40 protein-coding genes, 1 tRNA gene and 3 other RNA genes (1 of these 44 running past the window's edge) are annotated in these 57,671 nt (G+C 35.9%); 21 read left to right on the top strand and 23 right to left on the bottom strand.

Annotated features, from left to right (window positions below):
- Together BLT46_RS04525 and BLT46_RS04515 are read left to right on the top strand one after the other, a co-directional pair.
- Positions 1-697: the 3' portion of a branched-chain amino acid aminotransferase gene (locus tag BLT46_RS04525; protein ID WP_090406894.1), read on the top strand. Its footprint begins 377 nt before the window's first position; only the last 697 of its 1,074 coding nucleotides appear in the window; its start codon lies off the left edge, out of view; its stop codon occupies positions 695-697.
- Between the two features lie 308 nt (positions 698-1,005).
- Positions 1,006-2,142 carry an SRPBCC family protein gene (locus BLT46_RS04515; protein WP_090406888.1) on the top strand — a complete coding sequence of 379 codons (1,137 nt, stop codon included), beginning with the start codon at positions 1,006-1,008 and terminating at the stop codon, positions 2,140-2,142.
- A 72-nt stretch (positions 2,143-2,214) separates the two neighbouring features.
- On the opposite strand, the gene kdsB is transcribed toward BLT46_RS04515, so the two are convergent.
- Both kdsB and BLT46_RS04505 read right to left on the bottom strand, forming a co-directional pair.
- Positions 2,215-2,961, bottom strand: a complete 747-nt coding sequence (gene kdsB / locus BLT46_RS04510) for a 3-deoxy-manno-octulosonate cytidylyltransferase (protein ID WP_090406885.1) — start codon at positions 2,959-2,961, stop codon at positions 2,215-2,217.
- 406 nt (positions 2,962-3,367) lie between these two features.
- Positions 3,368-4,801: an ATP-dependent DNA helicase gene (locus tag BLT46_RS04505; RefSeq protein WP_090406882.1), complete on the bottom strand. Its 1,434-nt coding sequence runs from the start codon at positions 4,799-4,801 to the stop codon at positions 3,368-3,370.
- Between the two features lie 125 nt (positions 4,802-4,926).
- On the opposite strand from BLT46_RS04505, the gene BLT46_RS04500 reads away from it, so the two are divergent.
- Both BLT46_RS04500 and BLT46_RS04495 read left to right on the top strand, forming a co-directional pair.
- The gene (locus BLT46_RS04500) at positions 4,927-5,718 is read left to right on the top strand and encodes a DUF3822 family protein (RefSeq protein ID WP_090406879.1); all 792 of its coding nucleotides are present in this window, start codon (positions 4,927-4,929) and stop codon (positions 5,716-5,718) included.
- Positions 5,715-6,290 carry an RsmD family RNA methyltransferase gene (locus tag BLT46_RS04495; protein WP_090406876.1) on the top strand — a complete coding sequence of 192 codons (576 nt, stop codon included), beginning with the start codon at positions 5,715-5,717 and terminating at the stop codon, positions 6,288-6,290. Before BLT46_RS04500 ends, BLT46_RS04495 begins: the two co-directional genes overlap by 4 nt.
- Before the next feature lie 88 nt (positions 6,291-6,378).
- Here the strand turns inward: BLT46_RS04495 and rnpB are convergent.
- Positions 6,379-6,695, bottom strand: an RNA gene (rnpB, locus tag BLT46_RS04490) — RNase P RNA component class A.
- Positions 6,696-6,856: 161 nt separating this feature from the next.
- On the opposite strand from rnpB, the gene murQ reads away from it, so the two are divergent.
- The 4 genes from murQ to BLT46_RS04470 are packed head-to-tail and all read left to right on the top strand — an operon-like array spanning position 6,857 to position 9,105.
- Positions 6,857-7,675, top strand: coding sequence for an N-acetylmuramic acid 6-phosphate etherase (gene murQ / locus BLT46_RS04485; RefSeq protein ID WP_090406874.1), 819 nt, complete (start codon positions 6,857-6,859; stop codon positions 7,673-7,675).
- The gene (locus BLT46_RS04480; RefSeq protein ID WP_090406871.1) at positions 7,675-7,908 is read left to right on the top strand and encodes a DUF6095 family protein; all 234 of its coding nucleotides are present in this window, start codon (positions 7,675-7,677) and stop codon (positions 7,906-7,908) included. Before murQ ends, BLT46_RS04480 begins: the two co-directional genes overlap by 1 nt.
- Positions 7,909-7,910: 2 nt before the next feature.
- Positions 7,911-8,294 carry a DNA topoisomerase IV gene (locus BLT46_RS04475; RefSeq protein ID WP_090406868.1) on the top strand — a complete coding sequence of 128 codons (384 nt, stop codon included), beginning with the start codon at positions 7,911-7,913 and terminating at the stop codon, positions 8,292-8,294.
- Between the two features lie 19 nt (positions 8,295-8,313).
- Positions 8,314-9,105 (top strand): TerC family protein, encoded by a 792-nt coding sequence (locus tag BLT46_RS04470; protein ID WP_090406864.1) that lies wholly within the window; start codon positions 8,314-8,316, stop codon positions 9,103-9,105.
- Between the two features lie 165 nt (positions 9,106-9,270).
- On the opposite strand, the gene BLT46_RS04465 is transcribed toward BLT46_RS04470, so the two are convergent.
- Positions 9,271-9,963: a TrmH family RNA methyltransferase gene (locus tag BLT46_RS04465; protein ID WP_090406861.1), complete on the bottom strand. Its 693-nt coding sequence runs from the start codon at positions 9,961-9,963 to the stop codon at positions 9,271-9,273.
- 41 nt (positions 9,964-10,004) lie between these two features.
- On the opposite strand from BLT46_RS04465, the gene BLT46_RS04460 reads away from it, so the two are divergent.
- Both BLT46_RS04460 and BLT46_RS04455 read left to right on the top strand, forming a co-directional pair.
- Positions 10,005-10,694: an SIR2 family NAD-dependent protein deacylase gene (locus BLT46_RS04460; RefSeq protein WP_090406858.1), complete on the top strand. Its 690-nt coding sequence runs from the start codon at positions 10,005-10,007 to the stop codon at positions 10,692-10,694.
- Positions 10,695-10,748: 54 nt separating this feature from the next.
- A complete protein-coding gene (locus BLT46_RS04455; protein ID WP_090406855.1) occupies positions 10,749-11,165 on the top strand; it encodes a membrane lipoprotein lipid attachment site-containing protein in 417 nt (138 codons plus the stop codon).
- Positions 11,166-11,229: 64 nt separating this feature from the next.
- Here BLT46_RS04455 and BLT46_RS04450 read toward each other — a convergent pair whose 3' ends face one another.
- The 4 genes from BLT46_RS04450 to ccsA all read right to left on the bottom strand — a co-directional run bounded on the left by BLT46_RS04450 (position 11,230) and on the right by ccsA (position 20,311).
- Positions 11,230-12,852 carry a hypothetical protein gene (locus BLT46_RS04450; RefSeq protein WP_090406851.1) on the bottom strand — a complete coding sequence of 541 codons (1,623 nt, stop codon included), beginning with the start codon at positions 12,850-12,852 and terminating at the stop codon, positions 11,230-11,232.
- 31 nt (positions 12,853-12,883) lie between these two features.
- Positions 12,884-14,605 carry a hypothetical protein gene (locus tag BLT46_RS04445; protein ID WP_090406848.1) on the bottom strand — a complete coding sequence of 574 codons (1,722 nt, stop codon included), beginning with the start codon at positions 14,603-14,605 and terminating at the stop codon, positions 12,884-12,886.
- A gap of 82 nt (positions 14,606-14,687) precedes the next feature.
- On the bottom strand, positions 14,688-16,403 hold the full coding sequence (locus tag BLT46_RS04440) for a hypothetical protein (RefSeq protein ID WP_090406845.1): 1,716 nt from the start codon (positions 16,401-16,403) through the stop codon (positions 14,688-14,690).
- Between the two features lie 734 nt (positions 16,404-17,137).
- Complete coding sequence (gene ccsA, locus BLT46_RS04435) at positions 17,138-20,311, bottom strand: cytochrome c biogenesis protein CcsA (protein ID WP_090406842.1); 3,174 nt, start codon at positions 20,309-20,311, stop codon at positions 17,138-17,140.
- 208 nt (positions 20,312-20,519) lie between these two features.
- Between ccsA and BLT46_RS04430 the strand changes: the two genes are divergently transcribed.
- A complete protein-coding gene (locus BLT46_RS04430; protein ID WP_090406839.1) occupies positions 20,520-21,719 on the top strand; it encodes a pyridoxal phosphate-dependent aminotransferase in 1,200 nt (399 codons plus the stop codon).
- A gap of 1,099 nt (positions 21,720-22,818) precedes the next feature.
- A complete protein-coding gene (locus tag BLT46_RS04425) occupies positions 22,819-24,072 on the top strand; it encodes a hypothetical protein (protein ID WP_090406836.1) in 1,254 nt (417 codons plus the stop codon).
- Positions 24,073-24,124: 52 nt separating this feature from the next.
- Here the strand turns inward: BLT46_RS04425 and BLT46_RS04420 are convergent, their stop codons facing one another.
- The gene (locus BLT46_RS04420) at positions 24,125-24,847 is read right to left on the bottom strand and encodes a ZIP family metal transporter (RefSeq protein ID WP_090406834.1); all 723 of its coding nucleotides are present in this window, start codon (positions 24,845-24,847) and stop codon (positions 24,125-24,127) included.
- Positions 24,848-24,851: 4 nt separating this feature from the next.
- Entirely contained in the window at positions 24,852-25,583 is a 732-nt protein-coding gene (locus BLT46_RS04415) for a class I SAM-dependent methyltransferase (protein ID WP_090406831.1), read from the bottom strand.
- 108 nt (positions 25,584-25,691) lie between these two features.
- Between BLT46_RS04415 and BLT46_RS04410 the strand changes: the two genes are divergently transcribed.
- On the top strand, positions 25,692-26,840 hold the full coding sequence (locus BLT46_RS04410) for a THUMP domain-containing class I SAM-dependent RNA methyltransferase (protein ID WP_090407088.1): 1,149 nt from the start codon (positions 25,692-25,694) through the stop codon (positions 26,838-26,840).
- Positions 26,841-26,843: 3 nt separating this feature from the next.
- Positions 26,844-27,077 carry a hypothetical protein gene (locus tag BLT46_RS04405; protein ID WP_090406828.1) on the top strand — a complete coding sequence of 78 codons (234 nt, stop codon included), beginning with the start codon at positions 26,844-26,846 and terminating at the stop codon, positions 27,075-27,077.
- 78 nt (positions 27,078-27,155) lie between these two features.
- Here the strand turns inward: BLT46_RS04405 and BLT46_RS04400 are convergent, their stop codons facing one another.
- A complete protein-coding gene (locus BLT46_RS04400; protein WP_090406825.1) occupies positions 27,156-27,968 on the bottom strand; it encodes a hypothetical protein in 813 nt (270 codons plus the stop codon).
- A 198-nt stretch (positions 27,969-28,166) separates the two neighbouring features.
- On the bottom strand, positions 28,167-30,374 hold the full coding sequence (locus BLT46_RS04395) for a S9 family peptidase (RefSeq protein WP_090406821.1): 2,208 nt from the start codon (positions 30,372-30,374) through the stop codon (positions 28,167-28,169).
- Positions 30,375-30,576: 202 nt separating this feature from the next.
- Here BLT46_RS04395 and BLT46_RS04390 point away from each other — a divergent pair, with 202 nt between their 5' ends.
- Both BLT46_RS04390 and BLT46_RS04385 read left to right on the top strand, forming a co-directional pair.
- Positions 30,577-31,902 (top strand): metal-dependent hydrolase family protein, encoded by a 1,326-nt coding sequence (locus tag BLT46_RS04390; protein ID WP_090406818.1) that lies wholly within the window; start codon positions 30,577-30,579, stop codon positions 31,900-31,902.
- Positions 31,903-32,370: 468 nt separating this feature from the next.
- The gene (locus BLT46_RS04385) at positions 32,371-33,780 is read left to right on the top strand and encodes a glycosyltransferase family 2 protein (RefSeq protein WP_090406815.1); all 1,410 of its coding nucleotides are present in this window, start codon (positions 32,371-32,373) and stop codon (positions 33,778-33,780) included.
- 596 nt (positions 33,781-34,376) lie between these two features.
- Here BLT46_RS04385 and BLT46_RS04380 read toward each other — a convergent pair.
- Positions 34,377-37,346 (bottom strand): S9 family peptidase, encoded by a 2,970-nt coding sequence (locus BLT46_RS04380; protein WP_090406812.1) that lies wholly within the window; start codon positions 37,344-37,346, stop codon positions 34,377-34,379.
- A 181-nt stretch (positions 37,347-37,527) separates the two neighbouring features.
- Between BLT46_RS04380 and BLT46_RS13320 the strand changes: the two genes are divergently transcribed.
- Positions 37,528-37,710 carry a hypothetical protein gene (locus tag BLT46_RS13320; RefSeq protein WP_394332436.1) on the top strand — a complete coding sequence of 61 codons (183 nt, stop codon included), beginning with the start codon at positions 37,528-37,530 and terminating at the stop codon, positions 37,708-37,710.
- A 439-nt stretch (positions 37,711-38,149) separates the two neighbouring features.
- Here the strand turns inward: BLT46_RS13320 and BLT46_RS04370 are convergent, their stop codons facing one another.
- The 5 genes from BLT46_RS04370 to ffs (BLT46_RS04350) form a co-directional block, all read right to left on the bottom strand.
- Positions 38,150-39,574: a sigma-54-dependent transcriptional regulator gene (locus tag BLT46_RS04370; protein ID WP_090406806.1), complete on the bottom strand. Its 1,425-nt coding sequence runs from the start codon at positions 39,572-39,574 to the stop codon at positions 38,150-38,152.
- A 409-nt stretch (positions 39,575-39,983) separates the two neighbouring features.
- Positions 39,984-42,296: a translocation and assembly module lipoprotein TamL gene (gene tamL, locus BLT46_RS04365; protein WP_090406803.1), complete on the bottom strand. Its 2,313-nt coding sequence runs from the start codon at positions 42,294-42,296 to the stop codon at positions 39,984-39,986.
- Positions 42,274-47,349 carry a translocation/assembly module TamB domain-containing protein gene (locus tag BLT46_RS04360; RefSeq protein ID WP_090406800.1) on the bottom strand — a complete coding sequence of 1,692 codons (5,076 nt, stop codon included), beginning with the start codon at positions 47,347-47,349 and terminating at the stop codon, positions 42,274-42,276. Before BLT46_RS04360 ends, tamL begins: the two co-directional genes overlap by 23 nt.
- A 659-nt stretch (positions 47,350-48,008) precedes the next feature.
- Positions 48,009-48,107: signal recognition particle sRNA small type (gene ffs / locus BLT46_RS04355), an RNA gene on the bottom strand.
- A gap of 420 nt (positions 48,108-48,527) precedes the next feature.
- Positions 48,528-48,626: signal recognition particle sRNA small type (ffs, locus tag BLT46_RS04350), an RNA gene on the bottom strand.
- An 88-nt stretch (positions 48,627-48,714) separates the two neighbouring features.
- Between ffs (BLT46_RS04350) and BLT46_RS04345 the strand changes: the two genes are divergently transcribed.
- On the top strand, positions 48,715-49,812 hold the full coding sequence (locus BLT46_RS04345) for a glutaminyl-peptide cyclotransferase (protein ID WP_090406797.1): 1,098 nt from the start codon (positions 48,715-48,717) through the stop codon (positions 49,810-49,812).
- A gap of 125 nt (positions 49,813-49,937) precedes the next feature.
- Here BLT46_RS04345 and BLT46_RS04340 read toward each other — a convergent pair whose 3' ends face one another.
- Positions 49,938-50,612 (bottom strand): DUF2461 domain-containing protein, encoded by a 675-nt coding sequence (locus BLT46_RS04340; protein WP_090406792.1) that lies wholly within the window; start codon positions 50,610-50,612, stop codon positions 49,938-49,940.
- A complete protein-coding gene (locus tag BLT46_RS04335; protein WP_090406789.1) occupies positions 50,609-51,106 on the bottom strand; it encodes a DNA-deoxyinosine glycosylase in 498 nt (165 codons plus the stop codon). The genes BLT46_RS04340 and BLT46_RS04335 overlap by 4 nt, the downstream gene beginning before the upstream one ends.
- A 311-nt stretch (positions 51,107-51,417) precedes the next feature.
- Here BLT46_RS04335 and BLT46_RS04330 point away from each other — a divergent pair, with 311 nt between their 5' ends.
- A complete protein-coding gene (locus tag BLT46_RS04330; RefSeq protein ID WP_090406786.1) occupies positions 51,418-52,281 on the top strand; it encodes a DUF4595 domain-containing protein in 864 nt (287 codons plus the stop codon).
- Between the two features lie 254 nt (positions 52,282-52,535).
- Positions 52,536-53,324 (top strand): hypothetical protein, encoded by a 789-nt coding sequence (locus BLT46_RS04325; protein WP_090406783.1) that lies wholly within the window; start codon positions 52,536-52,538, stop codon positions 53,322-53,324.
- A gap of 24 nt (positions 53,325-53,348) precedes the next feature.
- On the opposite strand, the gene BLT46_RS04320 is transcribed toward BLT46_RS04325, so the two are convergent.
- The 3 genes from BLT46_RS04320 to BLT46_RS04310 form a co-directional block, all read right to left on the bottom strand.
- Complete coding sequence (locus tag BLT46_RS04320) at positions 53,349-53,645, bottom strand: hypothetical protein (RefSeq protein ID WP_143021858.1); 297 nt, start codon at positions 53,643-53,645, stop codon at positions 53,349-53,351.
- Between the two features lie 255 nt (positions 53,646-53,900).
- Complete coding sequence (gene dnaK, locus BLT46_RS04315) at positions 53,901-55,799, bottom strand: molecular chaperone DnaK (protein ID WP_090406778.1); 1,899 nt, start codon at positions 55,797-55,799, stop codon at positions 53,901-53,903.
- Positions 55,800-56,391: 592 nt separating this feature from the next.
- Positions 56,392-56,823 (bottom strand): GNAT family N-acetyltransferase, encoded by a 432-nt coding sequence (locus BLT46_RS04310; protein ID WP_090406757.1) that lies wholly within the window; start codon positions 56,821-56,823, stop codon positions 56,392-56,394.
- Between the two features lie 516 nt (positions 56,824-57,339).
- Between BLT46_RS04310 and BLT46_RS04305 the strand changes: the two genes are divergently transcribed.
- Positions 57,340-57,424, top strand: a tRNA-Ser gene (locus tag BLT46_RS04305).
- Positions 57,425-57,671 lie beyond the last annotated feature (247 nt).

Genomic DNA, 57,671 nt, shown 5'->3' with positions numbered 1-57,671 from the left:
AGATAGAGACTGGGTACAAAAAGGAGAAGGTAATTCTTTATATATCCGTCCGTTTATGGTTGGTACTCACCCTGGTGTTGTAGCTGGACCATCTACTGAGTTTATGTTCTGTATCATTTTATCTCCAGCTCGTACATACTACTCTGGAAAGGTAAAAGTTCAAATCGCTGAACACTACAGCCGTGCTGCTAACGGTGGGGTTGGTTCTACTAAATGTTCTGGTAACTACGCTGGACAATTCTACCCAACTAAATTAGCTCAAGATGCTGGATACCAACAAGTAATCTGGACTGATGATGCTACTCACACTAAATTAGAAGAAGCTGGAACAATGAACGTATTCTTCAGAATTGGAGATACTTTAATCACTGCTCCTACAAGTGAGCGTATCTTAGACGGTGTAACTCGTAAGAGTTTAATCGAAATCGCTAAGAGCAAAGGAATTAACGTAGAGGTTAGATCTATCGTTGTTCAAGATTTACTTGACGCACACGCTAAAGGTGAATTAAAAGAAATCTTCGGTGCTGGTACTGCAGTAACTGTTGGACAAATTGAAGGATTTGCTTACCAAGAGAAATACTACGAATTACCTGTAGTTACTGATGAAGATTCTTATGCTATTCAATTGAAAAAAGCACTTCAAGGTATTCAACAAAAACACATTGAAGATACTTTTGGATGGACTCAAAGCATCTAATTACATCTTTTTAAAGATATATTTACAAAACGGCAGAATTCCTGCCGTTTTTTTTGTACCTCATATCAAGGTTTTGCCTATTTTTGCTAAAAAATAATTATGTTCACACCAGGTCAATTACAATTTGCTCTTTTTTTTATAATTACGTTTACCATTGTATTGATTATAATGTATAGAAAGGATTTGAAACTACACCGTATCTATTATAAAAATAGACTATGGGTGCTTCTTGCATTCCTTGCTTTTATTGGTTCTCTTTTCATTCTGAAAAACCTTTTAAAATAAGTTATTCACTGTACTGAAGCGTTATGAAAATTCTTAAATATTTCTTCTTATTATTTGCATTGGGACTTGTTTCCCTTTTTGTATTTATTCTTACACAGAATCCTGAATACAAAGTAGAACGCAACTTTACTGTAGATGCTCCTAAACAAGTAGTTTATGAGTACATTAGTAATTTAGATAACTGGACTGACTGGATGAAATCAGAAAAAGTTGGGAATGGTATCTATGATATTGAGTTAGAAAAATTAGGAAAATATACTATTCGTCCTGAATATACACACCCTTATGATAGCTTGTCTCAAGATATCTTACACGATGCTACTATTTCAAATATTAAGTGGAAACTTGATAGAAAACAAGGGAAAACAAATGTGTCTTTTTCTTTTTCAGGTTCGTTAGATTTGAAAACTAAAATCATCACTTTCTTTTCAGGAACGCCTAATCAAGTGGCTACAAATAGTATTGATAAAAACATCAACGCTTTTATTGTGTATTTTATCAAACAATACAAAGATTACACTGTAACGATTGGAGATGTTCAAAAGAGTACACCTACTAATTATGTGTATGTGGAACATTTGTCGTCTTTAGGGTCGTTAAATGACGATTTGGTAGCTATTAATAAAGAGCTTGAGCAATTCTGTAAAGACAATAAACTTACTAAGACAGGTGATCCTTTTTTACTGCTAAGTGAAGAAAAGTCAAGAGAAACAATTAATTACAAATTTGCTATTCCGATTAAAGAAAACATCTTCTTAAATGAGGAAGAACGTTTTAAAATGGCAAGTATTGAGTCTTGTGATTACTTTGAATCAACTTTAACAGGATACTATACTTTCTTGCCAGAGGCGGTTCAACAAACAAGAACGGCTATTGCTAATCAAGAAATGCAAATTCAACCAGACGAACCGTTTGTTTTGGTATTGAGAAATTCTGTTATTGATTCTCGATTAGCTTCTGAATGGAAAACAGTGATTAAAATTGCAATCATTAAAAAAGAAGTTCCTGTTGTGCCGACTTATCACTATGGTACGTCGTACTCTGGTGGTACAAAGCGTGATAGCATTACAACGGCTATTACTCCAGCTACTACTACAACAGTAACTCACCCTATAAATACAACGCCAGTGGTTCCGGTTACTCCACCTACGGAGGAATAAAAACTACAACTGCTTTGAAGTAATAAAAAAAGGGTATCAATGTGAATTGATACCCTTTTTACGTGTAAATATTTATTGTAATTCAGGATTACTTGCCAACAGCGCCTTAGCCTTTACTAAGTCCTCTGGTGTGTCTATCCCTACTCCAATATGTGTTGTAATTGCCATTTTAATGCGTTTACCATATTCTAAGTAACGCAACTGCTCTAACTTTTCTGACGCTTCTAAAAACTTCATTGGTAACGTAGTAAACTCTAACAAAGCAGCTTTTCTAAAAGCATAAACTCCTATGTGTTGGTAATACTGTACGCTCACTTCTTTATCACGTGGATAAGGAATAACCGATCTTGAGAAGTATAAAGCGGTATTTGTATCGTCAACCACTACTTTTACATTATTAGGATTTTCAATAACCTCCCACTCGTTAATCGGAGTCATTAAAGATGCTAAATCAACTTGCTTTGCGTGGTCTGCCTCAAAGATTTCAATCAAACGTTTTAGATTTTCCTTGCTTACAAAAGGCTCATCTCCTTGTACATTAATAACAATGTCAGCCTCCATATTTTCCACCGCTTCAGCTATGCGATCACTCCCACTTTCGTGTGATTTGATACTCATAACTGCTTTTCCACCGTGGGCTACAATATCGTTGTAAATTAAGTCCGAATCCGTTACTACAAATACATCGCTAAAAAGTCCGGTTGCTACAGTAGCATCATAAGTTCTACGAATTATCGTTTTCCCTCCTAAATCTTCCATTAACTTACCAGGAAAACGCGTTGAAGCATAACGCGCTGGTATTACTGCTATAACTTTCATCTGTGTCTAAAATTAAGTACTCAAAGATAGTAATTTCATTACAACCAACGGAAAAAGGATAACCACATTTCGCAAGAGTAATACGCACTACTAAGTGTGCATCTCCCTTGTTTTTGTACTGCTACCATACTTTAACAGTTAATGACAAGTCAAAAGTGATAATTACATCTCATCAAGCAATCCTTGGCATAATTATAGCATAGATTTCTCCCTAAGATGCTAATGCTGTTTCCTTCTGAATTCTCGCTAATTTCACTGTGTTGGTGTTGGAGATGAAAGAAGGTTAAACAGCATAAATAAGAGGGTTTCTATTTGATTTTGAATAAAGAAAGACAGTGAATAACAAACAGAGAGTATAAACTATAAAAAAGGCGATTACGCTATGTGCTGTAATCGCCTTTTTCTATTATTCTTGTTCAAAACTATCGTCGTTAAAGCCGATTAAGTACAGCTTATCTTTTGCCCTTGTCATAGCAGTGTACAACCATTTCACGTAATCCTGTGTGATTCCTTCTGGCAGATACGGCTGTTCTATAAACACCGTTTCCCATTGTCCACCTTGTGATTTATGACACGTAATTGCATAAGAGAACTTAACTTGCAAAGCATTGAAATACTCGTTTTCCTTAACCTTTTGCACCTTTCTGTACTTGGTAATCTCATCTTCATAATCCAACAGCACTTCTTGATACAAGCGATTTGTCTGTTCATACGACAAAGCCGCAGACTCACTGGTTAATGTCTCCAAGAAGATAATCGTGTCAAACGGAAGCATATTCGGGTAGTCAATCATTCTAACGCGTACAGAAGCAAATCGGAAACCGTACAACTCGACTACTTTGTAGATCTGAAGTACCTCAATAATATCACCATTAGCAATAAAATCGGTAACTATTGAGTCTTTCAACCAAAAGTAGTTGTTCTTGACAACCATTAGTAAGTCTCCTGCAGATATTTCACTCTCCTTGTCCAAAATACGCGCACGTATCTGTTGGTTATAAGCATTTGCCCTTTTGTTAGAACGCACAATAAAAGCTGTTTCCTCTGGTCCACTGTTAGAATAAGCCGAGTGAATAGCGTCTTGAATGTCGTAACCATCTGTTAGGCGAACGATGTCTTTAAACCCTTGCAATTGAAACTGAAACGCATCAAAAAAGTAAGAGTCTAACGCCATTCTCAACTCCGTTGCATTGTATAAAATACCGGAGTTTTCTTCTTGACGCATTACCTCGTCTAATTCGATGTGTTGTACATCCATATTGTATTGAAAACCCAACTGGTCTATGTCCAAAGCCGGACTAATAGTCATATTAACCGGAGGTAACTGTGCAGTATCTCCAATCAAAATAAGCTTACAATTAAATCCTGAATACACGTAGTAAATCAAGTCGTCTAACAACGAGCCGTGTGGGTACATACTTGTATCTCCAGCACCGCCATCGCCAATCATAGACGCCTCATCTACAATAAAAATAGTGTTTCTATTCTTATTGGCACGCATTGTATATTGTACCCCTCCCCCAGTTTTACTGGCTTTTGGGTAATAAATATTCTTGTGAATAGTAAAGGCAGGTCGGTTAGAATAGTTGCTGATTACCTTTGCCGCACGCCCCGTAGGAGCTAACATTACGGAAAACTTATGAATACTCTTTAATTCGTTTACTACGGTAGACAACAACGTCGTTTTACCCGTACCCGCGTATCCTTTAAGTACAAACAACTCATCTTGCTTATCATTTGTAACGAAATTCGCTATCTTTTGCAAAAAGATGTCTTGCTTAACCGTTAGTTCAAAAGGGAATTTATTGCGCAGTAATTTATAAAACTGAGGTCCAATCATTATAAAACAGAATCAAATTTATATTATTCTTCAAAGATACTAAGCTTTTTAGGGCTTAACTATAAGATTGCCATAAAATTGTTTAATTTTGCTACTCACATTTCAATTTTATTTTTAAACTTACGATGTCAGAGAATTATCATAAACTACAAATACAGGTGTCTTTAAACAAATTTACGTTTGTGGTAAAAGATATGTTAGCTCATGAGATAACACACTTTGCATCTGAGGCTATCTCTCAGTTGAAACCTATGGAGGAGCAATTAGATAAAATCTTTGCCAAGTATCCTGAGTTGTTAGAAAAATATGCTGAAATAACTGTTTTACACGATAATACCTTGAATACATTTGTGCCACAAGCTTTCTTTAAAGAGGAGGCAATGGGAACGTATTTACAGTATAACACCAAGGTATTTTCTACTGACTTCTTTGCCTTTGATGAGATGACAGAACCGCAGATGAACAATGTTTATGTGCCTTATGTAAACATCAACAACTACTTGCTTGACAAGTTTGGTTCGTTTACATACCAGAACATCAATACACAGTTGACAGAAATTCTTTTAAAAAAATCACAACAGTCTAAAGAGATACAAGCTTACGCTTTTTTACAAAAAGACCACTTTGAAATTATCATTGTACAAGAGGGCAAACTCGTGTTGTTCAACTCTTTTCAATATCAAACGGCACAAGACTTTATCTACTTTGTATTGTTTGTATACGAGCAGTTATCACTTGACCCAGAGGTTACGCCTTTGTTCTTAATGGGCCGCGTGGACCAAGATGATATCTTTTATCAACAAGCTTATAAATATGTTAGACACGTAAGTCTAATTGAAGATAAGTTTTTCATTAGCGATGATTTATTATTACATCATCAAGTACCAAAACAACATTACATTTTATTCCATTCATGAGAATTATATCAGGAAAACTAAAAGGAAGACGCATTAGCCCTCCAAGAAACTTGCCAGTTCGCCCTACAACGGATATGAGCAAGGAATCCCTATTCAACATTTTGAATAACCACTTTAACTTTGGTGAATTAGTCATTCTTGATTTGTTTGCAGGAACAGGTAACATCAGTTACGAATTTGCATCAAGAGGCGCTGAATCAGTAGTTAGTGTTGACGGTGATTTTGGGTGTGTTAACTTTATTAAAAAGACCGCTAAAGAATTTGAATTAAACATTACACCTTTAAAATCAGATATCTTTAAGTTCTTAGAAAGACATAAAGCTTCTTATGATATTGTATTTGCCGATCCTCCGTATGACTTTACGCAAGAGCAATTTGAGAAAATCGTTACTGACGTTTTTGCCAATGACCTTTTAGACCTACAAGGTATGTTGGTTGTAGAGCACTCTAAGTTTACACCGTTAAACCATTTGCCTTATTTCTCTTTTGAAAAGAATTATGGTGGTTCTGTGTTTACTTTCTTTGAATACGAAACAGTGGAAGAAGACGAGGACGAAGATGATTTAGACTAATCACCTCTCCCCTATAAACAAAAAAAGGAATATTTGAGTATTATCAAATATTCCTTTTTTTGTTTACTGTATGACTGACATACAAATAAAAAAGAGCAAACCTATAAGCCGGATCCTGTATGTGTTCGAAAACACACCCTTATCATTTATCTCGGCTATCAATTACTCGATAGCTCTATCTGCCTACCCCTAAAGCATCGGGCGGGAACCCTCAAACGCTAAATATACATGACATTTCACCGCATAGAGTTTACCTGGTTTCACTACAGCATTACCTGTACATACTTTCTGTTGCACTTGTCCTCATGGCAAGCCACGGATGGGTGTTACCCATTATGCATCCCTATGGTGTCCAGACTTTCCTCTATTTCCATAAATGGAAGTAGCGATAAGGCGGTTTGCTCGCGACAAAAGTAGTCTATTTATGCAAACCTGAAAAATATATTTTTACTTAATCTGTGAATACTTTTAACCTTATATTATTATCAACGTCTAACTATAACTGCATTAGTAACTAAACTATTTTGTGTACTTTTGTGAACACACATTTTAAGAACATTATTAAGGTGAATTTCACAAGAATTACAGAACAGTCTTCTAATTACAACGATTTGGATAAAATGTCGGTACACGAGATTTTAGGCAATATGAATAAAGAAGACCAAAGCGTTCCTAAAGCAGTTGAGCGTGCTATTCCTCAAATAGAACCTGCCGTAGATGAAATAGTCAACAAACTTAGCAATGGGGGTAGATTATTCTACATCGGAGCGGGTACATCGGGTAGATTAGGTATTTTAGATGCGTCTGAATGTCCTCCTACGTATGGAGTCTCTCCTGATTTGGTAATCGGAATTATTGCAGGGGGTGATTATGCTATCCGCCACGCAGTTGAAAATGCAGAAGATAATCCCCTTCAAGGATGGGTGGATTTACAACAACACGCTATTACCTCAAAAGATGTTGTGGTTGGTATTGCGGCTTCTGGTACTACTCCTTATGTTATCAAAGCGTTAGAACAATGTCAGCTAAACAATATTACTACTTGTTGTATTACCTGTAATCCCAATAGTCCATTAGCACACGTTTCTAACTTCCCTATTGAAGTAGTTGTAGGTCCTGAATTCGTTACCGGTAGCTCGCGAATGAAAGCAGGTACAGCTCAAAAATTGGTCTTAAATATGCTCTCTACTGCTACTATGATTAAGCTGGGCAGAGTAAAAGGTAATAAGATGGTGGATATGAAAATGACCAATAGCAAACTGATTGAAAGAGGAATTCAAATGATAATAGCTGAGCTAAATGTAGAGTATGACGTAGCTAAGGCATTATTAGACGAGTTTAAAAATGTGCGTGCAGCAGTTGAACACTTTAAGAATAATAGATAATGGAACAAGAACATAAAACAGACCGTAAACTACTTGTAAAAGGAGTTAAGTACTTAATGATAACCTTGCCTTTGATGTTTTTAGGCCCGCTTGTAATCAACAGTGCTTTCAAAAACCAAGCTCACCCTTTTTACTACGTGGTGTTAGGGTTAGGATGTTTAATTTGCATTACATCTATGCTCCTTTTTTTCAAAGGATTACAAACAATTATAAAATCACTTTTTTCTAAATAAACATGAAAACAAAATTATTATACTTTTTACCATTTTTATTTATTTTTACATCTTGCTATAAACAAGAAAGAAATTGTGCTAATTTCAGAACTGGTAAATTCGAATTCGTTGCAGAAATAAACGGAGAAAAGAAAGTTTCTACTTTTATTAGAACCGACAGTTTGGAGATTGAAACATTTGAAGGTAAAACAGATACAGCTACGATTAGATGGGTAAACGATTGTGAGTTCATTCTACAAAAGATAAACCCTAAAACAATGGCTGATAAAAAAGCTGTGAGTATGAAAATCGTTACAACGGATGGAAATACTGCTGTTTTTGAATATGGTTATACAACAGATGCCAGAAGAGAAAGAGGTACGATTAGAAAAACAGCTGACTTATAAATTATAGCGACCTACTTTTATGGAAGTACTATTTACAGCAGACGCTATTGTTGCGTTTATTACATTAACCTTTTTAGAGATAGTCTTGGGGATAGACAACGTAATCTTTATTTCTATCGTAACTGGTAAGTTGCCAGAAGACCAAAGAAAGAGGGCTACTAAAATCGGTCTTTTCCTTGCTATGTTTATGCGTATTGGTTTGTTACTTGGGGTAACGTGGTTAATCGCAATGAAAAAACCGTTGTTCAGTATTAACTGGAGTTGGTTTACAGCCGACTTTAATGGACAGGCGTTAATTCTTTTGGGAGGGGGTATTTTCTTGATTTACAAATCGACAAAAGAGATACACGAAAAAGTATCACACGTACACAACCAAGAACCCATTGACGAAAAACCAGATGCTAAGAAAATAGCAGTTAAATCGTTTGGTAACATTATTATGCAAATCTTGATGATTGACATTATCTTCTCTATCGACAGTATTTTAACTGCGGTGGGTATGACAAATGGTATTGAAGGAGCTTTGTATATTATGATTGCTGCAGTAGTTGTTTCTGTTGCCATTATGATGTTGTTTGCTATTCCGGTTGGAAACTTTGTAAACAATAACCCGTCTATTCAAATATTAGCATTGTCTTTCTTAATCTTAATCGGATTTATGCTTACAACGGAAAGTATGCATATTTCTCACGCTGTATTAGCAGGACAAGAGATAGGTGCTGTTCCTAAAGGATACTTATACTTTGCTATTGCGTTCTCTCTTATTGTTGAATTCATCAATATGAAACTGCGCAAAAGAGCAGGTAAATAACATAAAAAGAGGCTTACAATAATTGAATTGTAAGCCTCTTTTCTTTTATATCAATTGCGTTATTTAGCCTAACGCTACGGTGATGTATATTATACTAACGTATCTCTGTCAATTATTACTCGTGTTATGTTATTGATAACTACACTGCAAACTTGTCTGTAACCATTACAACGCCTTGTTGTTTTTACTTTCAATATAGCGCTCCGTTACAAAGTCGATATCTTTAATAGACTTTCTTGCCCAATCAATTCTCTTTTCTATCAATTGTGCCTCAGTCAACTTCCAATCAATAGCTGAATTGCGAAGACGCGTTGTTAGATTTTGAATTATGATAGCCGCCGATACAGAGATATTTAAACTCTCCGTAAACCCAACCATTGGAATTTTAATATAAGCATCTGCTTGCTCAATAATCTCAGGAGATAGACCACTCTTTTCAGTACCAAAGAAAATAGCTGATGGTTTACTAATATCAAAATCTTCTAAGTGATTTGCCTCTACGTGAGGAGTAGTCGCTACAATCTGGTATCCTCTGCTACGGATGTCATCAATACTTCCTTGTATAGAGTTATAACGATGAATATCAACCCACTTCTCAGCGCCTAACGCAATCTCTTTATCTATTCGCTTTCCAAACTTTTGTTCAATCACACATAAGTCTTGAACTCCAAATACCTCACAGCTTCTCATTACAGCACTTGTATTGTGCAACTGATATACATCTTCTGCTACAACAGTAATGTGCTTCGTACGATTTTGAAGAACTTCTTTAAAGCGTTCAACCCTATTCTCAGTTAAAAAACTTTCTAAATACTCTAAATAATCAACATCTTGAAATAGCTTTTCTGAAATATTCATTTTATATTTATTTTTAAGACAATTGCAAAGGTAACAATATTATGGAAAAAAGCTTAGTAGTCTTATCTGGTGCTGGTATAAGTGCTGAAAGTGGTATTAAGACATTTAGAGACGCAGACGGATTGTGGGAAGGCCACGATGTTATGGAAGTCGCTTCTCCTATGGGATGGGAACAAAACAAAGCGCTTGTCTTGCAGTTTTACAACGACAGACGAAAGCAATTATTAACGTGTGAACCAAATCAGGCTCATAAAGACATCACCGCATTACAAGAGTATTTTAATGTACAGGTAATCACACAAAATGTTGATGATTTACACGAAAGAGCTGGTAACGCTAATGTACTACACTTACACGGGGAACTCTTTAAAGTGAGAAGCGAGGTTGACGAATCACTTGTTTACGAGTGGAAAGACGACTTACACGCTAATTCTACAAATAAAGAAGGACACCCTCTAAGACCACATATTGTATGGTTTGGAGAAATGGTACCTGAATTGAACAACGCATTACCTATCGTTGAAAAGGCAGACATCATTCTTATCATTGGAACATCGCTTCAAGTGTACCCTGCAGCCTCGTTGATTGAATACGCAAAACACGATGCTATAATTTACTATATAGACCCTAATCCTGCTGCAATTTACAACAACCAACAGATTATAACCGTACAAGATAAAGCAACAACAGGTTTACGTAGCATTATGACAGCGCTAATTGACCTTAAATAAAAGTAGCTTTTCCTCTATTTTTTAGTAACTTTCAAAACCATTAAACTTTAAAAGATGAAAAAATTAGTATTCTTCCTATTAACGGCAGTAGCTGTTACAGGATGTTCAAGTGACGACAATGCTTCACAACCCACAAAAATAGAAGGTCCAGAAATTAACACTGTAGATTTTAGTGGCGTTAAAGTCGGAGATGAAGTAGCCTTAACAGGTAAAGGCTTTAGAGATTTTGATGAAAAAGACTACAAAATCCTTTTCGTAGAAAGATTACCACAACAAACAAAAAGTATTTCAAGCACAGAAAATACAACAAGAGCTCTCCCTCCTACTGAATCTGATAGGGATGTAGTAGCACAGATATTAGCTGTAAAAGATGATAAAATTATCTTTCTTGTACCCAATACAGCGGGGAATGGAGATGTAAAATTTGTTTATAAACAAACGAAAAAAACTTTTGGTTATTTCACAAGATAACAAAACAGAAAGCCCCTCACAAATGTAAGGGGCTTTTATATTAATAAAATAACCTATATTATTATTATTTTTCTTCAACGAATTGAACAATTACCTGATAGGTTCCTGCGGGTAATGTAGTATATAAAATTCCACTACCTAAAGAGAACTTAATTTTATCTGCAGTAACTTCAATATCAGTAATTCCTGTTTTTTCAACTTGATTTGCAGAATTAATCAAAACGATATCAATCACTTCAATTTTCTTACCTTGATGACTTACTGGAATAGAAACCCCACTTGTTTCAGCATCTAAGGCGGTAACCGTAGTTACTCCTTTATAAGTTAAAATTAGTTTACCATCAAACTTATTACCTGTACTTTCAACAATAGTTGTGATATCGTAACCTAAACTCTCGCGAATTTCTCTAACGAATTCCTTGTCATTTTTAAAGATTTCTCTAATAGTTTTACCTAAATTGATAACTACTTTCTCACCTTTATTATTGATTACATAAAGTACATCACTTGTCTTACTATCTCCATCGTGATCACCATAATATACGTTTCCACCTTTTGTTAGGTGTGTTGTAATATTATCATTAATGATAGTCTGTAACGATTCGTTATTAGTAATACTCGTGATAACATCAGCTGTCATATCTATATAATACGGAACTCGTTTTCCGTTCGCATCTCTTTCCTCACCTAGATATTCGTAGAAAATATGACCTTTTTTTAGCTTCGATTCATCCCAAGTTATCACTTTAGATAGTGCTGGCTTATCTCCATCTTTTAAAACCTCTCCTCTATTAAAATAAGTTTTAGTTTCAAGTTCATAGAAATTAATAGTCTCTTGACCACCATTACCATCTCCAATCTTAACAATCCAAGTATCTCCCTCTTTTTCGATAGTTATACCACCTTTGATTGTCTTGAAAATTTTAGTAATCTCTTCTTTATTTTGATTAAAAATCTCTTGAAAGTTATTACTAACTACACCAATAACGTCAATCTCTTGTCCCTTCTCATTTGGAATATTCTCAGCTGTATTACTTTTTACTTTTAACCATTCTCCTAAAGCCTGTTCATTAAAATAAACATACTTTACAATTTTAGATTTAGTATCACCAGCTTTTTCATAAATAGGTCTGATAAAAGTTTTACTCTCTTCTTTTCTGATAGCAGGGCCTAAATCAATCTCTTCAGATTGAATAACATTGCCTTTATCATCTGTAACAAGTGTATAGAAAACTTCTTTCGTGAAATCATATAATACTACTGAAATTCCTTTTCCTTTTTCAGAAGCCTCTTGGGTAATAATCTTTATAATCTCAATGATTTTATCATCTGATTGCGCATTATTCTCTTCTAGGATTCGTTCTAATTCAGATCGGTCTATAACCTTCGTCCATTTAGTACCTGTCCAATAGTAAAACCCTTGAGATGATGTTGGAGTATTCTTATCTAAAGCAGGGTTTGTATTATAAACAAGTAAACTTGCTACATCTTCGCCTGGATTACTAATAACAGGAGCAAGAACATTTAAATCCCTAAGTGCAACTCTCGGAATTAAAATACCTCTTTCTCCTGAATGAATATCCAACATTGCCGAAGTTGCAGGTTTTTTTGTACCAATCCCTACTTGGGCGTGTCCTAAAAAGGATACACCAAGTAAGGCTGCACATATTAAAAAATATCTTCTCATAGCATTTATTTTAGTTGATGTAAAGTCTTAATTACTTCACAACATATTCGTAAATAACCTCATAAGTACCCCCAAAGATAGGCGCATACATATTACCTACTCCAAAATAGAATTCAAAACTTTTACCATCAACTCCTGCTGTAGCATCTGTAGCTGAATCAACTACCACACTACCATTAACATCTAACACAGAAACACGAAGTAATCTACCAAATACCTCGTTTGTTGGTTCAAGAGTAACTTTACCATCAGCACCATAAACTTGTTTCATTGGCTTAACGCTAATAGCAGCATCAGATGTTGAATCATACTTTTTAGGATCTTTTCCTGCTACAGTGATTGTAGAAATCCCTTTGTAAACTTTTTTACCATTAATTGTTTCTCCTGTAGGTATATCTCCATCTTTTTCAACAACTTTAACCTCTGTAATCTCTTTTATCTTCTCGATAACTGTTGGATTATTAGTGATTACGTTAAGAACGTTTTCTGAAATGTCAATTACTTTCTTATCTCCATTAGAATCAATGTAATACAATACATTTTCTGTATCTCCTGTATTTATTGGACCATAATAAACATTACTTCCATCTGTAATAAAATTGTTAATTGTATTAAAGATTTCATTTTTCAATTCTTCATTATTCTGGATACTTGTAACTATATCAGCAGTCATATTGATATAATAAGGAATTGGATTCCCTTTATCATCTTTCTCCTCACCAAAGTACTCATACAAGATTTCTCCTTTTTTAGCGTCTGTTGCATCATTTTTGTAATCTACAACTGATAGATCTTTACCATCATAGGATCTTTTCCCTACCTTAGTTTTTGTCTCTAAAGTATTAATATCAACTAGTTGAGTATCTCCATTTTCGTCAATATAATTAAGCACCCATTTATCTCCCTCTTTCTTTACGATAACATTCCCAGGAGTATTAACAACGATCTCTTCAATAATTTTTTTATTCTCAGTAGTATTAAAAATATCACCAAAGTTAGTAGTAACAGCACCAATTACATCAATCTTAGTTCCTTCACTATCTTTAAGTCCTTTTGTAGCATCATTTATATCTACACCATCATTCGCTTTCTTCCATTCACGCACTACCGACTCAGAAAAATAAACATAGTAATCAACTACCTCTACCTCTACATCTTTATCATTTTTCACTTTCTTTTTAACTTCTCTAATGAAAGTTTCTGTTTCACTTTGTCCAACTAAATCAGCAAAAGTAATCCCTACCTTTTTATAAGTAATATTACCATCTGTATCCTTCTCTGGAATCAAATAAGACATATCTCCTAAAGAAGAACCGTCGCTTACAGGTGTAAATGCCATTAAATAACTTAAATCTGTAGAACTAGCTCCTTCAATCTTAGTTAGATTATCGATTTTAGTATTGAATTCATTAGTTACGTTTTCAATCTTTTGATTCAATACAGACTCAGAAGTAATTAATTCCCATCTTGGAGTATCAATATTTGTCCAATAATAGAAACCTACAGGAATATTAGTTACCGCTGTTTTATTATAAATCAACATCCCTTCATCCTTAGTATCACTAGCTAAACCAAACTTTGTTAAATCTCCTAGATTGATACGCGGAATAAGCACCCCTTTATTGTCAGCAGCTACATCCAATACAGCAGCAGCAGAAGGTTTTTTAGTACCAATACCAACACCTGGTTTATCTTGTGCAAAAGCTCCAACACTTAATGTTAGAACTAATAAAGTAATTATATTTTTTTTCATATTATTTTATTTTTAGTATTTATGAAGTTGTAACAAACACTATAAGTTTAAACTTATAGTGTTTGTTTATTTTAGCTTATAATTAAGGAGTTACTGGTTTTTTAGTTCCAACATATTCTAAAACAATATCATAATCACCAACAGGTAAAGTAGAGAACATATTTCCAACTCCAAATTTGAACGTTAATGCAGCTCCAGTACCTGAAACACTTGTTACTGTAGACATCACAACACTTTTATCTTTTGCAAGAATCTGTACGCTTAATAATCTCTTGAATCCATTTTCTAGTTTTATTGCTTCAGACAACTCACTATTATAACCATATGTTTTACCATCCGCATTAGCTACTTTCACAGCTTGCAACCTTCTGAATACTGGATCACCATTGATAAAATCACCTGTTTCAACTTCTTTTCCTTCAACAACTTTAACCTCTGTAATCTCTTTTATCTTCTCGATAACTGTTGGATTATTAGTGATTACGTTAAGAACGTTTTCTGAAATGTCAATTACTTTCTTATCTCCATTAGAATCAATGTAATACAATACATTTTCTGTATCTCCTGTATTTATTGGACCATAATAAACATTACTTCCATCTGTAATAAAATTGTTAATTGTATTAAAGATTTCATTTTTCAATTCTTCATTATTCTGGATACTTGTAACTATATCAGCAGTCATATTGATATAATAAGGAATTGGATTCCCTTTATCATCTTTCTCCTCACCAAAGTACTCATACAAGATTTCTCCTTTTTTAGCGTCTGTTGCATCATTTTTGTAATCTACAACTGATAGATCTTTACCATCATAGGATCTTTTCCCTACCTTAGTTTTTGTCTCTAAAGTATTAATATCAACTAGTTGAGTATCTCCATTTTCGTCAATATAATTAAGCACCCATTTATCTCCCTCTTTCTTTACGATAACATTCCCAGGAGTATTAACAACGATCTCTTCAATAATTTTTTTATTCTCAGTAGTATTAAAAATATCACCAAAGTTAGTAGTAACAGCACCAATTACATCAATCTTAGTTCCTTCACTATCTTTAAGTCCTTTTGTAGCATCATTTATATCTACACCATCATTCGCTTTCTTCCATTCACGCACTACCGACTCAGAAAAATAAACATAGTAATCAACTACCTCTACCTCTACATCTTTATCATTTTTCACTTTCTTTTTAACTTCTCTAATGAAAGTTTCTGTTTCACTTTGTCCAACTAAATCAGCAAAAGTAATCCCTACCTTTTTATAAGTAATATTACCATCTGTATCCTTCTCTGGAATCAAATAAGACATATCTCCTAAAGAAGAACCGTCGCTTACAGGTGTAAATGCCATTAAATAACTTAAATCTGTAGAACTAGCTCCTTCAATCTTAGTTAGATTATCGATTTTAGTATTGAATTCATTAGTTACGTTTTCAATCTTTTGATTCAATACAGACTCAGAAGTAATTAATTCCCATCTTGGAGTACCTACATTAGTCCAATAGTAAAAACCTACAGGAATAGCTTTCGATGGATCAGTTGCACTAACTGCAGTTTTATTATAAACTAACATCCCTTCGTCATTAGCGCCTCCTTCTAATTGAAACACATTAAGATCTCCCAATTCAATTCGTGGAATAAGCACCCCTTTATTAGCAGCTACTATATCTAACATAGCTGCTTGCGATGGCAATGATTGTCCGATACCAATACCTGGTCCATCTTTAGGAGTAACCTCTTGTCCGTAAGACACAGCCCCTATTGCCAATAAAAACAGAGTAGTAATTTTCTTTTTCATCTTTTCTTTTTTAAATGTTTGTATTCGTTAAAAAATTAGTCAGATAACAACAAGTCCGACAGAAATAACTCTCTTAATAAAATCACAATACGCGAATATCCTATTGAATTATTTCTATCACAAAGTTATAAAAAAAACACTTAAAACAACACTATATGTTAATTATCAATTATTATTTACACAAATTAACTTTATTTAAAGTATTATCAACAAAACAATATATATAATTAATTAAAATAAGATTTTAAACACTTAACATTGACAAATCGTTTCCATTATAAGGCGTTTAAAAGGTAATCTCTCAATGAAACAAAATAAAAAAGCCTAATTTTCTTTTATATTAATAAAAATAAAAACTTAATTTTTCTTAGTTTAAAGAAATATAACATCTTCTTTTTTAACATTTTCTCCCTATAATAATCCTAAAAAAAAACACCTTATTCTACTGCTAGTACTATCAAAAATTCGAAGGCATAAAAACTTTGCCACTAACACACTTTTAGGATAAAAAACAATTAATTACCTACCCAAAAACTACTTTTTATTACTACTCTTCTTACTCGCATCAATAATTAGTACACTGGCTATCCTTTTACAGCTTTAGTTTTATATCAACAAATTCTTTTTCCATCTGCTATTTACTTTAAAAACAAAGCGCTAACTACAAACAAAAAAAGGTCGGCATCAAATAGATACCGACCTTTTAAGTCTTGCGTTATATATAAACGTATATATTATTTTTTTAAGTGCTTCTTATATTTAAAGAAAGACAATACTCCTAATACCGTAATAAATGCTACTGAATACCATACTGCAGCCGGAGTAATTACCTTATCTCCTGATGCATATGAGTGTAATCCACTTAAATAGAAGTTTACTCCAAAATATGTCATCATAATTGAGTAGTACGCTACAACACTAAATAAGTTGTATATCCAAGTACCTCTCATTGCTGGAACTAAACGAGCGTGAATCACAAAAGCATAAACCATAATACTAATCAATGCCCACGTTTCTTTTGGATCCCATCCCCAGTAACGTCCCCAACTCTCGTTAGCCCATTGTCCTCCTAAGAAGTTACCAATAGTTAACAATACAAGTCCTACTGTTAGTGCCATCTCGTTAATATAAGTCAACTCCTTAATATTAAGATCCATTCGCTTCTTGTTCTTTTCATTGGTAAGAATCATTAAGATTAACGAAACTACCCCTAATATCATTCCCAAAGTAAATGGCCCGTAACTACCTACAATAACCGCCACGTGAATAATTAACCAGTATGAGTTTAAAACAGGCTGTAAGTTAGAAATAGCAGGGTCCATATAATTAAGGTGTGCTCCCCATAAAATCATACCCGCTACGAATGCTGTAGAAGCGATTGTCAATTCAGACTTACGTCCAAAGTACAATCCGAATAAAGCTGTAGCCCAACCAACGTAAATAACAGACTCATAAGCATCACTCCAAGGTGCGTGTCCAGAAACGTACCAACGTACTCCTAAACCAATGGTATGAATAACAAATAGTAGAACAGTAAACCAACTTCCTACTTTAATCATAGTTCTGTTGATTTTACGCGATTTTAATATTTCTGAAACGATAAAAACAAACATTAAAATAGCTGCTAACATATAGTAACTATACAATGTTTTAAAAATATCATACTTGTTATATAAAATCTCAAACTTAATCTTACTTTCTGAAGGGATAATTGTTTTACCGTATGCCTGTTGGAAAGTTTTTAGGTTACTCAAATACTCATCTGCCTTGTCGTAATTACCCGATTCTTTTGCCTCAAACAAAGCAGGGATATACATACGAGGTAAAATACTCTTTGCAAATGTAGAATCCATTCCTTTCAATCCAGCTTCATTTAACTCCAATGGAGAAACCCATTTACTGTTTTCGTGTCCAGGTATTGGAAATACAGTTAACATACGCGTCATAAAAGCCGAATTTAACAACGCAACCTTTCCGTCCATATCTAAGAAGTCCGTTTGGAACTTATTCTTAATTGTACTGTGATTTGCATCATCAACGTATTCAGCTAACTTATAGTTTGCATTATCGTCAAAGAAATCAATAAACGTAGCATACTTCTCATTCTTTGGAAGTCCCAAAACCTCTGTCATTTTATCATTACCACGAGGCAATTTAATGATAGGTGCATAATACCAAAAGTTAGGAGCACCTTGCATTTGTTGTGCCACAGTAAACTGCGTCATAGATAAGAACACCTGATCTGCATTCAATCCATTATACGTTTCCTTTTGGTAAATTTTACGCATTAATTCAGAAGCAAACGTATTAATAGGCTTCATACGTCCACCGTAATCTTGCACTACCAATTCTCCAAACTTCGCTGCGTGTTCTGGTTTAATCGCATTTGCTGTAATAATCGAGTCGATTACCGCAGCAGATGGTTTAGTTGGTACTTCGTGATTGTGTTGAGCGAAAGAACCAATAGAAAAGAACAACAATAACATAGTAAGCATTGAAGCCTTTTTCTCTCTCACTTTATCTAATTTACGTTTCAAATCGCTAAATCTTGTATTTTTATCAAATAAGATTGCTAACAACCCGATGTATAAGAACGTATATCCGATATACGTAATCCACGTTCCCCAGAAATCGTGGTTTACAGAAAGGATAGTCCCTTTTTCATCACGGTCAAACTCTGCTTGGAAGAAACGGTATCCTTTATGGTCAAGAATATTATTCATATAAATTCTCGCGTCAAAAGAATCATCCCCATCAATTACAGAAACCTGGCTTTCAAAAGCAGAATAACTTCTTTCTGTTCCTGGATATTTTTCAGCAATAAACTTGTTTAATTTAATTTTAAAAGGAGTAGTATATACTTTACTACCAAACATCATTGTAAACTCTAAGTCTCCCAATTGAAATGCTTGAGGTTCTCCCATTCTACCTGCTTTCCCCATAAGAGTTACTTCTTCCTCTTTTCCTTGAGATTTTACAGTTAGCACAAGAGCATCAGTACTTGTTCTACTTTTGAAATCTCCGTCAGACTTCAATACTTTTTTACCTTTAATAGGCATTTCAGGCAATACAAATTGCGTACCTGCTAAGCTATATAAAGAACGGAAGTTTAACGGTTCTTTAGTTCCTGCAAACACATCATTTTGAGCTTGTGTTGCCATCACCATAAACGTACCGCCAAAAGGAGTCTCCATAAAATAGTTATCTCCTTCTTTAGTAATGTTAATTGCACCATCTGTAGGTGAGTTGAAAGAAAACAAGACATTGTGAATGTTTGCAACTTGTCCTTCTTCTAAATAATGTTCGTGACGATCTCCATCACCTGACTCTACTAATTTCAAGAATAGCTTACCATTCGCATCTTCTTCCACTACTTCCTCAGCTCCCATAATAAAGTCTTTATACTCTATTTCGAAAGGAATACCATTAAAGTCTTTTTTCATTGTAAAACTGTTGTCTGTTACAGCTGAAAAAAGAATTGGTTTTTCAAATGTTCTTCTTCTTGTCTCTCCTTCATATTCTCCATCTGCCATTACCGTTAAAAACGTTTTGTCAGAAAAAATACTATCAGCTGTTTCACCTTCGCGAATCGGCATCATACCCTCAAAACTGATATAACGAGTAATAAACGCACCGATCAAAATAAGAATGAAAGCTGCGTGAAGCATAAATGTTGCCCACTTTTCTTTAGTAAACAATCTATACTTTTTAATATTACCGATAAAGTTAATCAGGAACACTAACATAATGGCTTCAAACCATTTAGTATTGTAAATTAGTATTCGAGCTGTGGTGGTATTGTAACGGTCTTCTATGAAGGTACCTATCGCCAAAGCAACAGCAAAAACAATGAAAAGAACCGCCATTAACCTTGTCGAAGAGAAAAAAGAAATAATTTTTTTATCCATGAGTTGTTAATACGTTGTTTTATAGTTCAACAAAAATAACCAAAAACCTAAGCTATAAGGTATATTTAACTTATTATTTAGTAATGATTTTACTATTCAACTATAACTAAAATCAATTACATTTGTGGATGCTTACACTACGCAATATTTAAAGCACACTTTTAACACAGTAAAATATTGTATAAATTGACAAACTAAATTATAAATTATGCCAAAGATCTCAAAAAAAGGGCACTTGATGCCAGAGTCTCCTATTAGAAAATTGGTTCCTTTTGCTGAAACGGCAAAAAGAAAAGGAAACCACGTTTACCACTTGAACATTGGACAACCTGATATAAAAACGCCAGAACTTGCGCTTCAGGCGGTTAAAAATGCTTCTATTGACGTTTTAGAATACAGCCACTCTGCTGGTTTTGAAAGTTATAGAAAAAAATTAGCTAAATACTACCAAACAATTGACCCTACGGTTGAATTCACAGATATTATTGTAACAACTGGGGGTTCTGAAGCTTTATTATTTGCTTTAGGGAGTACAATGGACCCAGGAGATGAAGTAATTATTCCTGAACCATTCTACGCTAACTACAACGGATTTTCTGCTTCTAATGGCGTAAATATCGTTCCGGTTATGTCGTCTATCGACAACGGGTTTGCTCTTCCGGCAATCTCTGAATTTGAGAAATTAATCACGCCAAAAACAAAAGCAATCTTAATCTGTAATCCAGGTAACCCAACTGGTTATTTATACTCTGAAGAAGAGATGAATCAGTTGGCAGAATTAGTGGTAAAACACGATTTATTCTTAATTGCTGACGAGGTTTACCGCGAGTTTGCTTATGACGGATACAAACACGTTTCTGTATTGAGCATCCCTGCTTTGGCAAACAACGCTATTGTAATTGACTCTGTTTCTAAACGATACAGTATGTGTGGTGCTCGTATCGGATGTATTGTTTCTAAAAACAAAGAATTGATGAATGCGGTTATGAAGTTTGCTCAAGCCCGTCTTTCTCCTCCTACATACGAACAAATTGCTGCTGAGGCTGCTTTAGATACTCCACAATCTTACTTTGACGAGGTTATTACAGAGTACAAAGAAAGAAGAGATGTATTTATTGCTGAACTTCAAAAAATTGAGGGAATTCAAGTAACTGTTCCTCACGGTTCTTTCTATTGTGTGGCTAAATTCCCTATCAAAAACGCAGAGGACTTTGCTAAATGGTTATTGGAAGAATACGACTACAATGGAGCTACTGTAATGATTGCGCCTGCAGAAGGGTTTTACTCTACACCAGGTGTTGGTCTTGATGAAGCACGTATGGCTTATGTGTTGAAAAAAGACGATTTAATTCAGTCTGCTAAAATCTTAAATGAAGCTTTAAAAGTGTACAAAACTATCGAAAAATAGTTCATTCTACTTTTAAACCCGCTTATATACAGGGCTATCTATTTTTAGGTAGCCCTCTTTTTTTGTGTTTACTTGTCCGCTATCTCTTATCAACCAATACAATATTCCCCTTGTTTGCTACTCGCCAAACACTTAATACAACCCTCACTCAACCCACATTAGTACACGCTTTAGACAGGTTTTAGACGGCACTCCTTCGAGACATCTACCACACAAGTACCACATTAGTACGGAAAACACCCCCTTTTTCCGAACGTCTGTGGTACTAATGTGGTGCAAATGTGGTATCAGTCTTAAACATAGTCTAAAGCAAACCTCTACCAACCTGCGTCATAACAGCAATAACGCTCTTTTTACTACAAATCTCTATTGACCCAACAAACACAGTATGCATTGCACTTTACTATTTCAAAGAACGACCAATAGCATACAAACGCCACCCTAATACTCCTCCTTTTCTGTCGCTGTATTCAAAAATAAAAAAGATTGCCTCATAGCTCGACCAACGTTTAGGGGGTAATCAGAAAATAACATCACAGGTTTTGTTTTTAGTTTACAAGGCAAAATTAGTCATACGCACAACAAAATATTTTCAAAGCGGTTATTTTGACATCATTTGCTATCAAATGCTATCATTTGCACTATTGACTCTGTCCCACTTTTGTCCCCAACCTCCTCCAAACCCTTATAAACAAAGGGAATGACAGTATCTCAATTGTATATTAGTCGGAGATAAGCCGTAAATAAGTCGGAGATACCTCACCTAAAGGCCTTTTTCGCGAACGAAATACGACTTATTTACGACTCATTTACGACTCAATCCCGTTTAAAACCTTGGTGAGCCCTTTAAAACAAAGGGATGAGCGCCAATTGGGCACTTCAAAATCTACTTGCCCTTTGTTCTGGATTACCTCATCGTTACAGAAATAGTTCGTCAGAAATTAGCTCACATCTATATTCTCAAATAGTGCGAACTACCATTCCTTGTAGTTCACAATGAGAAAAACCTTTTATTTTACGCCTAATAAGCAGCTTTTACGCTTTGTAGAACAACTGTTTTTAGGAGATTTTACTACCTTTAAACCTTAGCAAATCAGGTATGAATATATTTAAGAGAAAACGCCGCTTTCCTAATGAGGATAAACACAGGGGAATACTACACCTCAGCGAAACGCAGATTGTCATTGAAAACACAGCGTATAGCAGGGAAATAGAGGTTATCGAAATTGGTGAAATAGAATATATCTACCTTGAAATTTGCAATTATAGTAGTCCTGGATTGCTGATTTACCAAGGCAGACAACACTATATTCCGGTTGATTATGTCAATACGGAAAAACTGTGTTTGCAGTTGGCTAAGCGTTTCAACTTTGATATGGCGCTTATTTATGACAACATTCACAAAGAAGAAAATGCGGTACACCAATTGTTTCGCACCACTTATCAGCAGAATTTTGAGTTGGTCACTGGCGGACAAAACGATTATATAAAGGGTTTTGAAATCATAGCACCCACCCCTTGTTTTGTGCCGTGGACAACCACCAAAAGCGAGTTGTTAAACAATCCGCATACACGCTTAGAAAACGGTTATTTGAACATTGTTTATCCGGTGCGAATTGGCAATATTATCTTGCGTGATTTTGGAGCTTATGTCGATAATATTCGCCCTGAAATAGCTCTGGAGGAATACTATGCTAAATGCTATGCTACTGATGGTTCAGACAAGAGTTTATACCTTGTTAAAGAGCAGTTAGAACGCGACCTTGCGGATAAAGCTGAGTTTACTTTCTACAGTGATTTTAACTTGTTTTTCTATGCTAAAATAGGCCCGATTACCTTTGAGGCTACCTATTCCATTGACGATAATGAGATGAGAAATATCGCGTATAGTTTTACTTCCTTTAGTGCAAGGCTACAGTTTGATTATCCGGCTATGCTTATCGCTTCTGACTATGAGCAAAATGGCGTGTTATCTCAACTGTTTGTTTGGAATGAGACTTTGAGTACGCCTGATAATTATAAGACGAATACGCATATCAAACAGACACCCGAATTTGTCTTAGCAGCTTCTAAAGGACAAGCTGTTATTTGGAAAGATGAGGCGAATAACCTACTTGGATTTGCCGATGCGGAACACGCCCAATGGTATGCTATATCTGAGGTTGATAGTTTTACTTTGTGGAACACCTTACCTGCTAAAGGCGGTGGATTTAGTTCTCTTTCCATCACTTTTACGGATGGACAACAAAAGACGCTTTTTGAAGGAGCACACGATACAATGAGTAAACATTTAGACGAAGTAAAAGCCTTTTTAGGTTTTGATATAAAGTTTTACGAAGATTATAACTGCTAAAAAAAAGGCACAAAAAAAGAGACGATATTCGCATATCGTCTCTTTTGTGTTCTTATATAAAATAAGCGGCTATGACCCCAATGATAATAGCGATAAGCTTATTGATATTAAACGAGTGTTCTTCGTTACTTTCAAAAATGATAGTAGACGAAATGTGGAATAAAATACCTACCACAATGGCTGATATCTCGGCGTAGTAATGACTTAAAAAGTCTACATTACCAGAAATCAAAGTACCCAAAGGTGTCATTACTGAAAACACAAGCATAAAAAATAACACTGATTTTTTACTCATATGCGCATTGATAAAAAATGCGGTTAAAATTACTGCAATAGGCAAATGGTGTATCCCAATTCCCCACGCAAGCTCCTCGTGCTGACTGACTGGCATTCCCTCAAATAACGCGTGGATACACAAACTAATAAACAACAACCACGGAATTTTATCAAATTTGTCGTGTACGTGAACGTGTCCGTGTTCAGCACCTTTAGAAAAATATTCTAAGACAATCTGAAACACAATCCCTATCATAATGAAAAAACCGATGTTTCCTGATGCGTGGTTATGACCGTGAGCATCAGCAGCTTGTTCTACTAATGGGGTAACGTGATTGTACTGATACACATCTGGTAAAAGGTGTGTAACGGTTAATGTTAATAAGAATGACCCACTAAAAGCCATTAATAGCTTTAAGTTTTTTTTGTTCTTAGGTTCTAATATCACTGCTATTAGATACCCTATTATTACTGAAACTAAAGGAATGATATAAACCATAGGCTTATTTGAAAATCATGATTAATCGGTCTGATTCGTTTTTATAGAATTTTCTTAGTTTGTAATCACCAAACACATCTAATAGATAAATTTCTTTTTCATTCATCATTTCTTCAAAATCCTCTAATCGCAATGCTTTTACTTTTTCAGTATAGTCGTGGTGTTCACCGTCTGCGTCAAATACAATGTTTTTAATGATAAACCCATCTTCGTATTTACGCGTAATATGAAACTCAATTCCGTCCACTGTTTTCACTTCAGAAGGAACAAGGTTAGCAATTACTTTATCAACATTCATAAAGTCGATAACAGCTAATCCGTATTCAGACAAACTTTGGTGAATAGCATCTAAGGTACGAGCATTATCTGCTGGGTCTTGAAAATAGCCAAAACTCGTAAATAAGTTTAATATAGCGTCGTATTTCTGCGTTAACGGTTCTCTCATATCGTGTACGTGAAAATGCAGTGTATCACTTTCAAATTCTTTAGCACTTTCGATACTATTGACAGATAAGTCAACCCCCGTTACATCGTATCCCAATTTGTTTAAGTAAACAGAATGTCTTCCTTTACCACATGCTAAATCTAAAATCTTAGCCCCTTCCTCTAAATTTAAGTAGTGACTTAAGTTATCAATTAACATTTGTGCTTCTGCGTAATCCCTATCTTTGTATAAAGTATGGTAATAAGGGGTATCAAACCACGATACATACCAAGCTTTGTTCTCTTTTGACATACTTTTGTTTTAAATCTTTTATTAGCCTACAAATTTACTTTATTTTTGTGGATTAATTAGATGAAGTAAATTATTCCTTATATAACAATAAAGATGGAGAATTTTAAAATGGTTGCTAAGACATTCTTTGGTTTTGAAGATGTATTAGTAAAAGAATTGCAATTATTAGGTGCAGTAGATGTGAAACCGGGGACGCGTATGGTTAGTTTTAAAGGAGATAAGGGCTTTATGTATAAAGCAAACTTAGGCCTTAGAACAGCTTTGAAGATACTTAAACCTATTTCAAGCTTTGCAGTTTATAATGAGGAAAACTTATATAGAGGTGTTCAAACTATTGATTGGTCAGAGTATATTTCTGCTCATCAATCGTTTGTAATTGACGCTACGGTGTTTTCTGACAACTTCAACAACTCACAATTCGTTGCTTTAAAAGCGAAAGATGCAATTGTTGACCAGTTCAGAAACAAATTGGGAAAACGCCCTAATATAGACAAAGACTTCCCTGATTTAAGAATTAATATCCACTTACAAAAAGATATGTGTACGGTGTCTTTAGATTCGTCTGGGGCTTCATTACACCACCGTGGGTATAAAACAGCTACGAATATTGCGCCGATTAACGAGGTATTAGCAGCTGGAATGTTGTTAATGTCAGGTTGGGATGGTAGAACAGATTTTATCGACCCTATGTGTGGTTCAGGTACAATCTTGACAGAAGCAGCTATGATTGCTTGTAATATTCCTGCTAATATCAACAGAAAAGAGTTTGCTTTTGAGCGTTGGAACGATTGGGATGCTGACTTATTTGACAAAATACAAGAATCGCTATTAAAAAGAGTACGCGAGTTTCATTATACAATTAAAGGGTATGACAAAGCGCCGTCTGCTGTATTAAAAGCAATTGACAACGTGAGAAATGCTAACTTAGAAGAGTATATTCAGATTGAAACGGCTAACTTCTTTGACACAAGTAAGGAAACTGAAGGACCACTACATATGGTGTTTAACCCACCGTATGGAGAGCGTTTAGACATTGACTTAGAGCGTTTTTACAGAGAAATTGGAGATACGTTAAAACAAGGATATCCGGGTACTGAAGCTTGGTTTATTACGGGTAACGTAGAAGCGTTGAAGTATGTTGGATTAAGACCATCGAGAAAGATTAAACTTTTCAATGGTAAGTTAGAGGCTCGTTTTGTAAAATACGAGTTGTATGCTGGAAGTAAAAAAGGAAAATATATAACAGATAATCAATAGATCATGAGCGTTAATACAAAGACTATCATTTTGCAGTTTGTTAGCTTTGCTATCTTATTTATTATAGCAAGAGTTATCATTGTTCAATTTACGGATTTACAAGGCTTTTGGGGTCCATTGGTAAGTGCGGTTATCGCTACTGTCTTAGCTCCACAGTTTAAAGTATTCAAAACTGATAAAGGTGATAAGATCTGTATGCGTTGGATCTTTATGAAAGGTGTGAAGGTATTGAATTAAACAAAAAAGGTTGTTATTTTCAAAATAACAACCTTTTTTGTTTCTAAAAGCTACCTCATCTAAGGTAGCTTTTCTTTATTATTTCAATCTAAATTTCAGGGGAACTGAGAAATTCAACGGATATACGTTGCCATTTCTGTCTTTTGGAAAGGTAAACTCGTCATTTGACAAGGCATCAACTACAGCTGTTAATCGCTTTGCAATAACATCATTGTCTTCTTTTGAAATATTAAACTTTGTCAAGTCGTCAAAAACCAACTTCTTCTCTCCTGTTTTTGGGTCAATGCTAACCTGCGTCATAATCACCAAAGGAATTGTGTACTTGTATTCGTTGTAGATATCTATTGCCTCATCGCGTAATGCACAAGTAACTAATTCTCTGTTTTTAGCAGCATTTTCTTTGTTCATTGTTACAAAACAACTCGCATCAGCAACCTTAGTTCCCTCTACATTATGGCATTCATATCTACTTTGTTTATGGTCAGATATTTTAGTTTCTAACAAACCGTCTTCAATAAAAAAGGTAGTTACGGTTGTGTATTTCTTTGCGTCTTTATATTTATACGTACGCACACTGTTAGAATAACGCTTTTCATCAGCCGAATTAGCAGCTGCATCTTTTGTAAAAACATCACTTGTTACAATATAGTCTTTACCCTGTTTCTCTCCCTTAATCACCATTTTTCTTGTCCAACCCTCCGTATCCGTCGTTGGGAAAATTCCGTCAAAGTAGTTTACAACAGTAGTATCTTCTCCTTTTTTTACAAGTTCAGTCATCACAATATTCCCTTTGGCAATATTACGCGTATCTTCTACATAATTTTTTGGAGTCTGTGCATTGGCACTCAAAACGCTTAATAAGCTCAAAACTCCGATTAGTGTGTATTTCATCGTGTTGTGTTTAGTTGACAAACATAAAGCATAAAACACAGAAATAAAAGCAATTAATTTTACTAAAGTTGCTTTTATAACACAATAAATCACCTTAAAATGCGATACACAAGCTACACTTTAACTTAAATACACGCGGCAAGACAAGTAACAACAAAGCATAAAAAAAGCTGCCTTTTACAAGACAGCTTATCTTTATTATTTCAAGTGTTCTGATACAAACCCCATCATACATTTGTAAAAAGAGATACTGTTTTCTTCTTTTGAAAACCCGTGTCCCTCGTCGTATTTCACCATATAAGGAACGTCAAACCCTTTATTTCTTAACGCTTCAACAATCTGGTCAGACTCGGCAATCTTAACCCTTGGGTCATTAGCACCTTGTACAACAAACAGCGGTTTTGTAATCTTGTCTAACTGGTAAACAGGAGAAACCTCTTTTGCTATTTCACGTTCCTCTGGATTGTCAAGGTCATACCATATTTCCTTCACCATCTCTTTATACGGTTTCCAATATTCAGGAAACGACTCAAAGAACGTAAAGATGCTTGATACCCCTACATAATCTACTCCACAACGGTATAAATCAGGGGTTTTAATCAATCCCATCAACGTAGCATATCCGCCGTGGCTTGCTCCATAAATAGCAATCTTATCTGCATCTACCCAACCTTGCGCAATTACATAGTGTACCCCATCTTCTACATCATCCATCACTTTACGCCCTATTTGCTTGAAACCAGACTTAAAGAACTCTTTTCCGTACCCTCCAGAAATGCGGAAATTTACCTGTAAAGTCGCATATCCTCTACTGGCAAACAACTGCGTTTCCGGATTAAAGCCCCAACTATCTCTAATTCCTTGTGGACCGCCGTGTGGGTTCACAATCAACGGTACTTTTTGTCCGTCCAACGCCGCTTTTGGCAAGGTAATATACCCGTGTAATTTAACCCCATCTCTACTGGTAAACGAAATAGGACGCATCTCTGCCATATCCTCCTCCTTTAACTGTGGCATCAAATCATACAAAGGCGACACCGCACTTGTAGCTGTATCGTAATTATAATACGTTCCGTACAATTTATCACTTTGAACAATGATTAAATAACGGTCTTCTTTATCTGTTTTAGCAACAATAGAGTACTCATACGCTCCGAAATGACTTTCCAAATCGGCATATATCTTTTTAAAAGTCTCACTTACTGGTTCTATGATTACCTTTTCTCCTTCATATCCCAAATAGTCAATCTCCCAATTGCGTTTGCGCGACAAGCCAATGATAGAAGCGTCAAACTCAGGATTAGCATATACCTCTTTGACCACTTGGCGAGTTTTAAAGTCGTACAACACAATGCGTTGTTTGTCAGAGTCTAAGTTTGTCAATACATACGCCTCATCTTTGTTGTCAGAAGCATAGTTAAACGCCATAACCGAGAACGTATCAGACCAGTTAATGGTTTGAAACAACTCAAACTCCTCTGCTCCGTCAACCTTAAAGAAATACTGCGTTTGTACACCGTTGTACATTTTAGAGTACCCTCTTAGGTTACCGTCTTTGTCAAAATCATAACCCGCAATCGGATTAGCAGGGTCGTCATTCGTAAATAACTTTACATACTCCCCTGTGTTGATATTCATCTTATACGGTTCAAACACCTGTGGATTATCTAAGTTCATCGAAATGATGATGTAGTCTTTTTGCTCTTTCAGCATATTGACAATCCCCGCTTGCACCTTGTCAAACGGCGTTAAATCCATATTATTCTGTCCGTCTACATTCACCGCATAAATGTGGTAATTCTCATCTCCACCTTGGTCCATAATATACACCAAGCGCTCATCGTTAATCCATCCATACGCACGTACCAACTCCTCTCCCTCTTCAATTACGCGAAGTACGTTACCTGTTTCAATTTCCTTCACGTAAACGTGGCGTTTATTCTTCTCGTCTTTCTCGCGATACGACAAATACTTGCCATTTGGCGACAACTGAAAAGCAGACGATTTAGGTCGCTGAAAGTAATCTTCTACTTTGTATTTATAAACCCCACTCTCCTGATTAGCCAATGCTTGCAACTCCTCATCCGTAGAAACCAACGCAGGATTACCCGGTAGTTTAATCTCCGTAGGTTCAAACACAACAGGCATTTCTTGTTCCATTTGCTTGATAACACCTACTAACTTCTCCCCTTCCAACGCACCAGCAAATGAAAGTCCCATTGCGGCCACGCTAAACGACAGGCTGTCTCCTTCACAAACTACATTTGTAGCCTCTAACCCCATTGCCCCTTGTGTTGGTAAGTCTAATGTAACCGTTGAGTCAGCAGAAATATGAGCAATTAAGTCTAATTGCATTTCTCCCAAGTCTAATATTGCTTTATAATCTCCTATTATCTTGTTTGCCATAATTTGTATTTTAAAGTAACCTCTTGCTTGACTTCATCAAGCGTATCCGTTTGCTATTTATCTATGCATACCTACAAAAATAGTCCATTTTTTGAAAACAAGTAATTGCACTATTCCTCATAAATAAACATATAACTCAATTAACAGGTTATTAATAATGTTAAATACCTATCTTTACAATAATAAGAAAAACAACACAATTATGTTTAAATCAATTAAGAAAATAGGTTTTACACTTGTTTTAAGTTCATTTGCCTTTATAATGAATGCACAAAACGGCATTGTACTTGAAAATGTAGAGATATTCAACGGAAAGGACCAAAAGACTACAAAAGGGTCTGTGTTGATTGAAAACAATAAAATTACCAAGGTTTCAACGGGTAAAATAGACACGAATAACAATCCACAAATACAAGTAATCGACGGTAAGGGCAAGTTTGTAATGCCGGGGTTAATTGATGCACATTGGCACTCCTTCTTAGCGGCAAACAGCAATGAGATGATTATGTTAGGCGATGAGAGTTTCCTTTTTATCAATGCGGCAAAGGAGTCTGAGAATACGCTACAACGCGGTTTTACGACTGTTCGCGATTTAGGAGGGCACGTTATGGGGATAAAACAAGCGAATGATATGGGGCTAAACAAAGGGCCGCGTATTTACCCAAGTGAGGCGATGATTTCACAAACAGGGGGACACGGAGATGCTGATTTTCCTTGGGCTGAACCACGTATGTTAGACCATACTCCTCCACGTTTTCAAACCCTTGGTGGTAGTGTAGTAGCTGATGGAGAATACGAAGTTACTGTAGCTACCAGAGAACAACTTAGAAAAGGAGCTTCTCAGATTAAGGTAATGGCTGGTGGTGGAGTTGCGACTATCTACGATCCGTTAGACGCCACGCAATATACACTTGAGGAGATTAAAGCTGCGGTTAAAGCAACTGACAACTGGGGTACGTATGTAACCGTACACGCTTATACTGTTAATGCGGTTAGACAAGCCGTAGAAGCTGGGGTGAAGTGTATAGACCACGGGCATTTGTTAGACGAGGCTACAGTAAAATTATTAGCAGATAAAGGGATTTGGTTGAGTATGCAACCTTTTGACTCTGACTCAAGTAACTATACAGACCCGTTGCAAAAAGCAAATAAGGAATATGTGGGAACGGGAACTGACAATGTGTACAAATGGGCTAAAAAACACAAAGTGAAATTAGCTTTTGGTACTGACCTTGTTACACGTCCGAAAGACCCGTTAATTCAAAACAAGATATTATTGCGTTTGAAACAGTGGTTCTCAAACTACGAGATTTTAAAGATGGCTACGTATGACAATGCCCAACTGCTTAAGTTAAGCGGACCAAGAAATCCATATCCTGCTGATTTGGGGGTAATTGCTGAAGGGGCTTATGCTGATATTATCTTATTAGATGAGAGTCCGCTTGAAAACATAGACATTTTACAAGACCCAGCGAATAAAATATTGCTGATTATTAAAGATGGTAAGGTGTATAAAAATAAGCTGTAAGCAAAATGCTACACTTGTTAAAACACATTACACATTAGCTTGATGATGTGTAAACAACACTAATTACTCCATTTACAACATACAAAGGGGCTGACTTCACACGAAGTTAGCCCTTTTTTATTGCCTCTACCTCCTGCTCATTCCCTTTCTAAATTTTAAGTTAATATCTCGTAATGAAGACTTTCTCCCCCCCTTTTTCATAGAGTAATTATACCTCAAAGCGTTGCTTATATCTCTACATAGTGTTGCTTTATTTTCATTTTCTCCCCCCTATTCCCCTATTCTGAACGTTGGCACAACTATTGAATCTATCTAAGTGTCGAATAAAAGTAAAGAAGTACTTTTTAACATATTTCACCACCTTTCAAGTAAAGTTATAGATGAGAACTAATTCTCGCTTTACTGAATTTATGCTAAAGCGTTTCTTTTTAATCATTCGGCAAAAACAAACCACTTAAATACAATATTATGCGCACTGATAAAAACATTGAAACCGTAGAAAACAAACAACCTAAAAAAAGCTTTTGGGATAAGTTTGTTGACAAAAGTTTAAACACAACTGATTACTTAGTATTACTGGGAACTTTTATGGTAATGACTATTGGGGTAATCTTAGTTTATCAATTACAACCACACTTTGAGAAATTACATTTAGAGCGTTTAGAGTCTGTTTGGGGAACGTTTATCATTAACCTTGGAATTGTTCTACTAAGCATACAAATTGCGTTCTTACTTTATATTGTTTATCTATATTTCCGCTATAAACCTGTTGCTTCTGTAAGCGATGAAGCATTACCAACGTGTACGGTTCTTGTGCCTGCTTATAACGAAGGGAAATTAGTGTATGAAACACTTTATAGCTTGGTAAACGGAAACTACCCTGCTGAGAAGTTGGAGATTATTTCTATTGACGATGGTAGTAAAGACGACACTTGGCAGTGGATGTTGAAAGCAAAAGAGGAATTAGGAGATAGAGTAACTATTTTACAACAACCCAAAAACCAAGGTAAAAGACACGCCCTTTACAGAGGTTTTAACATTGGAAAAGGAGATGTATTTATTACAGTTGACAGTGATTCAATCGTTAAGAAAGACACCCTTAGAAACCTTGTAAGTCCTTTTGTAACCAATGAAAAATGTGGTGCTGTGGGTGGAAACGTACGTGTTTTAAACACAAAAGATGGTATTATTCCTAAAATGCTAAACGTGAGTTTTGTGTTTAGTTTTGAGTTTATACGTTCTGCGCAGAGTGCCTTAGGTTCAGTACTATGTACTCCTGGTGCCTTAGCGGCTTATAGACGAGTAGCGGTAATGAACTGTTTAGAAGATTGGATTACCCAAACATTTATGGGGCAACCATCTGACATTGGTGAAGATAGAGCAATGACTAATATGATTTTGAAACAAGGATACCACGTGTTGTTTCAACGAAATGCTTATGTATTGACAAATACCCCTGAAGAGTATAAAAACTTGTACAAGATGTTTATCCGTTGGGAAAGAAGTAACGTACGTGAGAATATTATGATGAGTAAGTTTGCTTTTACCAATTATAGAGAAGGTTCTAAAGTTGGTCCGAGAATATTATTGTTAAACCAATGGTTACGCGTTATTATGGCTTACCCTATGACATTCTTAATGTTGTACTTCATCATTACGCAACCACTGTTATTCATCAGTTCTGCTTTGGTAAGTATCTTTATATTTTCAAGTATTCAGGTATTCTTTTACTCTAAGAGATATAATGTGGCTGAGTCTTTTTGGGCATATCCATACAGCTTGTTCTACACATTTGCGCTGTTCTGGATTACACCATACGCAATTGCCACAGCAAATAAAAGAGGGTGGTTAACGAGAACGTTACCACAACAAAAATAAGTGCACCCATATTGTTTTATCATACGAAAAGAGGTTAACGTGATAAGTTAACCTCTTTTCACTTTTGTTTTGCTGTATGCAATTCTATAGTCATAACAAATAAAAAAGAGTGGTTAATAAGTACGTTACCACAAAAAAGTAAATGTCCCCACATTATTTTATCATAGAAAAGAGGTTAGCTTGATTAGTTAGCCTCTTTTCACTTTTATATACTTCACATTCAACACCTTTCACGTCTTACAGTATTGTTTGTTTATAAATAAACAACAGGGGGGATACGCAATATGCATCGTGTCGTATGCCGTGCGGGCGAATAATAATTCACCCCTACATCAGTTGAATTGTGATGTTCGGTTGTAATGATATTTCGGGTTTTTATGCATCGGTTGAATTGCAATGTTCGGTTGTAATGATATTTCGGGTTTTTATGCATCGGTTGAATTGCAATGTTCGGTTGTAATGATATTTCGGGTTATTATACATCGGTTGAATTGTGATGTTTTTGTTTCGACGCATTACGTTTCACGTTTTACACAAAACACAAAAAGGGCTATCTACATCACTTGTAGATAGCCCTTTCTTACTATAATAATGGATTATTTCACTTGTTCATCAGTAAGTTCAAATCCCCAATCTTTTCCTTTCATTGTAGCTGGTACACCTTTTACCATCCAAACCGGTGCTTTACCGTCTTTTAGATAATAATCAAAGAATTGTTGTTGGCGAATTTGGATATCCTTTCTATTCTGGCGTTTCATCAAATTGTGCTCATCTCCGTTGTAATTCAACATCCAAGCTGGTTTTCCTAAACGACGTAAAGCCATAAACATTTCAATTCCTTGGTACCACGGCACAGCTCCATCATTATCATTGTGCATAATTACCACAGGGGTTTTCACATTTGGCATATTAAATAAAGGCGAGTTTTCAATGTATAAGTCGTGCCCTTCCCAAAGTGTTTTACCAATTCTACTTTGTGTTTTCTCATATTGGAATTGGCGACTCATACCACTTTGCCAACGGATACCTCCATAAGCTGATGTCATATTTACCACTGGTGCTCCTGACCACGCTGCAGCATACATATCTGTAACCGTGATAAGGTGTGCCACTTGATAACCACCCCAGCTTTGTCCTTGAATAGCGATTTTATCACCATTTACCCAGTTGTTCTTTTTCAAATACTCAACCCCAGAGTTGATATACTCCTCTGCTGATTTACCTGGATGTCCGTCAACATAACTAACATCTGGTGTAAACACTAAATACCCATTACTTACAAAAAACGGAATATTCAAACGAGATGCCGTTGGTGCTGGCGACTCATAACGGTGTAAGTTGTCAGACAGTTTTTCATAAAAGTACACAATCATCGGATACTTCTTCGCTGGATCGAAATCCTCTGGTTTAAACAACACTCCCGTTGCCTCATTCCCCTTAGGTGTAGTCCAATGAACTAACTCATTTGTTCCCCAGTTATACTCACTTTGTTGTGGATTGATAGTTGTTAGTTGCACTGCATTTTTCAAATCCTTAGTAATGTATAAGTTGTTAGACTCTGTAAACGAACCTTTTAAATAACCATAAACAGTTGCGTCTTTTGCTTTAAACAACGAACCAAAACCACTATAAGGTTGCATTGTAACCAATTGTGGTGCTTTCGTACTCTTCACTTCCGTTGTAAAGTACCCTGCCTCTTTTGTATTCTCGTTAAAAGCAGCTAAGATTAGTTGCTCATTTCTACTGAAAGAACGTTTATCCTCTTCTACATTTAACAAGTCAAAAGCGATATTATTCTTACGTCCGTATCCGTTAGTAACCATTCTTGGCGCTTTATTACTCGACAAGAAAAACTCCCAAATATCAAAGCGGTCGCGAATTAAAACAGACTCATCGTTGTCTGTCCACCCTTGAATACCGTAAGAAGATGCATTATCAGGCATATCAAATGTTTCATCTGCAAACGATACATTAAGCCCTTTATTCAATTGTTTTGTTACTTTAGACTTTACGTCATAAGCATACCAATTTCCTTCTACATTGTTGTAATACACCACGGCATTCCCCTTTGGAGAAATACGTGCTGAACCAGGTAAGTCAGCCACAACCTCCGTTTGTTTACCTGTATTCACATCAACAATATAGTATGAACGTACCCCAGAAATATCCCACTGTGTAGAAACTCTATTTCCGAAGTCAGAACTTGAAAAAGCAATGTTAGCATTGCCCTCATCTACCAATTGTGTGCTATTCATTCGCTCATTCGCCAAAGCCACAATACCCGCTTTTGTTTTCAAGTTCATTGAAGCCATAAACGACTTTTTCAAATCTCTATCTAAATTAGCCAACTGTTGTGGTTGCACATAATCTTCATTAAAGTGCCAAATATCCAATACTGCGTGGTCATCAGCAATAAGCGTTGTATCCTTAGCAATCGGTTCTGGCGCAATACCAATAAACATACGTTGTCCGTTTTTGCTAAATCTCGGTTTATAGTTTTCAGACAACACCCACTTAGCAGGCATTCCCTTTGTTTTGTCATTTGCTAAAACCGTAGCCCCTTTTGTCAAATCACTATAATAAAGCGTGTATTTTTTAACCAATACTTTCTCTTCATCCTCAGTACCTACAAAAGCCAACTGCTTTCCTTTATCATCAAAAGAAAACTGTGTGTACTTCCCTTTTCCTTCCAAAAGAGTTGTTACTTTCTTTGTTTTTAAATCAACAACGAACACACCAAAAGGACCTTTTGCCTCTTCAGCAACCTCCTCTTTTTTCTTGTCGTCCTCTTTTTCATTAACTACAACAGCAACTTCTTCTGTTGCCTCAGCTGTCTTTTCCTCCTTAGCGTCGTCTTTCTTATCCTCTTTCTTCTTAGCATTAGGATCCTTCGTTACAAACACTAAGTACTGTCCCTCACTATCAAAGTAGTAATCACTTACGTTGTTATACGTAATCTTTTCCCCTGTTTGTAAGTTTTCCAATACCAAGTCTAACGGAGCATCTTTACCCACTTTTTTAGCAGGCTTTTTATCTTTAGACTTTGCAGTGTCTTTCACAGGTTCTAAAAGGTAAGCTAAGTGTGCCCCTTTTTTCTCAGGTACTTTAAACGACTTAACATTAGCGTATTTCACTAAAGCGCCCGTTTTTAAGTTGTAAATACCCAATGAGTCCTTTGCAATCTCATCTTCTTTCTCCTTCTTTGTTTTCACCGCTTTTAAGTCAGCAAACGTCGGTCTAATTGCAAAGACAGAATAATCAGAACCCCCCGTAAACACAGGCTTCTCACCTCTATTTACAGTTAACTTCTTCGATTTATCTGTTGTTTCTATATAAAGTGTTTTGTCGCCTTCTTGTGGATTTACAGCATACAAAACCCACTGTCCGTCATTAGAGAAAGCTCTCGCTCCTATATTTTGCCAACCATCATAAACAGAATGGTCTAAAGGCTTCTTTTGTGCTTGTGTCGTAAATGCACTCAATACAAAAACACCAAGTCCAAGTTGCTTTAAAAGCGTACTAATTGTACCTGTCTGCTTTGATTGAAATGTTTGTTTAAATTTCATATTATGTTTGTTAGGAGTGTGAAAGTTACCCTATTTTTCCACTTTTGACAAGAAAACACCAATATTAACATTCATACACTAAAATTTAATCACTCGAAATATTCATAAAAAAATAATAACAAACCACAAAAAAAGGGTACCGATAACGATACCCTTTTCTTAAAACACCTATTATAAGTGAATTACCTATTTCTTTAATTCTGCTAAAAACGCTTCAACATCACTGTCAAAAGTTGTTTCTTGCATCAATTCCAATGCTAATTTAGTCATTTTTTTAAAGTGTACTTTTGAGAAGCTTCTACCTCCGAAACTCGCTTTACAAAAATCACCAATAATACCAAATACACCATTTACCTCTGCTTGAGTTACTTCTTTTTGGTCGGCAAAACGTCCTCTCAAAACAGCAGCACCAACGTAAGCTCCAATTTTAACTACTAAATCAGTATTTAAAATTTCTTTCTTATCTGCTAAGTAAAACAGCTCATCTAAATTCTGATGAATCAATGTTTGAATATCCATAGTTCTCTTGTTCCGTATTATAAACACAAAGGTAAGAAGAAAACACAAAAATCATAGACTGTCGCCTTGTAATTTTAAACAGAACACTGTCCAACACCTTATAAACTGACAAGTATTAACAGTAAACTACTCATTATTACAATAACAGCTACAAAGATGCGCTCCTCTTATCCAAAGGTTTTCACTGAAAAAAGAGCATAAAAAAACAGTAGCAAACAAAAGTTTACTACTGTTTTTTTTATAATCAATAATCTTCTAATACGCTTAAGTTAATCAATATCGTCTTACAGCTCAATATTGTACAACTTCATTTTGTTGTAAAGTGTTTTTCTGTCAATTCCCAAAACTTGTGCAGCTTTCGTTTTATTGAACTTCACTTTCTCTAAAGCAGTACGAATAGCCTGCTCTTCATTTCTTGATGAAAACAGCTTTAAATCGTCTTCTGGAGCCTCATTACTTACAGATGAAGTAACAACACTTGTCTCTGCTCTCGGATTTAATATCTCTTGTGGTAAAACATCCTTTTCAATAACCTCTCCTCTTGTCAGTAAAACAGAACGCTTGATAATGTTTTTCATCTCACGCAAGTTTCCAGGCCAGTCGTATGTTAAGAAAACACATTCTACTTCAGAAGAAAACTTCTTTACTTGTTTTTCTAACTCGTGGTTTGACTCTTGTAAGAAATGCTCTGCAAACATTAATATATCAGAACCTCTATCTGCTAATCTTGGAGCAACAATACCAAACTCGTTTAAACGGTGGTATAAGTCCTCTCTAAATTCTCCTTCGCGAACTGCTTTTGGCAAGTCCTCATTAGTAGCTGCAATAACGCGGATATCCACATCTATTTCATTGCTACTTCCTACAGGTTTCACTTTTCTCTCTTGCAAAGCGCGTAGTAATTGCACTTGTACTTCATACGATAAGTTACCTACCTCATCCAAAAAGATTGTACCGCCATTAGCCGCCTCAAAGTGTCCTACTTTATCCGTAACAGCGCCAGTAAACGAACCTTTGATATGTCCGAAAAACTCACTTGACGCTAAGTCCTTAGGAATAGCTCCACAATCAACCGCGATATACGGCTTGTCTTTTCGCTTACTCTTTAGGTGAATTGAATGGGCAATATTCTCTTTACCTGTACCACTATCTCCGATAATTAAAACGGACATATTTGTTGGTGCAACTAAGTCGATATACTCGTGTAATTGTTTAGAAATACTACTCTCTCCTTTTACGTAATCTAACTCCTCCTCTGTATCGTCAGTCGTTTCAGAAGTAGTTTTAGCAGTTGTCGTTTTTACCTTAGCTTTACTTGTAACAACCTCCCCGCGCTCTATACTTGCCTTTCGTTCAAGAGCTTGTTTGATTGTCATTAAGATTTCATCCGGATTAATTGGTTTGGCAACATAATCAAATGCGCCTAATTTCATTGCATTTACAGCCGTTTTAATTTCTGTATATCCCGTCATCAGGATAACTTGTGCTGTTGAACAATGCGATTTAATATATTTCAACAATTCTAATCCATTACTATCAGGCAAACGCACATCCGTTAAAACAATATCATAGCACTCTTTATCAATAGATTGCTCGGCCTCCGCGCTACTAAAAGCATTGGATACTTTATACCCTTTTTTAGTTAAAAAAGTTTTTAGCATTTCGCAAAAAGGAACATCATCATCTATAACCAGAATCTTGTGACTCATATTTTCTATTTTTAGGTGCTAATCGCAAATTTAATATTTTTATTACTCACAAACCAACTGCATCATAACTTTTACCTATATAAACAGTAAAAGGGAGCCGAAGCTCCCTATTTACCAGAAGATTTCTCTTCTTCACCTTACTAACGATCTAACCTGTTACCTTTCGATAACATAATTCTTTAAACAAACACTTTATTTTCTTTTTCAAAGCCGAAGATTATTGCTAATCTTCATTTTTTAATAACACCTTACATTAATTATAATAGTAAATATCGTGCCATTTTTATCATTTTAGCACATATTACAGTCATTTTACTTATTATCAACAACTTACAAAATACCCCAAAAAAGCAATCCCCAGCTTTCCACAGAAAACGGGGGATTACATTGTGTAATGTTTCCACATTTATTAGAATGGATACCCAATTGCGAAGTTAAACATCAAGTTATCTTTTCGCCATTGACTATCTCCAAATCGTATATCATCAACAACCCAACGCTCACCTGACTTATTATAAGGGATACGCAATGGGAAAGCAAAGTCAAGTCGCAACACCAAAAAAGTAACGTCAAATCTCAAACCTGCTCCTGCTCCTACGGCAAAATCGTGAATAAAATTACTACTAAACTTACCTCCTGGTCTGTCAGACACCTCGTTTAAATTCCAGATGTTACCCGCATCTACAAACAGTGCTCCGTGTACAATGCTAAACAATTTCTTTCTATATTCTAAGTTCATCTCAAGCAACATATCTCCTGATTGGTCTGGAATGAACTTGCTATTTGTTGTATTAGGATCAAAGTTACCTGGTCCAAGGGTTCTGGCTCTAAAGGCTCTAATACTATTAGACCCCCCTACAAAAAACTGCTTGGTATAAGGCATATTCTTTGAATTTCCGTACGCCACACCAATTCCAGCGTGCACTCTACTCACTAACTGAGACGTTCTACTCAACCTCAAATAATGTCTAAAGTCGTGTTCTGTTTTTACATACTGACTAAACGGAACACCTAATACGCTTTTCTCTTTGTCTTTATCTACATTTGCCCCCATCAGTAATCCTGTAATATTCCCTGATAAATCCAACGATCCTTTATAGTAGAACGTATGTTTTTTAAACTGACGCGCTGTATTAGTAAACGTATAAGAATAAGTAGGACCAAATGTCAACTGCTTGTCTAAAATACGCTGTAACGAAGGATTACCCTCTGCATATTGTTTATACAGATCAGTAACATCATCTGGACTTACATAATTTGCCTCAATCACATTTAACTGATGTTCTTTGTAAGCATTCTCTTTCCACAAATACCCCCAAGACGCCTTAAACGATTTCAATGAGTATAATTGTGTTCTATGTAAATACTCCCCTCCTAACACTGCTCTTGTTTTTGGAATATACGCACTGGCCGATTTAAAATCCCACGGTGCTATAATCTTAGGCCACGTTAAACTTGCTTCTAACCCCGCCTTGTAAACATTGTAACCTTTGTTTGTAGACGACATCTGAAAGTCCGCTCCACCATAAGCAGAAACTGAAAATACCTCAGCCCCTCTAAAGAAGTTTTTGTTACTCCAATTCAAGTTAAGCTCCGCACCGTTATAACTTGCCGAGTTTGTCTTTCCAAGCAACTCAAGGCGAATGGCCTTAGGCTTGTCTGGTGTTAAGAAGTAGTAAGCATTCAACTTGTGGTTTAGCGTATCTGAAATCTCAAACTGATTCTTCACAAACTTAAACACCCCTAAACTCACCAATCGGTTTAGCGATAAATTATGGTCATTTCTATTATACGTCTCCCCGTTTTCTAAGTGAATGGTATGGTCAAAAATAGAAGGCTTAAACTTTTCTTTCGGATCCACAATCAAGAAGTCTTTGTACTCCTTAGCCGTTTCCAACTGCTCCTTAATATTCTTGTCCTCCAGCGTATAATCTGAAAAAATAAAAATCTTATCTATCGTATATGGTTCCAATGCCAACTTCGGCGTTGCGTCTTTTACTCTCAAACGCAAGTCTACCTCGTGTTTTCCAACCGTACTATCCACTTGAACCAACAGGTGGTCTGGACTAAAAAAGTAGTACCCTTTATTCTTTAGGTAGTTATCAAAGCGAACACGTTCATCCTTGATATTGTCTAAATCATACGCTCTTCCCTCTTTTAAACGCGTAAAACGCATTGCCTTAGTCAGCCATTTATTTAGTTCAGTCGAGTCTTTTGCAAAAGTAAACTCGCGTATTTTATACTGTTGTTGAGGCACAATTGTATAATCCACACGTCTTTTCTTTTCAGAAACAACCACAGAATCAGACGATACCTGAACGTTAAAATACCCTTGATTTTCTAACCTATTCGATAGAATAGCGCGGTTTTGGTCCATATCTACTTGGTCAATCAACACAGGCGGTTCACCCATTTTGTTTCTCAACCATCGTCTCAATTTATTTGTCTTATCCGGGTTTCCCCCTAAATTGTAGAAAAACAACTTTGGATGCATTCCTAAAAAAGACGAATTGGGAATTGGGCGTAATAACCCCTGCAAGCCATCCGCCATTTCCGACTTCTGACTCTTGCTTAAGCTATCACTCTCTATGATAATCTTTCCCCCTGTATATAAATATTCATCCTCTTTTAAATGACGTGTTGCACTACAAGAAAACAAAAAAGCAAAAACAACACCACCTGCTAAAATATGTGTAAACCTACTTTTCATCTTTAACTTCATCTCTCAGTCGTTTTTTTAATTGTCTTTTATCTCTTGAATTTTCAAATAGCTCTTTAAACTTCTCGTAACTCATAGTTATAATAAATCCTACCCCTGTTTCTACAATCTGCCCTTGTAAGGCAACCTCATATCTATTTTTGCGGTACACACGCATTAGGTAACGCCCATCTTTAGACAACGCATACTCTAACTCAATATCCCCAGCAATATTATTTGCCTGTTCATTCTGGCGTTGGTTTCCTTCTACCTCAAAGCTACTTCCAACCGTTACTTTAAGTCTATCCGAGAACAAACGCTTAGAAACAGCCACGTTTAAATCTGTTCTATTCTCTCTATTTCCAGATGAGAAATCCTCACTTGACTCCAAGTTAAAGTTTAGCTCCACACCCGAAATAAGGTTACTCGCCAAGTTGTTCAACTGATCTGAAAGCAATCTACTCACACTCTGACGTGCCATAGCCCCTGCTGTCATACCACCCGCGCTACTTTCAAACGGGTTCTCACCAATAAATCTGTTTAACAACAACAAGGCAAACACCTGTTTGTTCATTTCAGACTCATTCGTTCTCAACTGTTCTAACTTCGTTTTTGTGTTGTTAATCACATCACCAGAAGCACTTGTAATACCCTCTTTCAAGCGCAAGTCAAACGATATCTCCGGTTTCAACAACTCCCCTTCCATTTTCAAAAGAGCCTGGAACGGAATACGCTGTTTATACATATTCTGTTGTGTTGGCGAAAGACCACTTAACTGTCCTCCTAACAAGTCCATAGGCGCTGTACTTGTTTCGTAAATCGCCGTTAAGTTCAACGTAGCATCAGTAGGATCACCTGCCCAAATAATATAACTACCCTTTTCAACCTCAAAACGACGTTTTAGCATATTAAACGACAAGTCGTATGCCCCCTCAGAGAACTCATATCTACCAGCCAATGTTACCTTACCAGACGGGTCGATCCCTCCTACCAAATCAGCATTTCCTTTCAACAATATCTTATCCCCACTTGACTTATCCATCACCATTGTAAAAGCCGCATCTTTGTCCACTTTAATAGCCAGCGAAACATCCAATCCTTTCAAAGCCGAGTTATTAAAATCATCCTCATACTTCTTCATCTCCGCCACTTGCAAACTCTCTTGATCAACAAACTCTACAATTCCCTCTCTATCCGCAATACTCGGATCTTCTTGCGGCATTACAAATGTAAAGTTGGTCTTTTTACCAATCTCAATTCCCCCTGTAACCACAGGTTTATTCAAATCACCTTGAATTGAAATACGCGTATCAAACACCAATGTTCCGTAGTACATATCGTTGTCCTTCACAGTTGAATTAACCGCTTTAAAGTCTAACGCTGTAATCAACAAATTAAACTTAAAGTCTTGGTACGCCTTAGTCAATATCTGACCATCGATTACTAATAAATTACCATCCACATCCGTGATACTAAACTTATCCAGCTCAATACCCCTATTTGTAAACGATATCTTTTCATTAATATTTTTAAAATCCGCATTCAAGTCATTCACGTGTAACCCAATGTTATTGAAGTTCAATGCCCCTAAAACACGAGGATCATCAAACTTACCACCCACATTCAGTTTCCCGTTAAAATACCCTTCAGCATTTGAAATATGTTCCTTTGCAAAATACTCAAAAGCATCCATTTGAAGCTTAGCCAAATCAAGGTCTAAACTCATCTCTTTGGTATCCGCATCTGCCCATCCATCTAACTCAATTCTATTGTCGCCACCTTCTAAAACCACATCTGCAATGAACTTGCTCGCACTTTCATTTTTCACACCAACGTGTAAATTTCCAAGCGCAATCTCCATTGCGTGTAAGTCGCGAATATCAATATCCGACACAAATCGCATATCCGTAGTCAAGTCTTTCAAATTCACCTCACCATTGATAAAACCACTTGCCAATAGCACGTCTTTCTTCACCATTTTAGTCAGCGTTTCAATGCTAAACTCTTTAAACTTGATGCTAAGCGGACTATTCACTTTCTCTTGTTCTGATTCGATGACAAGAGCACTTTTCCCTTGTGTCAATACAAAATCCTTTACATAGAACCCTTCCGGTTTAATCACAAAACGGTTATCTGGATTAACATCCCATTTTGCGTAATCAAGCATAAACCCATTCGGATACAACTTCATAACCATATCCTTTTCATCCATTGCCAGTTCACCCGAAATAACATAACACAACGCACCCGCACTATCTTTCAAGTTCAAGTCATACGCCAATTTGTTATCCTGTACAGCCCCTTTCAAGTTCAAGCGTCTCAACCCAATACTCGCATTGGCAATTCGCTCTACACTAAAGCTATACCCCAATGCAGTATAATAAGGTTTTACATCAACACTAATATTTGTAATCTCATTATCACCATATTTCAAAAGCGGAATATTCCCTGTTAAACTAATATAATTTGAATCAGCATCATATTTTCCACTAAACGCAATCGGTTTAATATCTGTTAACTCAGGAACTATCTTGTGAATAATCGGATTATCCTTTACGTTAATCGTGTACGTAAAATGTTGGTTATCCTCTTTCTTCTCCCCTTCCTTAATCGGTTTCTCTACCTCGCCCTCACTATCAAAATAATGCGCAATTGTCTTTCCAATCTTATCCCCTAATTCCGTCAACTTATACTCCCCTTTGATGTTGAAATCAATCAACTGAGAAGTCAAGTTCATCTCTCTATACGCCTCCTTAGCCGTTGCTGTCAGCTCAATCGGCATTAGCGAATACGCGCGTTCTGCCGAAATAAAGTTCACGTCTTTCAAACGCAACTGTCCATCTAAATCATCTGGCATTACATTATTCATCTTCGCATCCACCACAGCAGAGAACACGGCAGGTTTATCTTCGATATGTAACTTATGTAAGTCGATATGTTTAAAATCACCCAACATATTCAAGCTAATCCCTTGCTCAGTCCACACCCCATCCGCTTGTAAGTCAAAAGTCAGGTTAGGATCATTATTCACAGAAGTAACCTTGTACTTTCCGTTTTCAACCGCACCATCCACTTTAAGATTGTTGTACGTATACCCATTAAACTCCGCTTTAGCCACATCAATCACCGCAGTAGCATTAGCAGAAGTAGGTTCAAAGCTCGTTCCATCCGCTTGAATACGCATAGTCAAATTGCCAATAGAATCGTTTTTAATCAAACTACCCACCTGCAACTCTTTCACATCCGCTAATAGCGAATACTTCTCTTTTCCCTTTCTACGTTGGTCTAAAGAAGCCTTCAAATCCACATTACCAGCCGTTGTTTTCAACGCCAATTGGGTTTGAATAGCCTGCATTCCCCCTTTCACAAAACCGTTTAAAGTCATATGAGCAGGAATTTGAATATTATCCGGAACCACACCTTTAGGCGCTACCCCCATAATATCCTTAGCCGATGTTTGTACTTTATTTATCTTTAAATCAACGATTGTCTTTTCCGGAACCGGTAGTCCTTTAATTCCCCCTTGCACATTAAGCACAGTAGCTTGCAACCCTGTAATCATTAATCTATCAATCGTTAGGTCGTCAACCACCCCCTTTACCTTTGCATCAAACGTAAACGTCTTGTTGTTCATTCCCTTCAAACCAGCCTCATCAAAAACAGTTGGCATTGCTAAATACACATCCTGTAGCCCTAAATGAGAATCCTCAATAGTAGCGTCAATCGACATATTAGCAATATCATCTACTAATTTATTAACATCAACATAGTTTAAAATAATACTTGACTTAATATGTGTATTAGGCGTTTCAAGAACAAAATCTTTAATAAAAGCCGTCTGTTCACCGTATAAGAAATACGTCTTAAAATTGTCTAATTTTAGTCCACTTTGCTCATTAAAAGAAAAGCGTTCTAAGTTACCCACGATATTCGTCGAAGAAAACTGGAAGTCTTTCAACTTGACGTTCAAATCCGTAACTTCAATGTGGTTAGGGTCTAAACCAAACGCCACTGGTTTCACATTTGAATCGTCATATTTCACGTTAATCTTGTTCAACGCTAAATCCTTAATACCCAATTTCCAAGGCACCTCTTCTGTTTTCACCTCCTCAGCAGCAGGCTCAGCAGCAGCAGTATCCTCTTTCTTTTCAGCAGTTTTAGCCTCTTTATTAGGCAACAAACGCACAACACCCGTAGTATCCTCCAATTTTATCTCATTGATATCAATCTGTTGATTAACCAAATCAAGACCGTCAAAACGCGCTAAGAACTCGCCAAGAGTTAATTTAGCGTACATTTTATTATCCGTATCATCAAATAAAACCTTGCTATTACTCAAGGTAATAGTGCCCAAATTAAGCGTAGGTAAAGCAGCAGGCGTGTCCTCACTCGCCTCAGCCATCACCACCTCATTTGCCTTTTCGATACTCGCCAAAGAAGCAGGTAATTTCTTATAATCAACGTCCACCCCATCAATAGCAATCTTAGGCAAAGCAAATTTCATCTCGTCTAAATCGAATTGTTTAAAACGCGTAATAAATTTGTTTAACCCAAACTTCAAATGATGTCCGTCATACTCATCTTGAAAACTCAGTTGTAACTTACTCAGGTTGATTTCTCCCACCTCAATTTTCATCGAACCACTCTCTTCCTCCTCCTTATCATCTTCAGAAGCAAAAGCATCAATGATATAATCAAAGTTGAACTTTCCTAAGCTATCGCGGGTAATATTCGCTTTAAAATCATCTAACTCCACCTTACTCACATCAACAGTACTTGAAATCAGTTTAAACAAACTAATATCAACCCCTAAATAATTTGTGTACAGCAAGGTGTCTTTTTGTTGCGACTCTAAGTAAAGTCCTTTCACAACAATTTTCTTAGGAAAAGCAATTTCAATGCGGTCTAAGCGTACAGGCGTACCAATCTTATCTTGCACAAAAGTAATTGCAACATCCTTAACCTTATTTTGAACATAAGGAATTTGAATAGCAACAATAACCAACAGCAGTAAAACAAGGATAGACACAAATATCCACCCTATGATTTTCCCAATTTTTATAGATAATTTCCCCAACGTTTATTTTTTAACATCAAAAATAACAAAAACCATCCCATTTTTAGCGTTTATCACTGTTTAAATTAAAATAATTCTGTTTTTTTTCAGCAATGAAAAACGAACAGACCTAATGCCTTATAACAAGCCCAATAAAATTCACAATTAGAGAATAAATCACAACCTTTTTAAGCCGTACCAAATCATAAAAAGTAGTACACACCCCAATTATACCAAGCAAAACAACAGTGATATCTCCATATGAGTACTAATATGAGTTCACTACTAATCTATCTCCTTGATGAAGAAATTATAAATAAAATTGCAATACCTAAAGATTGGGAAAATAACATTTTGGAATACTCTTATAGCTTTAAACACCTTTAAGCCGAGTTTTAAACGGACCATGTTCGAGACATCTACCACACAAGTACCACATTCGTTCGAAAAAACGCCTTTTTCTCGAAGGTGTGTGGTAGTAATGTGGTAACAATGTGGTACATGAGTCAAACAACACTGCATTAATACGGCTTTAAGAGCTATTTAACCTCTTAAAAAGATGTTTTTTCACAGTAGAAATAACGTTAAAAAGAATAGTAGACTTGTGCTGTTCTAAGCACAATTGGAAAGGGGTAAAAACAAAAAAATCTCCCTGATGGAGATTAACTGAGATAATAAAAAAATGGCAAGCTACCTACGTCGCACCGCTACAACCACATACCTTTGCTGCGTTCCCACCCTGGAGGAGTCTGCAGGAGCTGGTCGCGTAGGACTTGCCACTGCAAATATACAACCATTTTGGAGTAATGAAAACAAAAATGAAAATATCCTACAAATAAAAAAGTAAGTCCCTCTATTTCAATAAAATCACAGATTAAAAAAAATAGAGGATTGTAGTCAATACAGTCATCAAAGCCCCTATTTGGTACTAAATACGCCAAGTAGTAAGACCAAAAGCAATCGTTTACACTTAAAAATCAACTTTTTTTCTATTGAAATCTATTGCTAAAAACGAGTACTCCTTGCCCATTTCCACAAAAACAACAAAGTAATAAGTCACAAAACACAAGGTAGTCAAACAATAAAAAGAAGTAAAAATTGTTATAATCAAGAAAACGAGATAACACCTTTCGGTTATCAGTTGAAAAGGAGTAAAAACAAAAAAATCTCCCTAATGGAGATTAACTGAGAGAATAAAAAAATGGCAAGCTACCTACGTCGCACCGCTACAACCACATACCTTTGCTGCGTTCCCACCCTGGAGGAGTCTGCAGGAGCTGGTCGCGTAGGACTTGCCACTGCAAATATACAACCATTTTATATTTCTGCAAGTCTTTTCTACTTTTCCGATAAGATTTGTATATTGTATTAAAATTAAAAAGACGGATGAAAAATTATAATATTCTATTTCCCATAGCCTTAGGCTTTGTTTTAATGAGCTGTTCGAACAATAAAAATTTAGAGAAAAATGTTTTTTCTATTGATACGACGCATTTAAAACAACTTTATGCAGGAAATGAAGACCTAAAATTGTCATTAAAAACAACTGATAACGCCGAAATTGATTCTGTTGCTTACTATTTAAACGACAAAAAAATAGCTACAGCAAAGAATAATGAGGTGCTGAATTACAACTTAGCAAACGAGAAATTGGGTGAAACAATTATTAAAGGAATAGCGTATGCTGACGGACAACAAAAAGAGGTAACGACTAAGATTGAGGTAACTTCTCCTGTTACGCCGGTTGCTTATTCATACAGAATAGTAAATACCTATCCGCACGACCAAGAAGCTTATACACAAGGGTTGGAATTTTACAAGGGTACTATGATAGAAAGTACTGGTAATGGTGAAGGTGGTGGAACGGCTATCAACTACCAAGGTACTGGTAAAAAAGGTGTGTCAAGTGTTCGCCACGTTGATTATAAAACAGGACAAGTAACAAAAATACACAAGTTGCCAATGGAGATTTTTGGGGAAGGGTGTACTATTTTAAACGATAAACTGTATCAACTGACTTACCAAAACAAGGAGGCTTATGTGTATAATCCTGAAACATTGGAGAAAATAAAAACATTGCCTTACTTCAAGAATATGGAAGGTTGGGGATTGACAAATGACGGTACGCATTTATATATGACGGGTGGTGATGAAACGATTTATAAAGTAGACCCAGAAACATTTACAGAGGTTGACCAAATCAAAGTTTACATTAACAGAACTGCTATAAAAGGAGTAAACGAATTAGAATGGGTAGATGGTAAAATCTACGCAAATGTTTACGGTCAAAACGCAATTGCTATTATCAACCCAAAAACGGGAGCAGTAGAAGCCATTGTGGATGTGAAGGAATTATTAGACAAGACAACGTATCACCAAGACCGCGATGTTTTAAACGGAATTGCTTATAATCCGCAAACAAAAACATTCTTCTTAACAGGTAAAAACTGGGATAAGATGTTTGAAATTGAAATCATTAAATAGAATATCTCAAATCAAAAAAGCCTCAATAACAAACAGTGTTATTGAGGCTTTTTTTGCTCTTTTATACTTGAGTTATTGTTGCTAATAATCGGAATTAGCACAATTGACAACAGGCGTACAATTCCCTATTCATACAAGTTAACCCCGTTTACATCAGTGGTTAGTACATCCGACATATAGTCAAAAAACGGACGCATTGCCTCAAACGTTTTAATCACTTCATCCGCAAAACCCGGTTTTAATATCTCTTTATCTGTAAATGGACGCATAACTAAAAACTGTTTCTTGCGCAATAAGTCAATGGCAGGATGCTCTTTGTCAAATCCCTTAGGGCAAGTTTTCAACTCCTCACCTACTAAATCGCCAAAATACGCTTGAAAACGCTTGTCTTTAATTATATCGCGCAACTCACTATCATCCATTTCAATCTCCTTTCGAATACGCAATAAGTCCTCTTTATTAGGTTCCCAGAAACCACCACCAACAAAACTCTTTCCTGGCTCGATATTGATGTAATACCCTCCTCTTAACAACGGCTTATTACGTCCTAAGTGTAAACCAAAATACGTTTTATAAGGCGTTTTATCCTTAGAAAAACGCACATCTCTATAAATGCGATGAACGTGAAACAAATCCACCCCATCGTGCTGTTGCATCGTTTCATACACCTCTTTAAAGAAGTCTTTCACCTCTGCAAATAGCTTGTCGAAATACGGTTTATTTTCTGCAAACCAAGGCTTATTGTTATTCTGACTAAGCGTTACCAAAAAATCTAAGTGTTCTTTCTGTAGCGACTTCATATAAATGATTTAAGTGTTTTCCAATGATTTAATTTGTCTTGCAAGCTCATCCTTGCATTAGCCCCACTGGGCGATGGCATTGTTACAAAGGTAATACCTTCTATGGTACCAATGTACTTTTTAAAATACTGTGCTGCCTTTTGACTGGAGAACACAATGGTCTTTATAGTAGGATACGCTTTTAGCAAGCCCACAATATCATTAGGCTCCTCTCCTTTTATCTTACTATCTAAGCTCCCTTCGCGTTCACACGATTGCAAAACGTCCCACAACGCAATTCTGTGTCGTCTTAACAATTCCTTCTTTCGTTCGTAATCAGTAGTCATTTCTTCTTCAAACACCCCAAATAAGATAGGCCAAAAGGCATTTTGTCTATTGCCGTAATACTCTTGTCCCTCTAACGACTTCACACTGGGCATCGTTCCAAGCACAAGAACAGTAGCATCATCGCCTATCAACGGTTCAAAAGAAGCAATACGCATTTCATTCTTCATACCGATAAAGATAGGTGTTTTCTAAAATAGTCGCCAAAAAAAACACATCTTGGAAATAAAATGCCAAAATAAGGCAAACTACGTAAAACATTAGCAACAGAAAACAGCGAATAGACTATCAGTCAATGCAATGCGTTAAATTTTTTATAATTTTCCTGGTGTTTTTTATAACTAAAAGTAGAAATAAATAATTTTGCACAAAATAAAAACAAAATACACTTTAGTAGATAAAAAGCCAACATTAAACACAATAATATCTATTAAGTGTACATATAAACATAATAACAAAACAAAAACTTAATAATTACGCTATGATTAGAAAACAATTATTTTTCTTTGGATTAACAATGGTATTAACCTTAGGAAGCTGTAGTAAAGGAGATGATAATAACCTTGTAAATCCAGAGCCACAAAAAGGAGCACCTATATCTGCACCTATCGTTCCTCCTACAAGAAAACAACAAGTTGACTTAGTAAAAGAAGTTGAAATTACAAACAACAAAAAAGGAGATATAACAACTATAAAAACTGTTTTTAGTTACAATGCAGATAATACATTAAACACTGTAAGTGGATTAAAAACAAGCCCTTCTTTTGACGCTGAGGATATTCGCTACGAGTACAGCAATGGAAAGGCGACTGCTTTTGTAACACAAAAAGGAATTACAGGAGAAGACGTATATGAATTTACCTTAGCTCCAAATGAAATGAAAGCTATTTCATTAAAAGTTACTTTAGCTAATACAGAAGACACTAACAGACGTTACGACTTTACATACAACGAGTTAAATCAACTTGTAAAAATTGATAACAAAAGTAACATTAATCACGATATTGAAGAGTACATTTGGGAAGAAGGAAATCCTTTAAAAACGCAAACACGTGAACAAATATCGAATACGTATAAAAAATCAGATATTTTAAACAATAGCAATATTGACTTAAACGCACTTATTGCAAGTTATCCTAACTTCATCAATCCAAGATACGCTGCTATTCAGGGGTTATTAGGTGTAAAAGCAACTAACTTATTACAGCAATATGAAACATCTCGTAGAGCATATTCTTATACTTACAAACTAAACGAAAAAGGATTAGTATCTCAAGTAGTGAGAACAACATTCTACAAATATGAAAACGAAACTGAAACAACTACATTTGACATCAAATACTAAACGTATTTTCAGTTTATCACAAACAAAGTCCAACTGCATATAGTTGGACTTTTTTAGTTATTATCTCTTATTTTACTCATTTACAAGTGTAAAATCACACTTAAAAAAAGGTTTGTTCCTCCAGTATTAAACAGCAGTAAGCTATGAAACAACACATTAGAAAGTACATACACAAAAATAGGTTCAAACGCCCATAGATAAAGGATTATTAGTAAATTTGCCCCACTTAAAAACACTTATTAAATACACCACAAATGTCATTTGCAATAGGAATCTATATACCGGTTTCGCCCGAATACGTTTTAACACCAACTGTCATTTACGCTGATAAACTAAGCGGAATATATTTTGAAACTGATAATGAGAAATTTGGACGAGTAACCTTTCAAGGTTTAGACTCAATCAAGGTTTCAAGAGGAGAATACTTACCTTTCGGACAAAACATTACATCGGCTACAGACGAAGTCGTTTGGATATACAAAATAATCAACTCTTCTTGGTTAGGAGAGCGTTACAACTACGAGAAAAAACACTACGGTACAGATTATGAATTTGGTGGAAATGTAACGGAAATGCTAACGGATTACTCACATTACATTTTCCAGTTTCACGACCAATTTATTGAAGTTATCGCTAAAGGTTTTTGGTATGAAGTGGCTGACGAATGTTTGCTAAACAAACCTTTACAACCAGGACATCCTTTCTTAGAGTTGCCAAAAGAAAACACCTCAACTATTCTTGTAAGAGGATTAGCAACAGAGGTTACAAAAACAACAAAATCAGAAGACGAGATATTGAGTGACGCACAGTTGTGTTCACAACGCTTAATCGACTTTAGCATTCAGATAGGAGACAAACCAAAGGTGGACAATACCTTATCTGTATTTATGCGAAACGGAGAACCTGTAAGCGTATTGAAAGGATATTTCTCTGCCACACCAATTGAGTTTCCCGGAATTGCTACTTTAGAAGAAGCAAGACCATACATTGAGAAATATATGCTTGAAATAGTGAATAGACGTCAGAATATGGGACTTAACTAAAAGTCCCGTCTAAACTATATAAGACTATCGTGTTGCCTTATTTCGTTTATTCTTCGCTATTAGAAGGTAAACGAAATGAGTAACAATAGTCAACCCTCCTCCTCCTAACAAGAAAAACATAAATATTCCTAAATCTGGCATACCACAACGTGGTTCATTAGTCAATACATCAGGATAAAACAAAGGCGGTATCACAAAGATATACATCGCTAAGATTAGTGCAACTACCGCGTGTTTCCACAATCGCAACCCCTTAGCGTCTAAAAGCACACTCAGTGCAAGCTGCATAATCCATATTCCTACAACAGTAGCTATCATCATCTGACACCAATTTTAAAGTCAGAATAAAAATAATAATTCTACATAAAACAGCCTAATAAAAATTACTTCTGTCCTTTTATAAAATACAATGAGCCGAATAGCTTAATTATTCGGCTCATGTTTATAGGGTATTTTGAGCCGAATAAGCAATATATTCGGCTCACACCTTTCCTTCAAAAAGTAAGTAAACAAAAAAAGCCGAGTCTATAACAGACTCGGCTTCCACTTTATAACAATTAAATGTCGGATATCCGATTATTTAACTTCTTCGTAATCTACATCTTGCGTACCATCAGCATCAGTACCTCCTTGGTTTGGTTGCGCTTGTTCAGCACCACCTTGTTGTCCTTCAGCTTGCGCTTTGTACATTTCCTCAGAAGCAGCTTTCCAAGCCTCGTTAATTTTGTCTAACGCAGGTTGAATAGTAGCAACATCTTTTGTCTCGAAAGCTTTTTTCAATTCCTCTAAAGCACCTTCGATGTTAGATTTATTGTTTGCAGATAATTTATCTCCAAATTCTTTCAATTGTTTTTCCGTTTGGAAAATCATAGCATCAGCCTCGTTGATTTTCTCAACAGCCTCTTTTGCTTTTTTATCAGCATCAGCATTCGCTTCAGCCTCTTTTTTCATTCTTTGGATTTCTTCTTCAGTTAATCCAGATGAAGCCTCGATACGGATATCGTGAGATTTACCTGTTCCTTTATCAGTAGCAGATACTTTAATAATACCATTCGCATCAATATCAAAAGTTACTTCAATTTGAGGCACACCTCTTTGTGCTGGTGGTAAACCGTCAAGGTGGAAACGACCGATAGTTTTGTTATCGTTAGCCATTGGTCTCTCTCCTTGTAATACGTGGATTTCAACCGATGGTTGGTTATCCGCAGCAGTAGAGAACACTTGAGATTTTTTAGTAGGAATAGTAGTATTCGACTCAATTAATTTAGTGAATACACCTCCCATAGTCTCAATACCTAATGAAAGTGGCGTAACGTCTAATAACAATACGTCTTTAACATCACCTGTTAATACCCCACCTTGGATAGCAGCACCAATAGCTACAACCTCGTCTGGGTTAACACCTTTATGTGGTTTTTTACCAAAGAACTTCTCAACTTCTTCTTGAATTCTCGGGATACGAGTAGACCCACCAACTAAGATTACTTCATCAATATCAGATTTAGATAATCCAGCGTCTTTTAATGCTTTCTCACAAGGAATCATTGAACGACGTACTAAATCGTCAGATAATTGTTCAAATTTAGCTCTTGTTAAAGTTTGCACTAAGTGTTTAGGTCCAGAAGCAGTAGCTGTAACATAAGGTAAGTTAATCTCTGTTTGTGTAGCAGAAGACAACTCAACTTTCGCTTTCTCAGCAGCCTCTTTCAAACGTTGTAATGCCATAGCATCTTTACGTAAGTCAACACCTTCAGCAGCGTTAAACTCATCAGCTAACCAGTTGATGATTACGTTGTCAAAGTCATCCCCACCTAAGTGAGTATCTCCATTAGTAGACAATACTTCAAACACACCATCACCTAATTCAAGGATAGAGATATCAAAAGTACCACCACCTAAGTCATATACAACAACTTTTTGGTCTTTTCCTGTTTTGTCTAATCCGTAAGCTAACGCAGCCGCTGTAGGCTCGTTAATAATACGTCTTACTTTTAATCCTGCAATTTCCCCAGCTTCTTTAGTAGCTTGACGTTGTGCATCGTTAAAATATGCTGGTACAGTGATTACTGCTTCAGAAACTTCTTGTCCTAAATAGTCCTCAGCTGTTTTTTTCATTTTTTGCAAAGTCATTGCAGAAATCTCTTGAGCAGTATATAAACGCCCGTCGATATCTACACGTGCAGTGTCGTTGTCACCTTTTAATACTTTGTAAGGAACAGCGCTAATTTCGTTAGAAATTTCACTGAATTTTTCTCCCATAAATCTCTTAATAGAAGAAACTGTTTTTGTAGGGTTAGTTACCGCCTGACGTTTAGCAGGGTCACCAACTTTAATTTCTCCACCTTCTACGAACGCAACTACTGATGGTGTAGTTCTTTTACCCTCTGCGTTAGGGATTACTACTGGCTCGTTACCTTCCATTACTGAAACACATGAGTTTGTAGTTCCTAAGTCAATACCGATTATTTTACTCATAATATCTTTATAGTTTATTTTTATACAATTTGTTCATTTCTGAGCTTCAAGCTCGGTTACTATTAAACAATCTCTGTGCCAACACAAAAAAATGACACTTTTCAGCCTTTTAGGGCAAATACTCGCATTTTAATATGTCAGATTGTCATTTTCGTTACTATTACTTCATTATTTACAGCCCATTTCGTCAGTACAACGCTGACAGCAATATGCTTGAAATTCCACCAATAAACGGTAGATTACTACAATCTACTCCCCTTTTTCAATAAAAACACTGCTTCTATAAACCAAAACCGGATTATTGAGGCAATCGTCTTGCTGTGTAACGAGTATATGTCTTGCTTTTTGTAGATACGTGTTTAGATGAATATCCTTATTGAGAATAAGCAACACGTATAAGTGCGTTGCCTTGTGTAGATACGTGTTTAGATGAATATCCCTATTGAGAATAAGCAACACGTATAAGTGCGTTGCTTTGTGTAGATACGTGTTTAGATGAATATCCCTATTGAGAATAGGCAACACGTATAAGTGCGTTGCCTTGTGTAGATACCCGTTTAATGTAGGGCTACAATTATAAGTGCATTAGCATTTACTTTGACAAGGCAAGATGTAAGATTGGATACGCCTTACCCTGGTCATCCAGTTCAGAACGACCGATCTGTGTAAACCCACAATGCAGATAAAAGCCAACCCCTTGTGTGTTTTGTTCATTCACATCTACTTTAGAAACGTTCATTTGCTCCACAGCATACCTAAGCAACTGCTTGCCTATGCCTTGTCCCCTATATGCGTTATCAATAAACAACATCTCCAAGCTCTCTTCCGCAATTCCCATAAACCCAACCAGTACGCCACTTGCATTCTCAAGTGCATACAAATTTACATATTGAAAATACCTTGGAATATTTGCTTTATAGTATTCAAAATCCTCTTTATGCAGAAAGTCGTGTGTATTTACAACCGCACTCTCCCATATTTCCATCAACCTTGGGTAATCCACTACCTTTACTTTTCTTATCATCCCTATCGATTTTGATTTACACTGTATAGAGCACAAAAATCATTCTTCTTTTGCTTATAACCGCATAGCACGCACATAAATTTGTAATACAATCTACAAGGGGGTAAACAGAGATGAATTGGAATTACATTTAGTACAGCAAGATTACGGAGCTATAATCACCATAAACTATGATTACTTTAGTACAGCAAGATTACGGAGTTATAATTGCCATAAACAGAGATAAACTGGAGTTCAAGCCTATTAAAAACAGTGGATGTAGAAAGATAACAAACCTTGTTTTGATTAATCTTTACTCCACCGCACTCTTATTTATGTTGTGAAATTCGCCAAAAAGCAGATGGTGCACAATTATTTCAAAAAAAAGTACATTTTTTTTCACATCATAAAACTATCATTGTAAATAAGTTAAGAGAAACACTGCGTTTTTTATTCAAAAAATTACAGCAGAACCCTTGACACGTATCACATTTGTGCTATCTTTGCACTCGCAATACAGAACAACTGTATACGACCGGAGAAATGGCAGAGTGGTCGAATGCGGCAGTCTTGAAAACTGTTGACTGTAACAGGTCCGGGGGTTCGAATCCCTCTTTCTCCGCAATAAACACTGATACTTAGTCAGTTAAAGCATAAACACCCAATTTTACACCCAAAAATGTAAAGTTGGGTTTTTTTATATCTTTTATTTAAGTAAATTAGCATATTTACTGTTGAAATACTAATATCTCTTTAAGAAATTTAGGATCAGGTGCAAAAGTTGGGGACTAAGCAAAAAGTTTCGTCAATCTAAACAGGAAAAATGACTTATCTCTTACACCTCTATACATCATTCTAAAGTACTTAAT

It is taken from the genome of Myroides phaeus (assembly GCF_900099675.1).
GTDB lineage: Bacteria > Bacteroidota > Bacteroidia > Flavobacteriales > Flavobacteriaceae > Flavobacterium > Flavobacterium phaeum.
This window is presented reverse-complemented; position numbering and strand designations above follow the sequence as displayed.

Coding starts and splice junctions, on each gene's coding strand:
- BLT46_RS04515 (WP_090406888.1), top strand. CDS start 1,006: ATGAAAATTCTTAAATATTTCTTCTTATTATTTGCATTGGGACTTGTT.
- kdsB (WP_090406885.1), bottom strand. CDS start 2,961: ATGAAAGTTATAGCAGTAATACCAGCGCGTTATGCTTCAACGCGTTTT.
- BLT46_RS04505 (WP_090406882.1), bottom strand. CDS start 4,801: ATGATTGGACCTCAGTTTTATAAATTACTGCGCAATAAATTCCCTTTT.
- BLT46_RS04500 (WP_090406879.1), top strand. CDS start 4,927: ATGTCAGAGAATTATCATAAACTACAAATACAGGTGTCTTTAAACAAA.
- BLT46_RS04495 (WP_090406876.1), top strand. CDS start 5,715: ATGAGAATTATATCAGGAAAACTAAAAGGAAGACGCATTAGCCCTCCA.
- BLT46_RS04480 (WP_090406871.1), top strand. CDS start 7,675: ATGGAACAAGAACATAAAACAGACCGTAAACTACTTGTAAAAGGAGTT.
- BLT46_RS04475 (WP_090406868.1), top strand. CDS start 7,911: ATGAAAACAAAATTATTATACTTTTTACCATTTTTATTTATTTTTACA.
- BLT46_RS04470 (WP_090406864.1), top strand. CDS start 8,314: ATGGAAGTACTATTTACAGCAGACGCTATTGTTGCGTTTATTACATTA.
- BLT46_RS04465 (WP_090406861.1), bottom strand. CDS start 9,963: ATGAATATTTCAGAAAAGCTATTTCAAGATGTTGATTATTTAGAGTAT.
- BLT46_RS04460 (WP_090406858.1), top strand. CDS start 10,005: ATGGAAAAAAGCTTAGTAGTCTTATCTGGTGCTGGTATAAGTGCTGAA.
- BLT46_RS04455 (WP_090406855.1), top strand. CDS start 10,749: ATGAAAAAATTAGTATTCTTCCTATTAACGGCAGTAGCTGTTACAGGA.
- BLT46_RS04450 (WP_090406851.1), bottom strand. CDS start 12,852: ATGAGAAGATATTTTTTAATATGTGCAGCCTTACTTGGTGTATCCTTT.
- BLT46_RS04445 (WP_090406848.1), bottom strand. CDS start 14,605: ATGAAAAAAAATATAATTACTTTATTAGTTCTAACATTAAGTGTTGGA.
- BLT46_RS04440 (WP_090406845.1), bottom strand. CDS start 16,403: ATGAAAAAGAAAATTACTACTCTGTTTTTATTGGCAATAGGGGCTGTG.
- ccsA (WP_090406842.1), bottom strand. CDS start 20,311: ATGGATAAAAAAATTATTTCTTTTTTCTCTTCGACAAGGTTAATGGCG.
- BLT46_RS04430 (WP_090406839.1), top strand. CDS start 20,520: ATGCCAAAGATCTCAAAAAAAGGGCACTTGATGCCAGAGTCTCCTATT.
- BLT46_RS04425 (WP_090406836.1), top strand. CDS start 22,819: ATGAATATATTTAAGAGAAAACGCCGCTTTCCTAATGAGGATAAACAC.
- BLT46_RS04420 (WP_090406834.1), bottom strand. CDS start 24,847: ATGGTTTATATCATTCCTTTAGTTTCAGTAATAATAGGGTATCTAATA.
- BLT46_RS04415 (WP_090406831.1), bottom strand. CDS start 25,583: ATGTCAAAAGAGAACAAAGCTTGGTATGTATCGTGGTTTGATACCCCT.
- BLT46_RS04410 (WP_090407088.1), top strand. CDS start 25,692: ATGGTTGCTAAGACATTCTTTGGTTTTGAAGATGTATTAGTAAAAGAA.
- BLT46_RS04405 (WP_090406828.1), top strand. CDS start 26,844: ATGAGCGTTAATACAAAGACTATCATTTTGCAGTTTGTTAGCTTTGCT.
- BLT46_RS04400 (WP_090406825.1), bottom strand. CDS start 27,968: ATGAAATACACACTAATCGGAGTTTTGAGCTTATTAAGCGTTTTGAGT.
- BLT46_RS04395 (WP_090406821.1), bottom strand. CDS start 30,374: ATGGCAAACAAGATAATAGGAGATTATAAAGCAATATTAGACTTGGGA.
- BLT46_RS04390 (WP_090406818.1), top strand. CDS start 30,577: ATGTTTAAATCAATTAAGAAAATAGGTTTTACACTTGTTTTAAGTTCA.
- BLT46_RS04385 (WP_090406815.1), top strand. CDS start 32,371: ATGCGCACTGATAAAAACATTGAAACCGTAGAAAACAAACAACCTAAA.
- BLT46_RS04380 (WP_090406812.1), bottom strand. CDS start 37,346: ATGAAATTTAAACAAACATTTCAATCAAAGCAGACAGGTACAATTAGT.
- BLT46_RS04370 (WP_090406806.1), bottom strand. CDS start 39,574: ATGAGTCACAAGATTCTGGTTATAGATGATGATGTTCCTTTTTGCGAA.
- tamL (WP_090406803.1), bottom strand. CDS start 42,296: ATGAAGTTAAAGATGAAAAGTAGGTTTACACATATTTTAGCAGGTGGT.
- BLT46_RS04345 (WP_090406797.1), top strand. CDS start 48,715: ATGAAAAATTATAATATTCTATTTCCCATAGCCTTAGGCTTTGTTTTA.
- BLT46_RS04340 (WP_090406792.1), bottom strand. CDS start 50,612: ATGAAGTCGCTACAGAAAGAACACTTAGATTTTTTGGTAACGCTTAGT.
- BLT46_RS04335 (WP_090406789.1), bottom strand. CDS start 51,106: ATGAAGAATGAAATGCGTATTGCTTCTTTTGAACCGTTGATAGGCGAT.
- BLT46_RS04330 (WP_090406786.1), top strand. CDS start 51,418: ATGATTAGAAAACAATTATTTTTCTTTGGATTAACAATGGTATTAACC.
- BLT46_RS04325 (WP_090406783.1), top strand. CDS start 52,536: ATGTCATTTGCAATAGGAATCTATATACCGGTTTCGCCCGAATACGTT.
- BLT46_RS04320 (WP_143021858.1), bottom strand. CDS start 53,645: ATGATGATAGCTACTGTTGTAGGAATATGGATTATGCAGCTTGCACTG.
- dnaK (WP_090406778.1), bottom strand. CDS start 55,799: ATGAGTAAAATAATCGGTATTGACTTAGGAACTACAAACTCATGTGTT.
- BLT46_RS04310 (WP_090406757.1), bottom strand. CDS start 56,823: ATGATAAGAAAAGTAAAGGTAGTGGATTACCCAAGGTTGATGGAAATA.